This window comes from Pseudomarimonas salicorniae (assembly GCF_023156535.1).
Taxonomy (GTDB): domain Bacteria; phylum Pseudomonadota; class Gammaproteobacteria; order Xanthomonadales; family Xanthomonadaceae; genus Pseudomarimonas; species Pseudomarimonas salicorniae.
The window spans coordinates 1-55481 of sequence record NZ_JALNMH010000008.1 but is presented as its reverse complement, the minus strand read 5'-3'; the positions used below and the strand labels follow the sequence as shown (position 1 = coordinate 55481).

50 protein-coding genes and 1 tRNA gene (1 of these 51 running past the window's edge) are annotated in these 55481 nt (G+C 69.0%); 26 read left to right on the top strand and 25 right to left on the bottom strand.

The genetic code is table 11. The features are described 5' to 3' along the window. Positions 1-299 carry the 5' end (the start) of a hypothetical protein gene (locus M0G41_RS10395; protein ID WP_248209039.1) on the bottom strand. The gene continues 958 nt to the left of window position 1, outside the view, so 299 of the gene's 1257 nt are visible here — the first part of the coding sequence; its start codon is at positions 297-299; its stop codon lies off the left edge, out of view. Continuing rightward, complete coding sequence (locus M0G41_RS10390; protein ID WP_248209036.1) at positions 296-1741, bottom strand: DUF4331 family protein; 1446 nt, start codon at positions 1739-1741, stop codon at positions 296-298. The genes M0G41_RS10395 and M0G41_RS10390 overlap by 4 nt, the downstream gene beginning before the upstream one ends. Positions 1742-1970: 229 nt before the next feature. On the opposite strand from M0G41_RS10390, the gene M0G41_RS10385 reads away from it, so the two are divergent. Then, the gene (locus M0G41_RS10385) at positions 1971-2582 is read left to right on the top strand and encodes a sigma-70 family RNA polymerase sigma factor (protein WP_248209035.1); all 612 of its coding nucleotides are present in this window, start codon (positions 1971-1973) and stop codon (positions 2580-2582) included. A 40-nt stretch (positions 2583-2622) separates the two neighbouring features. Continuing rightward, positions 2623-3120 carry a cupin domain-containing protein gene (locus M0G41_RS10380; RefSeq protein WP_248209033.1) on the top strand — a complete coding sequence of 166 codons (498 nt, stop codon included), beginning with the start codon at positions 2623-2625 and terminating at the stop codon, positions 3118-3120. A gap of 178 nt (positions 3121-3298) precedes the next feature. Here M0G41_RS10380 and M0G41_RS10375 read toward each other — a convergent pair whose 3' ends face one another. Continuing rightward, positions 3299-3835 carry an outer membrane beta-barrel protein gene (locus M0G41_RS10375; protein ID WP_248209032.1) on the bottom strand — a complete coding sequence of 179 codons (537 nt, stop codon included), beginning with the start codon at positions 3833-3835 and terminating at the stop codon, positions 3299-3301. A 582-nt stretch (positions 3836-4417) separates the two neighbouring features. After that, positions 4418-5617 carry a class I SAM-dependent rRNA methyltransferase gene (locus tag M0G41_RS10370; protein WP_248209030.1) on the bottom strand — a complete coding sequence of 400 codons (1200 nt, stop codon included), beginning with the start codon at positions 5615-5617 and terminating at the stop codon, positions 4418-4420. Positions 5618-5693: 76 nt separating this feature from the next. Between M0G41_RS10370 and M0G41_RS10365 the strand changes: the two genes are divergently transcribed. Beyond that, on the top strand, positions 5694-7727 hold the full coding sequence (locus M0G41_RS10365) for a thioredoxin domain-containing protein (protein ID WP_248209029.1): 2034 nt from the start codon (positions 5694-5696) through the stop codon (positions 7725-7727). 26 nt (positions 7728-7753) lie between these two features. On the opposite strand, the gene M0G41_RS10360 is transcribed toward M0G41_RS10365, so the two are convergent. Further along, entirely contained in the window at positions 7754-8638 is an 885-nt protein-coding gene (locus M0G41_RS10360) for a polyprenyl synthetase family protein (RefSeq protein WP_248209027.1), read from the bottom strand. After that, complete coding sequence (locus tag M0G41_RS10355) at positions 8628-8882, bottom strand: exodeoxyribonuclease VII small subunit (protein ID WP_248209025.1); 255 nt, start codon at positions 8880-8882, stop codon at positions 8628-8630. Before M0G41_RS10355 ends, M0G41_RS10360 begins: the two co-directional genes overlap by 11 nt. Before the next feature lie 150 nt (positions 8883-9032). On the opposite strand from M0G41_RS10355, the gene M0G41_RS10350 reads away from it, so the two are divergent. The 3 genes from M0G41_RS10350 (at position 9033) to M0G41_RS10340 (ending at position 13288) form a co-directional block, all read left to right on the top strand. Further along, positions 9033-10379 carry an NTP/NDP exchange transporter gene (locus M0G41_RS10350; protein WP_248209023.1) on the top strand — a complete coding sequence of 449 codons (1347 nt, stop codon included), beginning with the start codon at positions 9033-9035 and terminating at the stop codon, positions 10377-10379. Next, positions 10360-11502: an NAD-dependent epimerase/dehydratase family protein gene (locus M0G41_RS10345; protein WP_248209021.1), complete on the top strand. Its 1143-nt coding sequence runs from the start codon at positions 10360-10362 to the stop codon at positions 11500-11502. Before M0G41_RS10350 ends, M0G41_RS10345 begins: the two co-directional genes overlap by 20 nt. Before the next feature lie 163 nt (positions 11503-11665). After that, positions 11666-13288: a hypothetical protein gene (locus tag M0G41_RS10340; RefSeq protein WP_248209019.1), complete on the top strand. Its 1623-nt coding sequence runs from the start codon at positions 11666-11668 to the stop codon at positions 13286-13288. A 359-nt stretch (positions 13289-13647) separates the two neighbouring features. Here the strand turns inward: M0G41_RS10340 and M0G41_RS10335 are convergent, their stop codons facing one another. After that, positions 13648-14142 carry a hypothetical protein gene (locus M0G41_RS10335; RefSeq protein WP_248209017.1) on the bottom strand — a complete coding sequence of 165 codons (495 nt, stop codon included), beginning with the start codon at positions 14140-14142 and terminating at the stop codon, positions 13648-13650. A 255-nt stretch (positions 14143-14397) separates the two neighbouring features. Here M0G41_RS10335 and M0G41_RS10330 point away from each other — a divergent pair, with 255 nt between their 5' ends. Further along, positions 14398-14811, top strand: a complete 414-nt coding sequence (locus M0G41_RS10330; RefSeq protein WP_248209016.1) for a DUF6491 family protein — start codon at positions 14398-14400, stop codon at positions 14809-14811. Here M0G41_RS10330 and M0G41_RS10325 read toward each other — a convergent pair. The 3 genes from M0G41_RS10325 to M0G41_RS18825 all read right to left on the bottom strand — a co-directional run bounded on the left by M0G41_RS10325 (position 14768) and on the right by M0G41_RS18825 (position 16260). Then, positions 14768-15370, bottom strand: coding sequence for a HutD/Ves family protein (locus M0G41_RS10325; protein WP_248209014.1), 603 nt, complete (start codon positions 15368-15370; stop codon positions 14768-14770). The two genes, M0G41_RS10330 and M0G41_RS10325, sit on opposite strands and share 44 nt — an antisense overlap. Next, positions 15370-15834, bottom strand: a complete 465-nt coding sequence (locus tag M0G41_RS10320; protein WP_248209012.1) for an SET domain-containing protein-lysine N-methyltransferase — start codon at positions 15832-15834, stop codon at positions 15370-15372. Before M0G41_RS10320 ends, M0G41_RS10325 begins: the two co-directional genes overlap by 1 nt. A gap of 129 nt (positions 15835-15963) precedes the next feature. Beyond that, a complete protein-coding gene (locus M0G41_RS18825; RefSeq protein WP_343226480.1) occupies positions 15964-16260 on the bottom strand; it encodes a ComEA family DNA-binding protein in 297 nt (98 codons plus the stop codon). Between the two features lie 211 nt (positions 16261-16471). On the opposite strand from M0G41_RS18825, the gene M0G41_RS10310 reads away from it, so the two are divergent. The 6 genes from M0G41_RS10310 to M0G41_RS10285 all read left to right on the top strand — a co-directional run bounded on the left by M0G41_RS10310 (position 16472) and on the right by M0G41_RS10285 (position 22754). After that, a complete protein-coding gene (locus M0G41_RS10310; RefSeq protein ID WP_248209011.1) occupies positions 16472-17950 on the top strand; it encodes a M20 family metallopeptidase in 1479 nt (492 codons plus the stop codon). A 63-nt stretch (positions 17951-18013) separates the two neighbouring features. Then, positions 18014-18454 (top strand): META domain-containing protein, encoded by a 441-nt coding sequence (locus M0G41_RS10305; RefSeq protein ID WP_248209009.1) that lies wholly within the window; start codon positions 18014-18016, stop codon positions 18452-18454. Beyond that, positions 18451-18936 (top strand): SET domain-containing protein, encoded by a 486-nt coding sequence (locus M0G41_RS10300; protein WP_248209007.1) that lies wholly within the window; start codon positions 18451-18453, stop codon positions 18934-18936. Before M0G41_RS10305 ends, M0G41_RS10300 begins: the two co-directional genes overlap by 4 nt. Before the next feature lie 127 nt (positions 18937-19063). Further along, on the top strand, positions 19064-20716 hold the full coding sequence (locus M0G41_RS10295) for an MFS transporter (protein ID WP_248209006.1): 1653 nt from the start codon (positions 19064-19066) through the stop codon (positions 20714-20716). A 42-nt stretch (positions 20717-20758) separates the two neighbouring features. Further along, positions 20759-21316, top strand: a complete 558-nt coding sequence (locus tag M0G41_RS10290) for a DUF3228 family protein (protein WP_248209003.1) — start codon at positions 20759-20761, stop codon at positions 21314-21316. A gap of 520 nt (positions 21317-21836) precedes the next feature. Continuing rightward, a complete protein-coding gene (locus M0G41_RS10285) occupies positions 21837-22754 on the top strand; it encodes a M14 family metallopeptidase (RefSeq protein WP_248209001.1) in 918 nt (305 codons plus the stop codon). Between the two features lie 12 nt (positions 22755-22766). Here M0G41_RS10285 and M0G41_RS10280 read toward each other — a convergent pair whose 3' ends face one another. Then, a complete protein-coding gene (locus tag M0G41_RS10280) occupies positions 22767-23489 on the bottom strand; it encodes a PaaI family thioesterase (RefSeq protein WP_248208999.1) in 723 nt (240 codons plus the stop codon). Between the two features lie 184 nt (positions 23490-23673). Between M0G41_RS10280 and M0G41_RS10275 the strand changes: the two genes are divergently transcribed. After that, positions 23674-25419: a tetratricopeptide repeat protein gene (locus tag M0G41_RS10275; RefSeq protein ID WP_248208998.1), complete on the top strand. Its 1746-nt coding sequence runs from the start codon at positions 23674-23676 to the stop codon at positions 25417-25419. Between the two features lie 509 nt (positions 25420-25928). On the opposite strand, the gene M0G41_RS10270 is transcribed toward M0G41_RS10275, so the two are convergent. Further along, positions 25929-26843: an alpha/beta hydrolase family protein gene (locus tag M0G41_RS10270; protein ID WP_248208996.1), complete on the bottom strand. Its 915-nt coding sequence runs from the start codon at positions 26841-26843 to the stop codon at positions 25929-25931. Positions 26844-27374: 531 nt separating this feature from the next. Continuing rightward, positions 27375-28694, bottom strand: coding sequence for a GntP family permease (locus M0G41_RS10265; RefSeq protein WP_248208993.1), 1320 nt, complete (start codon positions 28692-28694; stop codon positions 27375-27377). Positions 28695-28826: 132 nt separating this feature from the next. Here M0G41_RS10265 and M0G41_RS10260 point away from each other — a divergent pair, with 132 nt between their 5' ends. The 7 genes from M0G41_RS10260 to M0G41_RS10230 all read left to right on the top strand — a co-directional run bounded on the left by M0G41_RS10260 (position 28827) and on the right by M0G41_RS10230 (position 37005). Further along, positions 28827-31022, top strand: coding sequence for a TonB-dependent receptor (locus tag M0G41_RS10260; RefSeq protein ID WP_248208991.1), 2196 nt, complete (start codon positions 28827-28829; stop codon positions 31020-31022). Between the two features lie 111 nt (positions 31023-31133). Next, positions 31134-32135: an extracellular catalytic domain type 2 short-chain-length polyhydroxyalkanoate depolymerase gene (locus tag M0G41_RS10255; protein WP_248208988.1), complete on the top strand. Its 1002-nt coding sequence runs from the start codon at positions 31134-31136 to the stop codon at positions 32133-32135. Positions 32136-32197: 62 nt separating this feature from the next. After that, positions 32198-32284: transfer RNA gene (locus M0G41_RS10250), tRNA-Leu, on the top strand. Between the two features lie 23 nt (positions 32285-32307). Beyond that, positions 32308-33945 (top strand): FMN-binding glutamate synthase family protein, encoded by a 1638-nt coding sequence (locus tag M0G41_RS10245; RefSeq protein WP_248208987.1) that lies wholly within the window; start codon positions 32308-32310, stop codon positions 33943-33945. A gap of 189 nt (positions 33946-34134) precedes the next feature. After that, on the top strand, positions 34135-35652 hold the full coding sequence (locus M0G41_RS10240; protein WP_248208985.1) for a fumarate hydratase: 1518 nt from the start codon (positions 34135-34137) through the stop codon (positions 35650-35652). 146 nt (positions 35653-35798) lie between these two features. Next, a complete protein-coding gene (locus M0G41_RS10235; RefSeq protein WP_248209274.1) occupies positions 35799-36491 on the top strand; it encodes an EAL domain-containing protein in 693 nt (230 codons plus the stop codon). Positions 36492-36801: 310 nt separating this feature from the next. Further along, positions 36802-37005 carry a VOC family protein gene (locus M0G41_RS10230; RefSeq protein WP_248208983.1) on the top strand — a complete coding sequence of 68 codons (204 nt, stop codon included), beginning with the start codon at positions 36802-36804 and terminating at the stop codon, positions 37003-37005. 146 nt (positions 37006-37151) lie between these two features. Here M0G41_RS10230 and M0G41_RS10225 read toward each other — a convergent pair whose 3' ends face one another. The 6 genes from M0G41_RS10225 to M0G41_RS10200 all read right to left on the bottom strand — a co-directional run bounded on the left by M0G41_RS10225 (position 37152) and on the right by M0G41_RS10200 (position 44691). Continuing rightward, complete coding sequence (locus tag M0G41_RS10225) at positions 37152-38372, bottom strand: sialidase family protein (protein ID WP_248208981.1); 1221 nt, start codon at positions 38370-38372, stop codon at positions 37152-37154. A gap of 446 nt (positions 38373-38818) precedes the next feature. Continuing rightward, positions 38819-40177 (bottom strand): multicopper oxidase family protein, encoded by a 1359-nt coding sequence (locus M0G41_RS10220; protein ID WP_248208978.1) that lies wholly within the window; start codon positions 40175-40177, stop codon positions 38819-38821. Then, on the bottom strand, positions 40174-41973 hold the full coding sequence (locus M0G41_RS10215; protein WP_248208976.1) for a TolC family protein: 1800 nt from the start codon (positions 41971-41973) through the stop codon (positions 40174-40176). Before M0G41_RS10215 ends, M0G41_RS10220 begins: the two co-directional genes overlap by 4 nt. A gap of 208 nt (positions 41974-42181) precedes the next feature. Then, positions 42182-42529: a CopL family metal-binding regulatory protein gene (locus M0G41_RS10210; protein WP_248208970.1), complete on the bottom strand. Its 348-nt coding sequence runs from the start codon at positions 42527-42529 to the stop codon at positions 42182-42184. A gap of 44 nt (positions 42530-42573) precedes the next feature. Beyond that, positions 42574-43746, bottom strand: coding sequence for a vWA domain-containing protein (locus M0G41_RS10205; protein ID WP_248208968.1), 1173 nt, complete (start codon positions 43744-43746; stop codon positions 42574-42576). A 99-nt stretch (positions 43747-43845) separates the two neighbouring features. Then, positions 43846-44691 carry an AAA family ATPase gene (locus M0G41_RS10200; protein WP_248208966.1) on the bottom strand — a complete coding sequence of 282 codons (846 nt, stop codon included), beginning with the start codon at positions 44689-44691 and terminating at the stop codon, positions 43846-43848. A 176-nt stretch (positions 44692-44867) separates the two neighbouring features. Here M0G41_RS10200 and M0G41_RS10195 point away from each other — a divergent pair, with 176 nt between their 5' ends. Continuing rightward, on the top strand, positions 44868-45293 hold the full coding sequence (locus tag M0G41_RS10195) for a CopD family protein (protein WP_248208964.1): 426 nt from the start codon (positions 44868-44870) through the stop codon (positions 45291-45293). A gap of 21 nt (positions 45294-45314) precedes the next feature. On the opposite strand, the gene M0G41_RS10190 is transcribed toward M0G41_RS10195, so the two are convergent. Continuing rightward, entirely contained in the window at positions 45315-46073 is a 759-nt protein-coding gene (locus M0G41_RS10190; protein WP_248208962.1) for a flagellar brake protein, read from the bottom strand. Positions 46074-46231: 158 nt separating this feature from the next. On the opposite strand from M0G41_RS10190, the gene M0G41_RS10185 reads away from it, so the two are divergent. Then, on the top strand, positions 46232-46639 hold the full coding sequence (locus M0G41_RS10185; protein WP_248208956.1) for a YbaN family protein: 408 nt from the start codon (positions 46232-46234) through the stop codon (positions 46637-46639). On the opposite strand, the gene M0G41_RS10180 is transcribed toward M0G41_RS10185, so the two are convergent. Next, positions 46630-47682, bottom strand: coding sequence for a zinc-binding dehydrogenase (locus tag M0G41_RS10180; RefSeq protein WP_248208954.1), 1053 nt, complete (start codon positions 47680-47682; stop codon positions 46630-46632). The two genes, M0G41_RS10185 and M0G41_RS10180, sit on opposite strands and share 10 nt — an antisense overlap. Positions 47683-47815: 133 nt before the next feature. Between M0G41_RS10180 and M0G41_RS10175 the strand changes: the two genes are divergently transcribed. Together M0G41_RS10175 and M0G41_RS10170 are read left to right on the top strand one after the other, a co-directional pair. After that, a complete protein-coding gene (locus tag M0G41_RS10175; RefSeq protein WP_248208947.1) occupies positions 47816-48724 on the top strand; it encodes a CHAD domain-containing protein in 909 nt (302 codons plus the stop codon). Between the two features lie 54 nt (positions 48725-48778). Next, positions 48779-49267 carry an FKBP-type peptidyl-prolyl cis-trans isomerase gene (locus M0G41_RS10170; protein ID WP_248208945.1) on the top strand — a complete coding sequence of 163 codons (489 nt, stop codon included), beginning with the start codon at positions 48779-48781 and terminating at the stop codon, positions 49265-49267. Positions 49268-49293: 26 nt separating this feature from the next. On the opposite strand, the gene M0G41_RS10165 is transcribed toward M0G41_RS10170, so the two are convergent. The 4 genes from M0G41_RS10165 to M0G41_RS10150 all read right to left on the bottom strand — a co-directional run bounded on the left by M0G41_RS10165 (position 49294) and on the right by M0G41_RS10150 (position 54238). Next, the gene (locus M0G41_RS10165; RefSeq protein ID WP_248208942.1) at positions 49294-50313 is read right to left on the bottom strand and encodes a 2-dehydropantoate 2-reductase; all 1020 of its coding nucleotides are present in this window, start codon (positions 50311-50313) and stop codon (positions 49294-49296) included. Next, positions 50313-50762 (bottom strand): Mpo1 family 2-hydroxy fatty acid dioxygenase, encoded by a 450-nt coding sequence (locus tag M0G41_RS10160; protein WP_248208939.1) that lies wholly within the window; start codon positions 50760-50762, stop codon positions 50313-50315. Before M0G41_RS10160 ends, M0G41_RS10165 begins: the two co-directional genes overlap by 1 nt. 91 nt (positions 50763-50853) lie before the next feature. Beyond that, complete coding sequence (locus tag M0G41_RS10155) at positions 50854-52398, bottom strand: DUF1501 domain-containing protein (protein ID WP_248208937.1); 1545 nt, start codon at positions 52396-52398, stop codon at positions 50854-50856. Position 52399: 1 nt separating this feature from the next. Further along, complete coding sequence (locus tag M0G41_RS10150) at positions 52400-54238, bottom strand: DUF1800 domain-containing protein (RefSeq protein WP_248208936.1); 1839 nt, start codon at positions 54236-54238, stop codon at positions 52400-52402. 169 nt (positions 54239-54407) lie between these two features. Here M0G41_RS10150 and M0G41_RS10145 point away from each other — a divergent pair, with 169 nt between their 5' ends. Next, positions 54408-54983 carry a hypothetical protein gene (locus M0G41_RS10145; RefSeq protein ID WP_248208934.1) on the top strand — a complete coding sequence of 192 codons (576 nt, stop codon included), beginning with the start codon at positions 54408-54410 and terminating at the stop codon, positions 54981-54983. Positions 54984-55481 lie beyond the last annotated feature (498 nt).

Genomic DNA, 55481 nt, shown 5'->3' with positions numbered 1-55481 from the left:
GCGTCCTCTACCCGGCCAAGGACCCGATAGCGATGCCAGAGGGCGGCAGTGAGCTTCTCGTGGTCGCCCGGCGCGGCCTCCCCGCGCAGCCGTGTCTGCAATGTCTTGATGCGCGCATCGAGGTTGTGCAGGTAGATGGCCCCGGACGTGGTGCGCAGCTGGGCCTGACCGGCTGGCCACAGCCCCGCGGTGAGGGCTGTGAGCGGGGGAGGCCGTTCGGCGCTGACCGGCGTGGTCTCGCGGGAGCTGGCGCAGGCGGCGAGCAGGGTCGCCGCCAGCGCCACGACCACTGGCCTCACCGCGGCGGTCCGATGAACGGGAAGTTCGGCAGGAAGGTGTCGTCCAGGCCAACGTTGTCGCTGACCCCCGGGCCAACGATGGCGCCCAGCGAGTCGTCGATGACGTCACGCTCAAGGGTGCGTCCGCCGCACTGGCCGGCAATCGACAACTCCACCGCCAGATACTGGTTGCACTGCGCCTGCCGGGTGTCGATCTGCAGGCGGTCGTCCACCAGCACGCTGGCCAGCGTCGCTGCCGGCAGCAGGGCGTTGCCGCTGACGCCGTCGAGCGTGTCGAGGGCGCTGAGGTTGGCCTGCATCTCGGCCTGGAACAGGCCGGGCCAGCTGTCGATGTCCTCGGCCTGGTTGTAGGTGTTCTTCAGGCCGTTGTCAGGGCCGATCACGTTGATCAGCGCGGTGTTCACCGCGGGTCGGCCGTTGCGGTCGATCTGGCCTTCGCGGAAGAAGGTGCAGGGCAGGTCCTCGACGGGCGTCAGGCGGGTGAGCGGGATCTCGACCGGGGCGAAGCCGGTGCGGGTCGGGTTGGCGCGCATTGTGCCGCTGTTGCAGCCGGTGAAGTCGAAGTCCAGCGTGCCGAAGGGCACGTTCTGGATGCTCGCGCTGCTGCCTGGCGGGAAGCGGCCGTTGATGTCGCTGGACACCGGGATACTTACCGAGTCGCCATCGATATTGCCGACGCCATAGACATTCAGCTGGTTGCCCGCGTTGTCGTAGACCGCCCAGTAGGCCACCATCTGCCGTGGCGCATCCGGCGCGGAGACGCCCGTTCCCAGCGCCTGCAGCACCAGGCCGTGACCGGGGTTGGAGGCATCGAACCACATGCCCGAGTGGCCTGCCGAGATGCCGGTGTCGCCGATGCGATTGCTCGAGCCGTAGACCTTGAGAATCGGATTGGCTCCGCCATTGGTCAGCCGGGCGTGCTTGATTCCCATCGCAATGATCAGGGTGTTGAAGTTCCGGAAGCTGTTCACGCCCGGATTGGTGAAGCGCGGTGCCAGATCGGCGCGGGTGCGATTGAAGGCCGGCCCGTCGAAGAAGAACGGATCGTCACGCAGCCCGGTGAATACGCGCAGGTCGCCGTTGCTGAGCGTACGGTCGATGCCCCCCTGCACCGACAGCGCGCCGCCGAGGCCCGAGCAATTCACATCGACTCCGCGAGGAAAGGTGCAGGTGATGGTATTGCGGCCGCCGGTCGCGCCGTTGTCGAAGTGCATGCGGTATTCCACCGCATCGGAGAAACGGGCGTCGCGGGGCGCATCGGGATGGAAGGTGACGATCGCCACCAGTTCGCTGGCGTCGTTCGGATTGATGAACAGGTAGACGTCGTTGAGGTCGGCTGACGGATCGGATGCGGCCAGCGTGCCATCCCGGTGGTCGGCAGCTGAACAAAGCGATGCGCTGAGTGCGAGACCCAGTGAAGCAAGAAGTGCGGTGCGATACATGGAACCCCCAAGGCGCGGACTGGATCGGTGGCGGGCGGGCAATCCTGCGGGCGGCCACCGGGCGGTGAGACCGGATCTCCGCCGGTTCACAGCAATACGTTCCAACGCTGCCGCCGGATGCGGCGGGCGGCCAATAGGCTACTCCCACCCGTGCACGCTTGCACGCCGGCCCAACGCCTGACGTTCAAGCGCGCTTGCGGGCGTCACCTGGCGGACTCAGAATGCCCGGATGTCTGCGGCTGGCCGACTCCCTCCCGATGATGCCGACCTTGCGCCACAGCGCTGGGTGGAGGAGGTCTGTGCCGGCCAGCAGCAAGGCCTGGCGGCGCTGTTCGACCGTTACTCACCACGCGCCTTTGCCATTGCCATGCGCATCCTGCGCTCGGAGGCCGATGCTGAGGAGGCCGTCGCAGACGTGTTCCAGCAGGTATGGAAAGATGCAGGCCGCTACGACGCCCAGCGCGGCAGCGTCGAAGCGTGGATCGTCAGGCTCTCGCACAGCCGGGCCATCGACCGTCTGAGGCGGCGTCGGGCTCGGCCGGACGAGGACTGCGCCCTGCATCCGGAAGACGTGGATTTCACGTATTCCCAGCACCAGGACGCAGGGCCGGCGCTGCTGGAGGCGTTGCAGAGCGAGTCCGCGGTGCGCAAGGCCTTCGAGGTGCTGGGACGCGAGCAGCAGCGCTGCGTGTCCCTGGCTTTCCTCGAGGGGCTGAGCCACCCCGAGATCTCGGAGCGCCTGGGCATGCCGCTTGGAACCGTGAAGTCGCACGTGCGTCGTGGCCTTCTGGCGATGCGCGGGTACCTGCAGGAACGTGGTTATGGCGGATTCGAGACTTGAGCAAGGCGTGTTGCGGCCCCCTCCGGGCCAGGACTAGGCGATGAGCGACGCGCGCCCAGGCCTGCCCACCGACGCTGACTACCCGGAGATCGAGCCGGCGCTGCAGGACGCCCTGCTCGCCGCGATCAGCGGGCCGGCGCCGTCTGCGCGCCGCCTGGCCAAGCTGCGTGCCCGGGTGCTCGATGCCGCCGGCCAGCCGCCGGTGGCGATCTTCAAGCTGGAGGAAGATGCCTTCAAGCCGCTGTTCCCGGGGGTGCGGATCCGTCCGCTACGAATGGACCCGGTGGCCAATTCCCAGACCAGCCTGTGGCGGCTGGAGCCCGGTGCAGTGATTCCCTCGCACGATCACCTGGGCGAGGAGGAGTGCCTGATCATGGAGGGCTCCATTGTCTGGAACGACCGCGAGTACACCCCGGGCGATTTCCTGCTCGCCCGACCCGGCGCCCACCACGAGCCTTTCGTGTCACCGAACGGCTGCCTGCTGATGATCCGCAGCGAGTTGACCCCGTTCATCGAGAAGCTGTTCCTCGAGGAATAGGGCGCAGCGGGAACCCGGGTCCGGTTTCGGCTTTCGGGTCCCGGACGGCAGCCGAGGTTCCGCCGTCCGCGCGCGGTACCTCACCGGGAACGGGGTCGGGGTCGCCTCACCCGGCGCGGGAACGCGGCCGGCGCCCCGTCGCCGACCGGTCCCCGGATGTCCAGGGGACATCCTGCGCTCAGCGGAAGTGCCACTCGGCGCCGAACAGGACGCTGCCGTCGGAGTCGGGGTCGAAGTCGAACCAGCTGTAGCCAAGGCGCAGGGCAAAGGACCGGGTCACGAACCAGCGGCCGCCCACCTCGGCGGCGAGGCCATCGTCGTCATAGCTCACCGGCACCGGACCTGCGATGCCGATGAAGGTGCCGTCCTCGTCGCGATCGAACCAGCCGAGCTTTGCGTAGGGCTGCAGGGGGCCGGTGTCAGGCGCATAGGTAACGCCCAGCGACCAGAGTTTGCCGTCGACCCGGTAGCCGGCATCGGCCACCGCGGTGCTGCGCGCCTGCCCAAGGTCGAGCCAGCTGGCCTCGATGCCGAAACCGCTGTCGAACCGGACGCCGCCGAACAGACTGCGGCCGTTCTTGGTGTCGACGCGGGCGCCGAAGTCGGGGGTGCGCTGGTCATAGTCATCGGTGGCAGCGGCGCCGACATGCCAGTCGACCGCTTCGGCCGACATCGGGATCAGGGCAAGCAGACTCAGGCAGAGCAGGGATCGCATCGACGGTTCTCCATGGGTTCGGGCGGACCATCCCGCCCGCAGCGGCGACGATCTTCGGTGCCCGATCGTCGCAGGCGGATGTGCCGGAAGCCATCGGATGGATCGATCCGTTAAGGCCGCGTTGGGTTTCCGCCGCCGCGCAAGGCGAGGGCGGTCCGGGCGCAAAGCAGACATTCATAGGGTGCGGCTGGCCGCACCGGGCGTACCGTCCGAACGCCCGTATCGGTGCGCCAAGGCACACCCTATAGGGCTCGCTGACGCCCAACGAAGCCCGACCGTAGGAGCGCACATGGGCGCGACGGCGGCGCTCCAGATTCACCACAGACTGCGGCCAGAACGGGTCTCCGCGGTCGCGCCCGAGGGCACTCCCACAATTTGACTGCGGCAAGGCCTACTTGGCGGCGCAGACCGGGCCTGGCAACGCCGTTGCACGTAGGAGCCAGCTCGCTGGCGATAGGCGCCCCGGAAGGGACGATCGCCAGCAAGCTGGCTACTACATTCGGGTGTTGTGGAAGGTCTTCTTTGCGCCCTGAGTTGCTGTTCCGGGCGCGGGGCCGACCCCCGACCCCCGACCTTGCGGCCTCAGGACGGCAGCACCCGGCAGAGGAAGCCCTTGAGGTAGTCGGTTTCCTGGATCGCCGCATGGATCGGGTGATCGACGCCCTGCTGGAGGGGAGCGAGGACCTGGACCTGGCGATCAAGATGGCGGGCGCCGGCCTGGACCGCTTCGAGCAGGGCCGAGCGCGGCATGTGATAGCTGCAGGAAGCGGTGACCAGCAGACCGTCGCGGGACAGCACCTGCATCGCCGCTTCATTGATCCGCCGGTAGGCGAGGGCGCCTTCCTTGAAGTCCTTCTTGCGCTTGACGAAGGCGGGAGGGTCGACCACCACCACGTCCCAGTGCTGGCGTTCTGCGCGCGCGTTGCGCAGGAAGTCGAAGGCGTCGACGCGGGCGGCGCGGACGCGATCGGTGACGCCATTGATGACCGCGTTGCGCTCGACCAGGGCGCAGGCATCGGCCGAAGCATCCACGCAGGTGACGTCACTGGCGCCGGCGAGCGCAGCGCGCACGCCCCAGCCGCCAACGTAGCTGAACAGATCGAGCACGCGCTGGCCGGCAAGCCAGGGCATCAGCCGGTCGCGGTTGTCGCGCTGGTCATAGAACCAGCCGGTCTTCTGGCCGCCCTCGGTGGCCACCTCGAAGCGTGCATCGGCTTCGATCACCTCAAGCGTCCCCGGCAGCGGGCCGTGGCTGGCCAGCACTTCTGAGTCGAGGCCCTCGAGCTTGCGTGCGCTGCTGTCGTTCTTCCACACGATCGAGGTGGGCGATAGCACCTTCAGCAAGGCGGCGTCGACCTCTGCGCGCAGCGCATCCATGCCGGCCGTGGTCGCCTGGCAGACCAACACCTCTCCAAAACGGTCCACGGTCAGACCAGGCAGGCCGTCGCTCTCGCCGAACACCAGGCGGTAGTGGGGTGTGGGGTGGCTGCGCTGGCGCAGTGACAGCGCGACATTGAGCCGATGGGTGATCAGCGAGCGGTCGAGCGCAGCGGCGTGGCGATCCACCAGCCGCGCGCAGATCAGCGAGTGCGGATTGACATAGCCGCTGCCGAGCACGCGACCGCCGTGGTCGGCGATCAGCACGGGCTCGCCTGGGCCGAAGCGGTCGAGCGGGGTACGCGCGACGTCGACCTCGTTGCTGAACACCCAGAGGTGGCCGGCGCGCAGCCGACGATCCTCGCCGCGACGCAGCATCAGCATGGGGTATTCGTTGGCGTGCATGGTCCGGTTCCTTCCGTGGTGCAGGGCGCAGTGTAGCGGGGGGCGAATGCCCCTACACTGGGCCCGGGAGGCGCCCATGCCCAACCGACTTGTCGCAGCCACCAGTCTTTACCTGCGCCAGCACGCCGGGCAGCCGCTCGATTGGTGGCCATGGTGCGAGGAGGCGCTCGCGCTTGCCCGGGAGCAGGACCGCCCGATCCTGCTCTCGGTGGGCTATGCGGCCTGCCACTGGTGCCACGTCATGGCCCGCGAATCCTTTGCCGATCCGGCCATCGGCGCCCTGATCGACGCCCACTACGTGGCGATCAAGGTCGACCGCGACCAGCGGCCGGACATTGACCGCACCTACCAGCTGGCGCACCAGGCCTTGCAGCGGCGCGGCGGCGGCTGGCCACTGACCGCCTTCCTCGACCCGGTCGACCTGCTGCCGTTCTTTATCGGCACCTACTTCCCGCCCGAGCGCAGCCACGGCCTGCCGGCCTTCCGCGAGGTGCTGGCGGGGCTGGCCCGCTGGTACCGCGAGCGGCCCGACGAGCGCGCCGAGCAGGCGCGGACACTGGGACCCTTCCTGCAGCATCACGGCCTCGCCGAGCCGGAGCGCGGCGCGCTGGGCGAGGGGCCGCTGGCCGAGGCCGGTCAGCGCTGGTTGCGGGCCGCCGACCCCGAGCACGGCGGGGCCCGCGGCGCGCCGAAGTTCCCGCGCTGCGGTGAGCTGGCCCTGTGTATCGACTCGGCGGATCCGGCGGCCCGGGCGCACGCCCGGCTCAGCCTGTCGGCGATGGCCGCGGGCGGCCTGCAGGATCAGGTAGGCGGCGGCTTTTTCCGCTACTGCGTCGACGAGGCCTGGCAGCTGCCGCATTTCGAGAAGATGCTGGTCGACAACGCCCAGTTGCTGCCGCTGTACGCGGCGCGGGCGGCCGAAGGCGACGACGAGGCACGCCGCGCGGCGACCGGCATCGCCAGTTGGCTGCTGGCCGAGATGCCGCGCGCTGAGGGCGGCTATGCCTCGGCACTGGACGCCGACAGCGGGGGTCGCGAGGGCGGGTACTACCTCTGGCAACAGGATGCCTTCCGCGCGGCGCTCCCGCCCGGCGAGCACGACTGGTTGTCGCGCCATCTCGGCATGGACGGCCCGCCGGGAGCGGGGCCGGCGGACTGGCATCTACGTGTGGCAGTGCCACTCGACGAAATCGCCGCAGAGACGGGACAGCCGGTTGGCGCCCTGCGTGAACGGCGCAAGGCCTTGCTGCAGGGGCTGAAGCTGGCCCGGGCCCGGCGTGCGCCGCCCGAGCGGGATGACGCTTGTCTTGCGCTTGGCAACGGGCTGCTGCTGTCCGGGCTGTCCCGGGCCGCACGGCGGCTGGCACGGGCCGACTGGGCCGACGCGGCCGTCCGCCTCGCTTCCGACCTGCAGCGCCTGCTCTGGCGTGACGAAGGCCTGCTCAGCGCCGCGCCCGGCGCGGGCCCCGGCCAGCCCGGCTTCCTCGACGACCACGCGGCCCTGCTGGTCGGCCTGCTCGACCTGCTGGAATGCCGTTTCGATTGCGAGTGGGTGGACTGGGCCGAGAAGATTGCCCAACAAATGATGGAGCGCTTCGAGGACCCCGATTTCGGCGGATTCTGGTTCACCGCCCATGATGCCGAGGCCTTGCCGCGGCGGGAGAAGCCCTTCCTCTGCGAAGCCACGCCGTCGGGCAACGGGCTCGCGGCGCAGGGCCTGCTCAGGCTGGGCGCGCTGCTTGCAGAGCCGCGCTACCTGCGCAGCGCCGAGCGGGCGCTGCGGGCCGGATGGCCGTTGCTGCGCCAGCAGGCCGAGGGCGCGCCGGCGATGCTGATCGCCCTGCGCGAGTTGTGTCGGCCGACGCCGCTGCTGATCGCCCGGCTTGGCGAGATCAGCGAGCATGAGCGCTGGAACGAGGTGCTGGGTGTCGCCGAGGGCTGTGGCCTGCACGTGCTGCGCGTGGCGTCCGAGGCATCCCTGCTCCCCGAAGCCCTTGAGGACAAGCGCTGGCTGCGCGGCGGGCGTGTCTACTGGTGCGAGGGCACCCGCTGCCTTCCGCGATTCGACAGCCCCGTGGCGCTGCAGGCAAGGCTCGCTTCGCTGGGCTGAGCGGTTGCCTGGCCCGGCCGGGCGCCTCAGTGACTGCGCTGGGCGGCCATCTCGCCAAGCGTGGCGAGCAGGGAGGTGTCGCAGTCCAGCCGCGACAATGCCCGGTGAAGCGACTGCAGTTCGGCGTCCAGGGCCCGGCGCGCGCCGTCGAGGCCTAGCGCAGCGACATAGGTCGGTTTGTTGGCCGCGGCGTCCTTGCCCGCGGTCTTGCCGAGGGTGGCGCTGTCGGACTCGACGTCGAGCAGGTCGTCCTTGATCTGGAAGGCAAGGCCCAGCGCCGAGGCATAGTGATCGAGATGGCCGAGGCGCTGCGGCCCGGCACCGGCCGCGAGGGCGCCAAGCCGCACCGCGGCCCGGATCAGGGCGCCGGTCTTGCGCGCGTGCATGGCCTTGAGGGCGGCAAGGTCCAGCTCGCGGCCCACGGCCTCGACGTCGATGGCCTGGCCGCCGCACATGCCCGGCGCACCGGCGGACTCGGCCAGACAGGCCAGCATGGACACCCGCACCTCGGCAGGCAGCGGCGCGCCGGCCAGCACCGAATAGGCCAGCGACTGCAGGGCGTCGCCGGCGAGGATGGCGGTGGCCTCGTCGAAGGCCACGTGGACGGTGGGTCGACCACGGCGCAGGTCGTCGTCATCCATGGCCGGCAGGTCGTCGTGGACCAGGGAGTAAGCGTGGATCAGCTCCACCGCGCAGGCGCCGGCATCGAGCCGGTCGAGCTCTGCGCCCAGCGCGCTGCCGGCGGCGTAGACCAGCAATGGCCGAAGCCGTTTGCCGCCGCCGAGCACGGCATGGCGCATCGCCTGGTGGAGGCGTTCAGGCGTATCGTCAGCGGCAGGAAGAACGGCATCGAGGCGCGCCTCGGCACGTTCACTCAGCGCGCGCAGGCGCGCGCCGGACTCAGCGCTCATCGAACGGGACGGCGCTGTCCGGATTCTCGGGATCGCTGAGCATGCGGACGCGCAGTTCGGCCTGCTCCAGCGCGCCATGGCAGCCGCGGTACAGGGCGATGCCGCGCTCGTAGGCCTTCAGTGACTCATCCAGGGACAGGTCTCCGCTCTCGAGCTTCTGAACCAGCTGTTCCAGCTCGTCGAGGGAGCGCTCGAAGTCCGCGACCGGATGGTCGTCCTTGGGCGGGGGAGGGGTCTTCGCCATGCGCCGGCAGTGTGCCGAGCGCCGCGCGGCCGGTCAACGCCGACGTCCGGGCGTGCCGGGTCCTCGCTTCGGCGCGGCCCATGACTGATTGCGCATGGGCCGGCGCAGCGGCGCGCCGAGGCTCTGCCCGTTCCCTCGACCCGCGCAGACATGGCCCACCCCGAGACAACCCGATCCGGTCCTCTGCACGCCCTGGCCAACCTGCGTCCCGGCGAGGGGCGGGTAGCCGCGCTGGCCATGGCCTTCTTCTTCTGCGTGCTGGCCGCCTACTACGTGCTGCGACCGATCCGCGATGCCATGGGGGTCGCTGGCGGCATCGAGCAGCTTCCCTGGATGTTCCTCGGCACCCTCGTCCTGACCCTGCTGCTGAACCCGCTGTTCGCCGCGGCCGTGGCGCGGGTCGACCGCACACGCCTGCTGGCGATCTGCTATCGCGCGCTGATGCTGTGCCTGCTGGTGTTCTTTGGCCTGCTCGCATCGATGGCCGAGGATCGGCAGGTCTGGATCGGACGCGCCTTCTACTGGTGGGTCAGCCTGTTCAACCTGTTTGCGGTCTCCCTGTTCTGGACCCTGCTGATCGACTGCCTGCGCCGCGAGCAGGCGCGGCGGCTGTTCGGGCTGGTCGCCGCCGGCGGCACGCTGGGCGCCCTGGTCGGTGCGGCGGCGACCACCCTGCTGGTCGAGGCGCTGGGTGCCGGCGGCATGCTGTTGGTGTCCGCGCTGCTGCTGGAGTTTGCCCTGCGTGCGGCGCGGGGCCTGCTCGCCTGCCGCCAGGAGGATGATGCCGAACAGCGCGTTCGCAGCGCCGAGGTGATCGGCGGTTCGACCCTGGCCGGCTTTCGCGAAGCCCTCCATTCGCCCTACCTGCTGGCCCTGTGCGGCTTCATGGCGCTCTACACCATCGGTTCCACCTTTCTGTACTTCCTGCAGGCGCAGATCATCTCCGAGCTGTTGCCCGGCCGGGACGAGCGTGCCGGCCTGTTCGCGCAGGTCGACCTGTGGTCGAACGCGCTGACCCTGCTGGCCCAGGTGTTCCTCAGCTCACGCGTGCTCGCGCGGCTGGGCGTGGCATTGACCCTGTGCCTGTTGCCCTTGCTTTCGACGGTCGGCTACGTCGCACTGGGGCTGGCGCCGGGCATCGGCGTACTGATTGCCTTCCAGGCGCTCCGCCGGGCCACCCATTTCGCGCTGTCGGTGCCGGCGCGCGAGATTCTCTACTTCCCGCTGTCGCGCGAGACCCGGTTCAAGGCCAAGAATCTGGTCGACACCTTCGTGTTCCGCGCCGGAGACCAGCTCGGCGCCTGGACCCATACGGGCCTGCTGGCCTTGGGCGCCGGCGTGGCCGGCGTGGCGCTGGGCGCCGCGGCCCCGCTGTCCCTGCTGTGGCTGGCGCTGGCCTGGTGGCTCGGCCGCGCCTACCAGCGCAGAACCCGCGAATCCACCCCCGACACCCCCCTGCCGCACACGGAGATCTCGAATGCCCAGCACACGTCGTGAACTGCTTGCCGCCGCTGCCATTGCCGCCGGCGCCGGCCTTCTGCCGCTGCCCCTGCGCCGGGCGATGGCTGAGGCACCGCCGCGCAAGCTGCGCATCCTGATCCTCGGCGGCACCGGTTTCACCGGGCCCGCCCAGGTCCGCTATGCGCTGGCCCGAGGCCATCACGTCACCCTGTTCAATCGCGGCAAGCGCCCCTCGCCGGAGTGGCCGGGCGAGGTGGTGCAACTGCACGGCGACCGTGAGACCGGCGATCTCAAGGCGCTGGAGGACGGTGAGTGGGATGTCTGCATCGACAACCCGACCAGCGTCCCGCACTGGGTCCGCGATGCCGGACAGGTGCTCAAGGGCAAGGTGGGCCAGTACGTCTACATCTCGTCGATCTCGGTCTACCGGGACACCTCGACGGCCGGCATGCGCGAGGACGCGCCGCTCGCCGTCTACACCGGCGAGGACCCGTTGAAGGAGACCCGGGACAGCCTCATCGCCAACATGGGTGAGCTGTTCGGCCCGCTCAAGGCAGCCTGCGAAGCCGAGGCAGAGCGCTGGTTCCCGGGACGGGTCACGGTGATCCGCCCCGGCTACATCGTGGGCGCCCGCGACGAAACCGATCGTTTCACCTACTGGCCGCGGCGCGTGGCCGAGGGCGGAGAAGTGCTGATGCCGGGCGACGGCTCGGATCCGCTGCAGTTCATCGATGCCCGAGACCTTGCCGAGTGGACCATCCGCATGGTCGAGCGCGGGCGCACCGGCATCTTCCATGCAACCGGTCCCGCTCGTCCGCTGTCGACCCGGGCTTTCCTCGACCAGCTCAATGTCGCGCTGGGCGGCAAGGCCAGCTTCGTCAGCGTGCCGACCGGCTTCCTGCGCGAGCAGAAGGTGCAGTTCGGCGGCGACCTGCCGATCTGGTTTCCCGCCGAGGGCGAGAGCCTGGGCTTTGCGCAGATCGATATCCGGCGCGCGGTCGGCGAAGGGCTCAGCTTCCGTCCGCTCGCCGACACCGTGTCCGATTTGATGGACTGGTATGGCAGCCTGCCGCCGGAACGCCAGGCCAACCCGCGCGCCGGCATGAGTCGCGAACGCGAGGCCGGGCTGATTGCCGCCTGGCGTGCCGCGAACGTGTAGCAGACCGGCAGGCGCCGCCCCGGCCGGCCCCCGCATTCGCGGCGCCCTGGGCGGCGTAGGCCGGAAGACCCGACTCGTAGCGAGGGCTGGGCCGATGCGCGGCGACCTCGCCGTGGCGACGGGCTAGACTGGCAGGGACTCCACCGAACCGCCGGAGATCCCGATGGCGTCCGCCGTGCCCGCGCCCAACGCCGATCCGTTGTCTGTCTGGCGCAAGCGCCTGCTCGGCGTGAGCTTGCCAGCCGTCGCGGATGCGGCGGCCTGGAAGGCGCTGCGCGATGACGCTGCGGACCTCGATGCCGTCCAGCCGGGCATCGAGCTCGACCTGCCGGTGGCGCTCTCGCTGATGGTTGAGGCCTGCCGATCGCCGCGGATCGCCGCCAATCTGAGCGGTTTGCAGCATGTGCTGCGGATGCTTGGCAGCGACGCGCTGAAGCTGCGTATGCAGCGCTGGCAGGCAGGCCACCTGGACCCGGGCAAACCGGACCACCTGCGCGCGCTTCAGGCCATGGCGACGAGTCGGCTGGCCTGCCTGTTCCATGCCCGCTGGATGCGCCACGGGCGGGTGGCCGATGCCGAGCAGCGCATGTGGATCACCGCCCTGCTGGGCGTCGCCCGGTGGAAGCTGCCCCTGGTCGACACAGACCTCGCCCGCGAGATCGAGCGCCGGGTGGTCGCGGGGGAAAGGCGCCAGGCGGTCGAGCGCAGCGTGCTCGGCTTCGATCTCGATGCGCTCAACGTGCTTCATCTCGAAGACCTGGGCTTCGTCGACGCCAGGTCGATGGCGGGGCGTGCCCGGCTGAGTCCAGCTCAGATGGCCGCTGCTGCGCGCCGTGCCCGGGCCGACGACATCCCCGAGCCCTTGCCTCCTCAGCTGGCGAGGGTGCTGCGGGAGCCATTGGTCAGCTGCTCCCTGGCCTATGCCCTGGCGCTCGAAACCCAGGTGGGCTGGCATTCGACACGTTGCCGACGCCTGGTCGGCGCGGCTGCGACCTGCCTCAATCGGGCCGCCGACGGCGTGCTCAACGACCTGCATCGGGCCGCCATCGAGGCCAGTGGCGAGACTCTCTACACCCGCGGCCTGCTGGCGCCTGCGGCGCGCTTGATCCGCATCCCGGCCGGGCGCACCGTGTCGCAGCCGCCCGCATCGCGGGCTGCGTCGCCAGCTGCTACTGCTTCATCTGCTCCAGCGCCGCCTGCCGCAAGGCGGCGCACACAGCAGGTCCGGCCGGCTTCGGGGCAGGCTGTGGAGCGGTCCGGGCCGGCCGCGGCAGCCTTTCCCGAGCGCTGCCGTGCGCAGGGGTTCTCGGCCCTGCCGGAGTTTCTGCGCGCCGCCGCCGCATTTCTGGTTGACGCGGGTCTGCCGCGCTTCGCCCTGTTTCTGCGCATGCGCCAGCCCGATCGCACTGCCGTCTACTTCACCCAGGGGTTCAGCGATGCCTCCGCGGTCAGGTCGACCAGCCTGTCCTCCCTTGACGGGACGCTGCTGGAGCGGCTGATCGCCGACCCGCGCGCGGCTTACCTGATCACGCCGAGCCAGGTGGACAGCGTGCGTGGCAAGCTGCCTGAAGCGCTGTCCGGCTGGCCGCCTGCTGGGGGCTTCATCATCGCCACCATCCAGGCCAGCGAGCGGCCGATGGGATTCTGGTGGGCCGATGCAGGAGAAGGGGCGGCGCAGACCGACGCCCGACAGTTCCTCGCCGTGCGCCAGATGGCCAGCGTGTTCGGCGCCGAGTTCACCCGACTGGTCAGGCTCCAGCGCAGCGCCGCACCCCGTCGTCCCTGATCGGCAGCGCTGCGAAGACCAGTGTCCTGTCCCGGAAGTACGTTGTCGAATCCGCGTCGCGACTTCAACAACGTACTTCCGGGACAGGACACTAGGGAGCCTCTGAATAAGTCCTGTGCCCCGCGTTGCCGCGGTGTGCGTTCGCACCAAGGCGGACGCCGAAGGACGTGGTGGTGCCAGGTTCAAGGTGGCCAACGCAGGTGCGGGCGCACACCGTGGCAACCCTCCGGGCCAGGATTGTGCAGCCATCCAGCTGTGTTGCGCGTCTTGGCCGTGGCACCACCACGCCCTGCGCCGCGCGCCTTGCTGGCCGGCTGCACAACCTCCGGCGCGGGGCGCTGGACTTGTTCAGAGTCTCCCTAGAGATCGATCGTCAGAGCGAAGAAGGTTTCGCCGCGATTGCGTCCGTGCAGGCTTCCATTGGACATGTGCCCGACGCGCAAGGCGTAGCCTTCGGCCAGCGGATAGCTGACCTGGGTCAGGAACTGGCCGACGCTGCTCAGGGCGGTTGTCTGAGGATAGCTGGCCGCGACCGAGAACGAGGCTTCCCAGCGGCCGAAGTTGCGCGCAAGGCCCAGGGCGACCCAGCCGATGTGCTCGCGGTCGACAGATTCCGCCTTGGGGTGCTTGCCGATGACACCGACCGCAGCCTCGATCCGATAGTCGCGCCAGCGCGCGAACGGCTTGTGCAAGCCAAGGAAGGGCGCCAGATTGCCGACGGTGCTGTACGAGCTGCCGATGCTGGCACGCCACGGCATGTGCGCCTCTTCATCAGCGGCGGAGGCGGGCAGGGCGGTCAGGGTGGCCAGGCCAAGCAGGCTGCAGCGGAAGAGCGAAGCAACAGGAAACGTCATGCGGGCTCGTCGTTGTAGTTCCTGGGGCGCACAGGGTCGGCGCGCGGCCCGGTCGAGGGCCGCTGGGGTCCGTGCGGCAGCGGGGCTGCATTATGCGCAGGTCGCGAGGTCGGCTGCCATCGCGGCGGGCGCGCATGATGCGCTGCGGAGGGTGAAATCCTCGCTGAACGCGCGCCTTGCGCGAGGCCCGTGGGTGCAACGATGCGATGCGCTGGTTCGTCACACGGTGCGATACGGCCCCTTTGGAGCATTGCCATGAACGTACGCGTCCTGTTGTTGGTCCTCTCGTGCACACTGCTCTGGGCCTGCAGCAGCACTCCGCCGCTGCAGCGCATGGAGGCTCGGCTGGCCGAGATCGAGTCGGTGGCGGGTGAGCCGGTCGAATCCTTCCACTTCTGGCGGCTTGACCGCTGGGAGCCGCTGGGGCGCAAGCACGTGGCTGTGTGGACCCAGATCGACAAGGCCTGGTTGATCGAGGTCCGCGAGCCCTGCTTCGGCCTGGACTACGCCACCAGCATCGGCCTGTCATCCACCGGGCAGCGGGTCTTCCAGAACTTCGACGTGGTCCACGTCGATACCCAGCGCTGCCGGATCGCCGAGATCCGGCCGGTCGACGTCAGGGCGCTCAGGGCCCTGCGCAAGGAACCGGACGCTTCGCCTGCAGCCTGACCAGCAGCAGTTCCCCGCCGCCGTCGAGCAGAAAGCGCCCGTCGGGCTGCCCGCCCGCATCCAGCAGCAGGCTATCGCCGACCTCGGCCTCGGCACCGGTTTCGCCGTGGCGTCCGGCCGCGCGCCCGCTGAGCACGTAGATCAGCCAGCGGACGTCGCGCTCGGCGAAGAAGACCATCGGCCCGACCAGTGGACGGTGCAGCAGCTGGGCCTCATAGCGGTTGGGGTCGTAGATGATGTTGAGGGCGTGGCACGGGCCGGCCCGAAGCCGCGCACTGACCTCGGCGTCGCCCGGGTAGCTGGCGCGGCCGTGGGGCGGCAGCAGATCGATGGGCGGTGCATCGGTGAAGTCAAGCCGAAGGCCCTCGCCCTGGAGCAGGGCCATCAGCCTGCAGCGACCGGGAAACCGGGAGAACTCTCCATCCTGATCGATCTCGGCCACCGAGCAGCGCAGGCTCCAATTCTCGCCTTCTTCACAGAGGATTTCACGGGTCCAGCCGCGGCCGTTGCGCCAGCGGTCCCGGCGGTACTCGAAGGAGGGGATTCGCAGGCAGCGCATCAGCCTGCGCTGAGCCGCGCCAGTTCGTGGCTGGACCGGCGCAGGCTCTCGGCCCAGGACCAGCCGATGATCGGCTCGCCGCTACGCGCATCGAGGAACTCTTCGCGTTGGCCCTCGCCCAGCAGGTGGCGGTAGTCGACGGTGACCTCCTCGCCCTCGGCAAGATCACGGGCGGCGAAGACGAAGCCGAGGTGCCAAAGCCCGGTGGGTTCGAAGTCATGGTTGATGTAGCACTCGTCCGGCCAGTCCAGGCTGACGGTGAACCGATCCTCGAACCAGCGCACGCTGGCCGGCAGTGCGGCGTCACGGTCGGGCCGGTGCTCGATCTCCTGCAGGGAGAACACCGAAGGAATGTTGTCCGGGGCGACGAGGACCCGGCCGGCAGCGATCGGCTCGGCAAGGAAAACACCCTGGCCGGCGCCGGGAATGGTGGAAGCATCGATACGGTAGCGGGGAAGGATCATGGCAGCCTCGTTGGAGGCCGCTAGTGTAGCGGTCGTGGACGGCGCGCTCCGCGATGCGCGATGACGCCCCGGAGCAGCGTCGGGGCGGCCCGCGTCCTGCGGACCGCCCCGATGCTCCCGCAATGATGCTCAGCTGGCCTGCTTGGCGGCGGGCTTGGACGGGCGCACCTCGATCACCTCGCGGTTCTTCTCGACGGTCTTGAGGCCGACGCCCTTGACCTCGGCGAGCTGGTCGATGCTCTTGAACGGGCCGTTCTCGCTGCGGTAGGCGACGATCGCCTCGGCCTTGGCCAGACCGATGCCGTTCATGGCGGCGGCGATCTCCGCGGCGCTGGCGCGGTTGATGTCGACCTTGCCGGCCGCAAACGCGGCGGTGGCGGACAGGGCGAGGAGGGCGGCGAGAATCAGCTGCTTGATGGTGCTCATGGTGTTTCCCCTTGTGTCGAACGGATGGTTAAGCCCCCGAGGGCGCTGGCCAGCTCGGCCAGTGGGGTCAGTGTCCGCGTCAGCGTTCGCCGTCTGTATCCGTCGCCGGCGCCAGCGTGTGTAGGCCCGGCGCGCGCCATGGGGTCGGAAATTTCCTATGTCGTCCGCGGGCAGGCGGTAAACTGGGACATTCCCTCAAGGAGCCCGCGCCATGGACAGCAGCAAGGTTGATCGTTTCGTCGGCGAGCAGTGGGACAGCGAGATCGTTCCCCAGCTGGTCGACTACATCCGCATCCCCAACAAGTCGCCGATGTTCGACGCCGACTGGGTCAAGCACGGCTATATGGAGGACGCCGTTTCGCTCATGGAGCGCTGGGCGAGGACGCAGCCGATCAAGGGCATGCAGATCGAAGTGGTGCGCCTCGAGGGCCGCACCCCGCTGATCTACATCGAGATCCCGGGCGACAACGAGGATTGCGTGCTGCTCTACGGTCATCTCGACAAGCAGCCGGAGATGACCGGCTGGGCCGATGACCTGGGTCCGTGGAAGCCGGTGATCAAGGGCGACAAGCTCTACGGTCGCGGCGGCGCCGACGACGGCTATGCCCTGTTCGGCTCGCTGGCCGCGATCCGCGCACTGCAGGAGCAGGGCGTCCCGCACGCGCGTTGCGTGGTGCTGATCGAGGCCTGCGAGGAGTCGGGCAGCTACGATCTGCCGTACTACGTCGATCACCTCGCCGAGCGCATCGGCCGGCCATCACTGGTGGTCTGCCTCGATTCCGGCTGCGGCAACTACGATCAGCTCTGGTGCACCACCTCGCTGCGCGGCATGGCTGGCGGCAACCTGAAGATCAGCGTGCTGGAGGAAGGCGTGCACTCCGGCGATGCCTCGGGCATCGTGCCGTCGAGCTTCCGCATCCTGCGCCAGCTGCTCTCGCGCTTCGAGGATGAGGGCAGCGGACGGATCATCGTCGACGATCTGCATGTCGAGATTCCGGTCGAGCGCATCGTCCAGGCCGACCGCGCCGCCAAGGTGCTGGACAAGGACGTCTACGAGAAATTCCCCTTCCTGCCCGGCATGCGGCCGATGAACAGCCAGTTGCGCGAGCTGATCCTCAACCGTACCTGGCGGCCGGCCCTGTCGGTCACCGGCGTCGACGGCATGCCGCCCCTGTCCAGCGCCGGCAACGTGCTGCGCCCGCATACCGCGGTCAAGCTCTCGCTGCGCCTGCCGCCGACCCTGGACGGCGAGCGGGCCGGCCGCATCCTCACCGACATCCTGCTGCGCGACCCGCCCTATGGGGCCAAGGTCGAGTTCAGCCTCGAGAAGTCCTCGACTGGCTGGAACGCGCCGGCGATGTCGCCGTGGTTGGAGCAGGCCATCGACCAGGCCAGCCGCAACCATTTCGGCGCGCCGGCGGTCTACATGGGCGAGGGCGGCACCATTCCGTTCATGGGCATGCTCGGCGAGAAGTTCCCCGGTGCGCAGTTCATGATCACCGGCGTGCTCGGCCCGCACAGCAACGCGCACGGGCCGAACGAGTTCCTGCATATCCCGACCGGCAAGCGGGTGACGGCCAGCGTGGCGCATGTGCTGAAGGAGCACTACGAAGCTTCCGAGAAGGGTTTGACCCGGGGCGTGGGCGTGGCCGAGGGCGAGGTCAGCTTCGGTGACCACGGCTGCTGCTGAGCGCAACCCCGCTTCTCCCGGTGGCGCGTTAACATCGGCGACGATTGCCACCGGGAGCCAACCATGCGATTCGCCGCCGCCATGCTGGGTGCACTGATGACCATTTCCACGCTCGGCGCCTGCGCTGCGCCTGCCGGACGCAGCGAGGGCCTGTCGGAGCTGCCGGCCGGCACCCGCTGGGCACTTGAAGACAGCAGTCTGGGCGCACTGAAGGCGGCCCGTGAGGGCGCCATCCACATTGCTTTCGATAATGATCGACTAAGCGGCGACTCCGGCTGCAATCAGTTCTCGGCCGAGGCCAGGGTCGAAGGGGGCAAGCTCGAGCTGGGTCCGATCGTGGCCAGCAAGCGCGCCTGCATCGGGCCGGGGATGGACGCCGAGCGCGCCTTGTTCGACGCCTTGGCCAAGATCGAGAGCGCCGCGATCGACGGCGACCGGCTGACGCTCGGCACGCGCGACGGCCAGTCGCTCATCTTCGCCCGCGCCGGCAAGGGCGGCGAATGAAGGCGAAGAAGAAGCTCATCGCGCGAAGTTCGCCGATACACGGCAATGGCGTGTTTGCTGCCTGCGACCTGCCTGCCGGCGTCAAACTGGTCGAGTACAAGGGCAAGCGGATCAGCCACGACAAGGCCGACCGGCTCTATGCCGGCGGCTCCGATACCGGCCACACCTTCCTGTTCACGCTCAACGAGGACTGGATCATCGACGCCAATGTCGATGGCAACAAGGCGCGCTGGATCAACCACAGCTGCGATCCCAACTGCCAGGCCGTGCTCTACGAGGACGAGAAGGGCCGGCGCAAGAAGGACCGCGTGATCATCGAGTCGCTGCGCGAGATCAAGGCCGGCGAGGAGTTGTCCTACGACTACGGGATCACCCTGGAAGAGCGCCATACGCCACGCCTGAAGAAGATCTGGGCCTGCCGATGCGGCTCGCCCCGATGCACCGGGACCATGCTCAAGCCGAAGCGGAAAACGCCGGCCTGAGCGCCGGCCCCGCCGGTCGGTCCCGCTCGCTGGGGCAGCCGAAGGATGGGTAGGGAGCCGGGGGTGTCCGCCGGCAGCGCAGCGCCGTTCGCTCCGCGTTCGGCCCGGCCCGCCTAGAATGCCGCCCATGGAGCCCCGATCGGCCGCGCTAGCCCCCTTCCGCCTGCCGGTCTTCCGCAACATCTGGCTGGCCAGCCTGCTGTCCAGTTTCGGCGGCGTGATCCAATCTGTGGGGGCCGCCTGGCTGATGCTGGAGCTGACCCGCCAGGCCGACATGGTGGCCCTGGTGCAGACCTCGGTCGCCCTGCCGATCGTCCTGCTCGCCCTGCTCGGCGGCGCCGTCGCCGACAGCTGGGATCGCCGCCGCGTAATGCTGGCGGCACAGGCCTTCATGCTGCTCGTGTCGGTAGCGCTGGCGGTCTGCGCCGGGCTGGGCTGGATCAGCCCCTGGTTGCTGCTGCTGTTCACCTTCCTGATCGGTTGCGGCAACTCGTTCAACGCCCCGGCATGGCAGGCCCTGGTCCAGGACATGGTGCCGCGCCAGCAGCTGCCCTCGGCCGTATCGCTCAACAGCATGGGCTTCAATCTCGCCCGCAGCCTCGGTCCGGCGCTGGGTGGCGCGATCGTGGCGCTGGTCGGCGCGGCGGCGGCCTTCGCGGTCAATGCACTCAGCTATCTCGGACTGATCGGCGTGCTGGCCCGCTGGCGGCCGGTGGACGAGCCGCGCCTGCTTCCGCGCGAACCGCTGTTGTCGGCGATGGGCGCGGGCGTGCGCTATGTGCGCCTGTCGCCGGCGATCCGGACCGTGCTGTTGCGCAGCCTCACCTTCGGCCTTGGTGCGAGTGCTGCGCTGGCCCTGTTGCCGACGATCGCCTCGCGGCTGGTGGGGGGCGGCGCGCTGGACTACGGGCTGCTGCTTGGCGCCTTCGGCATCGGCGCGGTGCTGGCGGCGCTCGGCAGCGCCAACCTGCGCGACCGGATGTCCACCGAGTCGCTTGTGCGCGTGGCCACCTTGGGGTTTGCCCTGGCCCTGGTCATGGCTGCCGGCAGTGCTGCCCTCTGGCTGTGTGCGCTGGCCATGCTGGTCGCCGGAGCCGGCTGGGTGCTGGCCCTGTCGACCTTCAACGTGGCCGTGCAGCTGGCGGCGCCACGCTGGGTGGTGGCGCGGGCGCTCTCGCTGTATCAGATGGCGGCTTTTGGCGGCCTGGCCGGCGGCAGCTGGTTGTGGGGTGGGGTGGCCGAAGGGCAGGGTCTGCCGGTGGCGCTGGCCGGCGCCGCCGTGACCCTCGTGCTCAGCGCCCTGCTCGGCCTGCTTCTGCCGCTCGAACAGACGGGGCAGCGCAACCTCGACCCGCTGCGTCAGTTTCGCGAGCCTGCGACCGAGGTGCCGGTTCAGCCGCGTACCGGCCCGGTCGTAGTCACCGTTGAGTGGATCATCGAGGAAGCCGATATCGTGCCCTTCCTCCATGCCATGTCCGAGCGCCGGCGCATCCGCCGCCGTGACGGCGCCCACCAGTGGGCCCTGCTGCGCGACCTCAATGATCCCCGGCTGTGGATCGAGCGCTTCAAGACTGCGACCTGGATGGACTACCTGCGCCACAGCAGCCGCATCACCCGCGATGATGCCGACGTCCCCGAGCGACTGCGCGCCCTGCACCGCGGCGAGGGGCCGCCCAGGGTCCGCCGGATGATCGAGCGCCCGACCAGCCGGCTGCCGGAAAGCCACCATGCGGGGCATGAGTCCGATCACCACAGCAGCGATCCGACGCGACACGTCTGAGCCGATCCCCGAGAATGCCGCTTTCGTCTGCGCGAGATGCCCATGTCCATCGTCCTCACCGACTTCGCCATCGGCCGGCTGTTCCCCCGCACGCCGCGGCGAAACACCATCCAGGACTGCACCCCGCAGGCCTTCGAACGGCATCTCAATGAGCACGCCCCGCTCAAGGTGCTCGACGGCTACGCGCCGTTCTGCAAGCTGCACGTGCACCGCAACTGGACCTCGACCCGCTGCCTTGCGGTGTCGATCACCGAGGACAACCGCCACCTTCTGCGCTCGGACTACGAGGCGCGCACCCCCGACGAGCTGCCCGTCCTGGTGCGTTGGTTCGAGGGCATCGAGCCGCCGGTTGCCGACTACCTGATCGTGATCCTCTACGACCGCGAGCAGCTGGCCAAGGAGGGCACCCTGATCAAGGCCGACTGGGGCGTGGTCGGCTGCATGTACACCGCCGAGCCCGAGGAGACTCCGATGGCCCCCATCACCATGCTGCGCAACGCGCTGGGCGTCGAGGAGGGCGGCTCCGGCGTGCCCTTGGACCGGGAGGCCTACCGGCGCAGCGTCGAATTCTGGAAGCAGCACGCCAACTGGCGGGGGTAGGGCACGGTTCGGGCGCAGAGAAGTCATTCACAGGGTGCGGCTTGCCGCACCGGGCGTACCGTCCGAACGCCCGTATCGGCGCGCCAAGGCACACCCTATGGAGCTTCGCTGACGCCCGACGAAGCCCAACTGTGGGAGCGCCCTTGGGCGCGGCCGAGGCGTATCGGATCCAGCACAGACCGTCGCCAGAGCGGACCTCCGCGGTCGCGCCCAAGGGCACTCCCACAGACGAACGGCCCATCTGATGGATCCGGGCGACTGCCAAGTTCGCGCCCCAAAGGTAGGGTTCGGGGAAAACAAGACATGCATAGGGTGCGGCTGGCCGCACCGGACGTACCGTCCGAACGCCGTGATCGGTGCGCCAAGGCACACCCTGTGGAGCTTCGCGGCGCGCGACACCTCCCGATGCGCCGAAGTGCCGCGCGCCTGCGGCGTGGCGAAAGTGCGCACGAATCGGGGTGCCGGCCGAGGCGCTTTGTCGATAGGATGCGTCGCGATCCAACAGCACAGGTTGAACGTCATGATGAGCGGCACGTATCCCATAGGAACGCCCGGCAAGCCGTGGGGCGATGCCGAGCGCGCGCAGTGGCTTTCGCGGCAGTCGATGCAGCGCAGCTATGCCGAGGAGGTGCTGTCCCGCATCGACGCCCTGAAGGCGAAGTTCGAGGTGGAGTGCTACGGCGTGCTGGGATACGGCGCGGACCGCTATCCGCTGATGGCGGTGCGCAGCCGGGTCTGGGACGATGCGCTGCCTTCGGCGCTGGTTACCGGCGGCGTCCATGGCTACGAGACCAGCGGCGTGCACGGCGCGCTGGAGTTCCTCGAGCGGGACGCCGAAGGCTATGCCGGAAAGGTGAACCTGCTGGTCGTGCCCTGCGTCAGTCCCTGGGGTTACGAGCGCATCCATCGCTGGAATGCCGATGCGGTCGATCCGAATCGCTCGTTCCGTGAGGACGGGGCGGCCGAGGAGGCGTCCGCGCTCATCCGCCTCGTGGCACCGATGCGCGGGGACTTCCTGGTCCATGTTGATCTGCACGAGACCACCGACAGCGATGAAAGCGAGTTCCGCCCTGCGCTTGCGGCGCGGGACGGCAAGCCGTACGAGCCGGGCGAGATCCCCGACGGTTTCTACGTCGTCGGCGACAGCGAGAATCCGCAGCTGGCATTCCAGTCGGCCATCGTCGATGCGGTGTCGCGGGTGACCCATATCGCCCCGGCGGATGCCCGCGGGCAGATCATCGGATCGGACGTGGTCGCCCCCGGCGTGATCCTGTATCCGTTCGAGCGTCTCGGCCTGTGCGCCGGCGTCACCGGCGCCCGCTTCGCCAGCACCACCGAGGTCTATCCGGACAGCCCGCGGGCCACCCCGGAGCAGTGCAACAAGGCCCAGGCCGTTGCGGTGACCGCGGCGCTCGACTTCGCACTCGCCGCGGACTGAGGCGCCGCGCCGTCAGCGCGTCGCGCCGGCCGCGCCCGGCTGCATCACGATCCAGGTGGCCCGGGCGAGGGCCAGCACGCGGCCATCCGAGCCATAGACCGCCGATCCGGCGAAGCGCTTGCGGCCTTCGCTGCCGAGCTGCCAGCCGGCGGCGATGCAGGGCTCGCCGACCTTCGGCGGATCGTCGATCCGCGCGGTGAGTTCCCCCAAGAGGGCCGGGGCGCCGTCGGGAAGCGGGGCGAAGGCGAAGAAACCGGTGCAGTCGAGGGCCGACCAGAGGAACTCAGGACGCACTCGGCCCTGCGCATCGCCGAGGTTCTGGGCGGGCGTCCAGGGGGCCGCGACCAGGTCGCGGCCGTCGATCCGGCCCGGAAAGATCCGCAGGCCGTCGCCCTCGTCGCGTTGCGGGCCGCAGACGAAGCAGGTCGGAAACGGGTGCTCACGGAACCCCACGTAGTGCTTCGCGGCCTCCCGGCACGATGCCGCGTCCGGCGCCTCGGGCGCTTCGATTTCCAGCAGGGCGCCGCCGCCCTGGGCGATCACCGTGTCGCCGTCGACCAGGCGCAGTTGCAGCCCCTCGCGCCGCAGCTGCAGGGGCCGATCGAGCGGTGGCGGCTTGAGCAGACGCACGGTGGCCGCACCGTCGATCTCCCGGCCGAGCAGGCCGCAGGAGTAACCGCCGTTGCCCGAACGGGGCGGGCCGCAGAACCGCGAGTCGATGTGCAGGACGTCCATGGGGGGCTCCGCAAAAGCGGGCATTTTCGCCGGGAGGGCCCGGCGGCGTCGAGCGCGCAAGCGCCACGCCTGCCGCCGGTCGCCTGCCCTCCGCCGGTGGACGCCCACAGCGCCAGCGAAGCTTGGCGTTCAGCGGCGGTTGGGCTAGCTTTGGCGGGTTGACGGTCCCGAGGAGCCCAACCACATGGCCCAGCACCCCCTGTTCCTGCGCTTCGGCGAGCTGTATCGCGCCGAGCGCTTCGAGGAGGCCCTCGCCATCCTCGACCGTCTCGAGCAGGCCCTCCCCGGCGCCCCCCAGGTGTCCTGGCATCGCGCCAACTGCCTGGAGAAGCTTGAGCGCTACGACGAGGTCGCCGCAGCGCTGGATCGCGTGCTCGAGGGCGCCCCCGATTATGTTCCGGCGATCATCAAGCGGGTCCGCTACACACCGGACGGCTTTGCCGATGAGGACGATGACGATGAGCTGCCTGAAGGTCAGCTGATGCAGCGTGCCGCCGAGCGCGCGGAGCGGGCCCGGGAATCCTCGCGGTTCGCCGAATCCGAACTGCGCAGGGCGCTGTCCCTGCAGCCTGACAATGTCGACGGGCTGGAGCTGCTGTCCAACGTTCTGCGCTATCGCGAGGATGAAGAGCTCGATGCCAGCCGCGTCGAGGCCGAAGCCCTGCTCGATCGCGCTATCGAGCTCGCTCCCGACCGTGTCGATCTGATCGAGACCCGGGCCAATACCCTGCGCAGCGATGCGCTGTGCGGCTACGCGGAGGGCGACGAGAACCTGCCTGCCAGCGACCCCGATCTGGTCCAGACCTATGCAGGCCTGCGCTACCACCGTCCCACCCTTGAGCGGGCGCTGGCCGATTACGATCGCTGCCTCGCCTTGACCGGTCACCATCGCTATGCGGTGCGCCTGGGCATGGTGCTGCACGATCTCGGCCGCTTCGACGAGGCACTGGCCCGCTACGACCAGGCGCTGGCCCAGATGGAACCCGCGGATCCGACACGCGAACACGTGTGCGAACTGCGCGAGCGGTCGGAGGACCAGGGCGCCGGCGAGCGGGAGCAGGTCGCGCGCCTTCTGGAGCGCGGGTTGACGGGGGAGGGCGACCGCAGTCTGCAGGACGATCTGGCTGCGCAGGCGGTGATCGGCGCCGCCCAGGCGGTACGCCACGGTCGATCCCTGCAGGAAGCGCTGGACAGCCGGCTCAGCGAGGATCCCGAGACCCTGGTTGCGATGAACATCGCCCAGCAGATCCTCAACACGGCGCACGAGCCTCCGCCGCAGCTGGAGGAGGTCGATCCCGCCCGCTTCCCGCTCTACCAGCGCCGCTACGTCGAGCGGATCGGTCGCGACATCGCTCCCCTTGGCCTCGACTACATCGGTGATGCCGAAGCGACCGGCCTGTTCCCGATGCTCGGCCAGCACGTGCTGATCCGCTTCTTTGCCGATGGCGAAGGCGAGATCGGCATCGCCGCCTTCGCCATCCGGCCGAAATGGCCTGGCCTGAGCGGTTTTCTGCGCATGCTGCTGGCGCGACAGTGGAAGAGCCACGGCATGCTCGAATGCGTCAGCCAGTTCGAGGACGGCACCCACCTGTCCACCCAGTTCGAGAATCCCAGTCCGTTCCGCTATGAAGGCGCGGTGCAGATCGAGCGATTGCCTGTCGCCACGCCGGTTCGCGATCTGGTGGCCCGCCACCTCGAGCGCCATGCTGCCTACAAGGCCGGGCATCCCGGCGTCCGGCCACTGATCGCCAATGACGTCGAAGGGATGGATCTGCGCTGGCGCGAAGGCCAGATGAGCAAGCGCGAGTATCGGCGCTCGATCGGGTATATCAGCGATGCCGAGCTGCGTCAGCTGCTGGGCGACAACTACGACCAGTACGCCGTGCGCGTGCGCGAACAGCTGGCGCTGCTTGCCGAGGACTATGCCTGAGCCGGAGGGCCGGGCCGTGCGCTGAAAGGCCGTCCCGTTCCTCGCAGTGGGCCGGCTGACTCAGGCCGAGAGCACCATCCGGGCGATCGCGGCAGGGCACCGCGCCGCGGCGGGTCGCGGCGGGCGTACCCCGCCCAGGTCCAGTGCGCTGCGCCCAGGCGAACAAGCGGCGCGAAGCAGACATTCATAGGGTGCGGCTGGCCGCACCGGGCGTACCGCCCGAACGCCCGTATCGGTGCGCCAAGGCACACCCCATGGGGCTTCGCTGACGCCGTAGAGGGGAGCTTGCTCGCCTGACATCCCCAATCGGATCGCCATACCGCAGCGCTACGGATTCACCACGGACCTAGGTCAGAGCGGACCTCCGCGGTCGCGCCCAAGGGCGCTCCCACAAACCGCCGGTCCGTTTGCTGGGCCGCGGCGAATGCGCACTTCGCGCCCCAAGCACGCACTGAAGGCCGGCCGTCAGCAGTAGGCTGTCCGCTTGGTCGTGCCGGTGGCATGCCATGTCAGGCGCGGCGGGCGCTGCCCCGGGCGCCTTCCAGATGTTTCGGGGCCGTCCCGCGTTCGTTGAGGAAGGCGGCGATGCGGCGGGCGGGCTCGGCCGGGTGGCGTAGCCAGCGGAAGTGGCCGGGGCGGTGGCCGTCGACCCGGTCGACGCGCTCCAAGCGGAACGGTGCCGCGGTCATGGCGGCGAGGCGCTCGGTGCTGGCCTGCGGCGCGTAGGTGTCGCCGGCCATGGACAGGCCGAGTATCGGCAGCTCGAGACGGGCGAGTTCCGGACACGCGTCCCAGCCTTCTTTGCCGAGTCCGTTCAGCCGACCGGTACGACAGAAGCGCGCCCATTCCAGCATCAGCCGTGCGCCCTGCGGGCCGCCGAACCGGAACCAGTCGCCGCGGAAGACGCCGAGCCTGCGGGTGCTGGCGGCGACCAGCCAGGCAAACAGGCCCACCAGCCAGCGCATCGGCGGCGCGAAGGTCCGGACCCAGGGTGCGCCGCTGGCCGCCAGCACCACACTGCCGGCGCGATGCTCCGGGTGCCGGGCCTGATGCAGCAGGCATAGCTGCCCGCCCAGCGAGTGCCCCAACCAGTGTCGTGCCTGTCCCGGCCAGCGCTCGCCGGCCAGGCGAAACAGTATGTTCAGCTCGGCATCGACCAGGTCAAGGTAGCCCCAGTCCACGCCGCGGCGGGCACGCAGCGAGCTGCTGCCGACACCGCGCAGATCGAGGACCATGGCGTTGACGCCCTCTCCGGCCAGAGCAGCGCCGAGCCGGTGATAGTGGCGCGCCGGCACGCCCAGGGCAGGCACCAGCATCAGGCAGGGGGCCTGGCCATCGGCATCGAAGGCCTGCACCGCGGTGCGGCCGGGGCCAAGATCGATTTCGAAGCTCGCGGACGGGAGGTCGACGGGACGCTGGCTCATGGGGCGCAGGGCAGGGCGGGGCTCCCTACCTTGCCCGAGCGCTTTTCCCGCGGCCAGAGCCGGATCCGCCAGCGGCAGAGCGTCGCGGTGTGCAACGGGTCCATCAGCGACTGTTGAGGGCGCGAAGCAGACATCATAGGGTGCGGCTGGCCGCACCGGGCGTACCGTCCGAACGCCCGTGTCGGTGCGTCCAAGACGCACCCTATGGGGCTTCGCTCACGCCCAACGAAGCCCGACTGTAGGAGCGCCCTTGGGCGCGACAGCGGAATTCCACTCTGGCCGCGGTCTGCGGTGAATGCGTAGCGCTGCGGTCGCGCCCAAGGGCACTCCCACAGTTTGACTGCGGCAGGGCCTGCTTTGCGGCGCCAACCGGACCTGGCAACGCCGTTGCGTGTGTAGGAGCCAGCTTGCTGGCGATCGTCCGGTCCGGGGTGCCTATCGCCAGCAAGCTGGCTCCTACATTCGGGTATTGCGGAAGGTCTTCTTCGCGCCCAGACCTGCCTTTCGGCAGTCGGCCTTGCAAGGGCGGGTTTACAACCCCAGCGCGAACAGACCGAGGCAGAGCAGCAGGCCAAGGCCGGGGACGATCACGGTGAGCGCGCCCATCGGTGCATAGGCATCGCGATGCGTCTCGCCGCAGATCGCGCGGATCGTGGTGACCACGTAGCCGTTGTGCGGCAGCGAGTCGAGCACGCCCGAGGAGATCGCCACCGAGCGGTGCAGCTGGTCGGGCGGTACGCCCTGGGCCAGGAAGATCGGGGCGATGATCGGCAGGGCGATGGCCTGGCCACCGGAGGCCGAGCCGGTCATTGCGGCGATCACGCTGACCGCCAACGCCGCACTGGCCACGCCTGATCCTGGCATGTGAGTGATGGCTTCCACGGCGTAGGCGAAGGCCGGGGACAGCTTGGCCACGGCGCCGAAGCCGACCACGGCCGCAGTGTTGCCGATCGCGATCAGCGCCCCGGTGCTGCCCTCGGCGATCGCCTTGGAGGGCGTATGGAAGTGTCGGCCGCAACTCAGCGCCACGCCGAGGCAGCCGGCGAGCAGGGCGAGGATCAGGGCCGAGGTCTGCAGGCTATCGTGCCAGACGAAGCTGACCACCAGCACGGCGATCGGTCCTACCAGCGCGAGCAGCGGATGCGGCAGGCCAGAGCGCGCCGGCGGCTCGTGGTCGGTCTCCCTCGCCTCGAACTGCTCGCCCCTGGCCTTGGCCCGGCGCAGCATCCACACGAGCCAAGCATAGCCGCTGCCTGCCATGAATACGGCGACGATCAGGCTGGCCTCCCAGGCGGCCCAGGGCGATGTGTCGAGGTACTGGATGGGGATCCAGTTCTGGATCTCTGGCGAGCCGGCGGAGGTCATGGTGAAGGTCACCGAGCCGAAGGCGAGGGTGGCCGGAATGAAGCGCCGCGGCAGGTTGGCCTCACGGAACAGGGCCAGCGCGGTCGGGTAGACCGAGAAGGCGACGACGAACAGGCTGACGCCGCCATAGGTCAGGATGGCGCAGGCCACGACCACCGCCAGCGCCGCGCGCTGCGCGCCGATCCGCCCCAGCACCCAGGCGGCGACCGAGTCGGCGGCGCCGCTGTCCTCCATCAGCTTCCCGAACAGCGAGCCGAGCAGGAACATGAAGAACCAGTTGGCGATGAACCCGGTGAATCCGCTCATGTAGGCGTTGACCAGGTTCGACTGGCCCTCTGCGGCCAGCTGCGGAAGCAGGGCGAGGTCCGAGGTCAGCGCGACCAGCAGGGCGCACAGCGGGGTGGCGATGAACAGGTTCATCCCACGAATGGTGAGGACGATCAGCAGGGCAAGGCCGCCGACCAGTCCCAGCAGGCTGAGCAGCATGCGCAGTCCGGGTGTGTGGGCTGGCCGCCATGGTCGGCCGCATGGCCTGCAGCAGGTAGCTGTACGAAGGTACAGGTTACTCGTGCTGAAGCGCGGCGCAGGATGCGCGGCATGCCCCGGAGGGAAATAACCATGACGACTGCCCGCAATTCCAGTACCCGCCGCCACCCGCTGTCCCTGGCCATCGCGCTCGCCGTCCTTGTACCGGCCGCGCCGGTGCTGGCGCAGCAGGACGGCGCCCCGCGCAATGCACCCACCGCACTGAATGAAGTGACGGTCACCGCCCGCAAGCGCGAGGAGACCCTGCAGGACGTGCCGGTGGCGGTCACCGCCTTCACCGCCGAAGCGCTGGACCGCCTGGATGTCGAGGATATCGGCGACCTGGGCGCCTTTACTCCGAACCTGACCATCTACGCCGCGCGCGGGTCGACCAGCACGGTCACCGCCTATATCCGAGGCGTTGGCCAGAGCGACCCGTTGTGGGGCGTCGATCCGGGCGTCGGCATCTATCTCGACGACGTCTATATCGCCCGGCCGCAGGGCGCCCTGCTCGACGTGTTCGATGTCGAGCGCATCGAGGTGCTGCGCGGGCCGCAGGGCTCGCTGTACGGCAAGAACACCATCGGTGGCGCGATCAAGTACATCTCCGCGCCGCTTGAGGAGGACTTCTACGGCCGCGTATCGCTGACTGCGGGCGAGCGCAGCCAGGCCGACGTCAAGGCGAGTCTCAATGCGCCGTTCGGCAACGGCTGGGTCGGCCGCTTCGCGGTGGCCTCGCTGTCGCGCGATGGCTATGGCCAGAACCGGATCACCGGCCAGGAGGTGTCCGACAAGGAGATCCTCGCCGCCCGCGCAACCCTCGGCTACGTCGGCAACGACGATTTCTACGCCCGTATCACCGCCGACTGGATGGATGACCAGAGCGGCGTGCGCGGCGCCCAGATGCTGGCGCCGAACCGCTTCACCCCTGGCTTTGCGCCGCTGGACGACCGCTATGACGTCCGCAACGGCATGCCCAACATCAACGACACCTCGATGAACGGCGCCTCGCTGACCCTGGGCTGGAACCTGGGCGATGCCTGGACGCTGAAGTCGATCACCGCCTTCCGCGAGTCGGACACCGAGACCAATATCGACTTCGACCTGACCCCGCTGCCCATCGCCGACGTCAAGGCCTTCTACAGCGATGAGCAGATCTCGCAGGAGCTGCAGCTCAACTACGACAACGCCGGTGACTTCCGCGGCGTGTTCGGCCTGTACTGGTTCGAGGGCGAGGCCGGCGGCCAGGTGCTGAACAACTTCTTCGGGCTGATCTTCGGCGACACCCAGGGCCAGGTCGACACCGACAGCATCGCCCTGTACGGCGAGGGCACCTACGACTTCAATGACCAGTGGTCGGTGACCTTCGGCGCCCGCTACACCGACGAGAAGAAGTCTGCCGACGTGCTCAACATCGGCTACACCGATGCCACCTTCACCCGGCCCAGTGGCACCGTGGCGGCGGATTTCGAGGACTCGGTGAGTTTCGAGAACTTCTCGCCCAAGCTGTCCGTCGACTACCAGATCGACGAGGACACCCTGGCCTATGCGCTGTACAGCCGCGGCTTCAAGTCCGGCGGTTTCAACATCCGCGCCCAGGCCACCGCGGTGCCGCGTTCGCGTCTGCCGTTCGACGACGAGAAGGTCACCAGCTACGAGGTTGGCCTCAAGAATGCCTTCCTCGACAACACGGTGTTCCTCAACCTGGCCTACTTCTACAACGACTACGAGGACATCCAGCTCAGCGTCTTCACCGTGGTCCCGGGCAGCAACCCGCCGACCTTCTTCGGCGACTTCACCAATGCCGGTGCCGGCACCATCCAGGGTGTCGAGGCCGAGTACGCGGTGCAGTTCAACGAGGCGTTCGCCATCCAGGGCTACCTCGCCTGGCTGGACAGCGAGTACGACGAGTTCATCTCCAGCGGCGTGGACGTCTCCGGCAGCCAGCGGTTCACCAATGCGCCGGAGTTCTCCGGCTCGCTGACCGGCACCTTCACCCACCAGCTGTCCGGGGGCGGCAGCCTGGTCACCCGGCTGACCTACAGCTACCAGGACGAGGTCTACCCGACCACCGACCTGTCCGAGGCCATTCGTCAGCCGGGTTACGGCCTGCTCTCCGCCGGCATCATCTGGCAGACGCCCGGGCCGTGGCGCTTCGCCCTCGAGGGCACCAACCTGGCCGACAAGGAGTACCGGACCACCGGCTACAACATCGGCGCGCTCGGCGTGCTGAGCGGGTTCTATGGTGCGCCGCGCCAGCTCAGCGTCACCGCCACCTACGACTTCTGAACCATGCAGGACAGGGACGTCCAGCCAGGATTCTCCCCGGCAGTGCACCGCGCTTCCCCCGCGGTGTGTCCCCAACCCCGGCGCCGCCAGTCCCCTCCAGACACGCTGGCGGTGCCGGGGCTGCTTCTGTCCCTGCTGCTGGCCGGCTGTGCCGGCGAGCCGCCGCCCGCCCTGCCGCGGCTGAACATCGATGCAAGCCGGGTCAGCGTCTCGGGCATGAGCTCGGGCGCCTATATGGCCCAGCAGTTCCACCTCGCGCATGCCGAGCAGGTGCAGGGCGCGGCCCTGCTGGCCGGTGGGCCCTACGGCTGCGCCCGCGGCGATCTGCAGATCGCGCTGGGCGGCTGCATGGCGCCGCCCGAGGAAGCCCTGCCCGATGTCGCCGCGCTGGCTGACACGGTGCGATCGCGGGCTGCCGCCGGCGCGCTGGCCCCGGTCGAGGCGCTGGCCGGCGACCGGGTTTTCGTCTGGCACGGGCGCGATGACGACACCGTCAGCGCGCCCGTGACCCGCGCGGCGGCGGCCCTGCACCGCAGCCTGCACGAGGGCACCGTGGTAATCGAGGACTTCGACGACCCGGTGGCCCACGTGCTTCCGACCGCTGGCCAGGGCGGGGATTGCAGCCTCGCCGAATCGCCGTTCATCGCCGCCTGCGGGATCGACCTGGCCGGCAAGGTGGTCCGCGCGCTCCACCCCGACGTGCCCGAGGCGCCGGACGAGGCCAGCGGGGAGCTGCGCCTGTTCGATGCGGCCGTTCTCGCCGCCGGCGATCCGCCCGGGGCCGACGTCGGCTATCTCTACGTGCCTGCCGAGTGCGCCGCCGGGGCCGCCTGCGGCCTGCATATCGCCTTTCACGGCTGCCAGCAGGATGCTGCAGGCATCGGCGACACCTTCGCCGCAGGCGCCGGCTTCAACCGCTGGGCAGATGCGGCGAAACTTGTGGTGTTGTATCCGCAGGCCCGGGCGAGCTACGTGCCGCTTAACCCGAAGGCCTGCTGGGACTGGTGGGGCTATAGCGGGGCCGACTACGACACCCGGCAGGGCGCGCAGATCCGCTGGGTGGCGAGGATGGTCACGGCGCTCGGGCTGCCGCTCGGCGAGGACCTGCGCTGAGGCGCGATCCGGCGGCATCCGCGGGGCAGCTGCAGCGATGATCGGCTAACATTCCGCCACCCGCCCGGGTGGTGAAACTGGTAGACACAGCGGACTTAAAATCCGCCGGCCGCGAGGCTGTACGGGTTCGAGTCCCGTCCTGGGCACCACCGGCTGCTCGTACGGAGGCAGGATGCCGCATCCACGCTACTGGACCTGGCTCGGAAGCGGGCTGCTGGCTCTGCTTGCCGCTTGGCTGGCCTGGAAATGGCAATCCGCCGGCTGGGCCGTAGCGGCGGCCTTGGCAAGCTTGATCGCCGCGATCGGTACCCGAGACCACCTGCAGCGCTTCAGCGCAGTGCGCCGCAATTATCCGGTGCTGGCCCATTTCCGCTTCCTGATCGAGTCCATCCGCCCCGAGATCCGCCAGTACCTTCTGGAGGACGAAGAAGAGGCGATGCCGTTCTCGCGCGTGCAGCGATCGCTGGTCTACCAGCGGGCCAAGAACGTGGTCGACAAGCGACCGTTCGGCACCCTGCAGGACCTCTACGCCGACCGCTACGAGTGGATCAACCACTCCATGCAGCCGAGCCACATCGACAGTCATGATTTTCGCATCGACATCGGTGGGCCGGCCTGCCGCAGGCCGTACTCCTGCAGCGTGTTCAATATCTCGGCGATGAGCTTCGGCTCGCTCTCGGCCAACGCCATCCTCGCCCTCAACCATGGCGCGCGCCTTGGCGGCTTCTACCACGATACCGGCGAGGGCTCGATCTCGCGCTACCACCGCGAGCCCGGCGGCGACCTGGTCTGGGAGATCGGCTCGGGCTATTTCGGCTGCCGCAATGCCGAGGGCGGTTTCGACCCCGAGCGGTTCCGCGAGAACGCAGCACTGGAACAGGTGCGGATGATCGAGATCAAGCTGTCGCAGGGGGCCAAGCCCGGCCACGGCGGCGTGCTGCCGGCGACCAAGATCACCGCGGAGATCGCCGCGGCCCGTGGTATCCCGATGGGCGAGGAATGCGTCTCGCCGGCGGCACACCGCGCCTTCTCGACACCGCGCGAGCTGCTCGCCTTCGTCAGCCGCCTGCGCGAGCTGTCCGGCGGCAAGCCGGTCGGCTTCAAGCTGGCTATCGGCCATCCCTGGGAATGGTTCGCCATCGCCAAGGCCATGCAGGAGACCGGCGAACTGCCGGACTTCATCGTCGTCGACGGTGGCGAGGGCGGCACCGGCGCCGCACCGCTGGAATTCACCGACCACATGGGCACGCCCCTGGTCGAGGCCCTGCGCCTGGTCCATAACACGCTGGTTGGACTTGGCCTTCGCGAGCATATCCGGATCGGCGCCGCCGGAAAGGTGGTCAGCGCCTTCGACATCGTCCGCTGCCTGGCGCTCGGCGCGGACTGGTGCAATGCCGCGCGCGGCTTCATGTTCGCCCTGGGCTGCATCCAGTCGCTGAGCTGCCATACGGACAAGTGCCCCACCGGCGTCGCCACCCAGGACCCTGGCCGCATGCGCGCACTGGATGTCGGCAACAAGGCCCAGCGCGTCTTCCACTTCCATCACAACACGATGAAGGCGCTCAAGGAGCTGCTGGCCGGTGCCGGTCTCTCGCACCCCTCCGAGATCGGTCCCGAGCACATCATGCGCCGGGTCTCGCCGACCGAAGTGCGTTCGCTGGCGGACTTCTATCCTTGGCACCGCGGTGGCGAACTGCTCGGCGACGGTGTCCGCCTGCCGCACTTCGAGCGCTTCTGGAACGCTGCCGACGCCGGCAGTTTCCATGCGCCCGCCGACCTGATCGCCCGACGCAGGGCGAAGTCTGTATAGGTCGGCGCCGGGTCTCGCGGCCCAATCCGGCACAGCCAGGCCGGCTGCGCTTCTGCTGCTGATGGCTCCGGATCGTGGAGCCTGCGGCGCAACAGACCGAACCGGGCCTGTGGGCGGGCCGCCCGCGCCCCGCTTCCGCGCCCGCCGCTACAATATCGGGCTTCCCAAACTTCTTTCCGCGAGGCAGCCGTGGCCACCATCAAGCAGGAAGACCTGATCCAGAGCGTCGCCGATGCGCTGCAGTACATCAGCTACTACCACCCGGTCGACTACATCAAGAACCTAGCAGCGGCCTACGAGCGCGAGGAGTCGCCCGCGGCCAAGGACGCGATGGCGCAGATCCTGATCAATTCGAGGATGTGCGCGGAAGGCCACCGGCCGATCTGCCAGGACACCGGCATCGTTACCGTCTTCCTCGAGGTCGGCATGGACGTCCGCTGGGAAGGCTTCAGCGGGTCGCTGGAGGACGCCGTCAACGAGGGCGTGCGCCGCGCCTATCTGCACCCGGACAACAAGCTGCGTGCCTCGGTGCTGAATGACCCCGCCGGCAAGCGCAGCAATACCAGGGACAACACGCCGGCGGTGATCAACGTCAGGATCGTGCCGGGCGACAAGCTGGACGTCATCGTCGCGGCCAAGGGCGGTGGCTCCGAGGCCAAGTCGAAGTTCGTCATGCTGAATCCCTCCGACTCGATCGTCGACTGGGTGCTCAAGACCGTGCCGACCATGGGCGCAGGCTGGTGTCCGCCCGGCATGCTTGGCATCGGCATCGGCGGCACCGCGGAGAAGGCCATGCTGCTGGCCAAGGAGTCGCTGATGGAGCACATCGACATCCAGGACCTGATCGCCCGCGGGCCCAGCAATCGCATCGAGGAACTGCGCCTTGAGCTCTACGAGAAGGTCAATGCGCTCGGCATCGGCGCCCAGGGCCTGGGCGGCCTGACCACCGTGCTCGACATCAAGATCAAGGACTACCCGACCCACGCCGCCAACCTGCCGGTGGCGATGATCCCCAACTGCGCGGCCACCCGCCATGCGCACTTCGTGCTCGATGGCAGCGGCCCGGTTTCCCTCGAGCCGCCCTCACTGGACGACTGGCCCAAGCTCACCTACGACCCGCAGGGCGCGCGCCGGGTGAACCTGGACACCATCACGCCGCAGGAGGTGACCACCTTCAAGCCGGGCGAGGTGCTGTTGCTCAACGGCAGGATGCTGACCGGCCGCGACGCGGCCCACAAGCGCATGGTCGAAATGCTCAACAAGGGCGAGCCGCTTCCCGTCGACCTCAAGGGCCGCTTCATCTACTACGTCGGCCCGGTCGACCCGGTGCGCGACGAGGTCGTCGGCCCGGCCGGCCCCACCACCGCCACGCGCATGGACAAGTTCACTGAACAGGTACTAGCCCAAACCGGCCTGCTCGGCATGATCGGCAAGGCCGAGCGCGGTCCCGCTGCGCTGGAGGCGATCAAGAAGCATCGCTCGGTTTACTTGATGGCGGTCGGCGGCTCGGCCTATCTGGTGTCCAAGGCGATCAAGGCGGCGAAAGTCGTCGGCTTTGCCGACCTGGGCATGGAGGCCATCTACGAGTTCGAGGTCAAGGACATGCCGGTCACCGTCGCCGTCGACAGCCAGGGCACTTCGGTGCACAGGACCGGTCCGCGCGAGTGGCAGTCGCGTATCGGCAAGATCCCCGTGGTGGTTGAATGAGCGAGTCGCGCGCTGCTGGCAACAGGCTACCGACTGCCGATGCAGAGGCCGCGGTCGGCTTCCTCGATCAGTTCTTCGGGAATGATCCCGACGCCGCTGGCTGCATCCGCTGCCGCGATGCCGCCCCTTTCCTGCGCCGACTCAAGATGGCCTTCCAGCCGATTGTCGATGTCGAGGCGCGAAGGGTGTTTGCCTACGAAGCCCTGGTGCGTGGACAGGACGGCGAGTCGGCCGGCCAGGTGATCGCCGACGTCGCGGCGGACCAGATGTACACCTTCGACCAGACCTGCCGGGTGCTGGCGATCTCGACCGCACAGCGGCTCGGCGTCGACTGCCATCTCTCGATCAACTTCCTGCCCAACGCGGTCTATGAGCCGGCCACCTGCATCCGGCTCACCCTGGCCGCGGCGGAAAAGGTCGGGTTTCCCACCGAGCGGCTGATCTTCGAGCTCACCGAGGCGGAGAAGATCCGCAATCCCGAGCATGCCCTGCGCATCGTCCGCGACTACCAGAAGCGCGGCTTCCAGACCGCCATCGACGACTTCGGCGCCGGCTACTCCGGGCTCAATCTGCTGGCCGACTTCCAGCCGCACTATGTGAAGCTGGACATGGCGCTGACCCGTCGCATCGACCGCGAGAGCGTGCGTCAGGCGATCGTGGGCGGGGTGATCGGAACCTGCACCGCGCTCGGTTGCCAGGTGATTGCCGAAGGCATCGAGACCCGCGAGGAACTCGAGACGCTGCGCATGATGGGCGTCAAGCTGTTCCAGGGCTACCTGCTGGCAAGGCCGCAGGTCGAGGCCCTGCCCGAGGTCGATTACCAGGCCATCGAGGCCTGAGCGGGTACGTCGGTGCCCACTGCGGGCGGCGTGGGCGGAGCCCGGTCCCTTTCGGCATCCTCGTCCGCGCTTTGGCGCGAACGCGCGTTCACCGGCCGGGGCTTCGATTCTCGCCGCATGCGTGTAGGATCGAATCGGCTGGCCGACGTGGCGACGGGGAGGGCAACCGATGCGAGTCCACTATCTGGAGATTGTGGCCGACGACCAGGCGTCGACGTGCAAGGCATTGTCCGCCTCGCTCGGGGCGCAGTTCGGGGACCCCGTGGCTGCACTGGGCGGAGCGCGCACGGCGCAACTCGCGGATGGCGGGATGATCGGCGTCCGCGCTCCCATGCATGCCTCGGAGTCGCCGGTGGTCCGCGCCTATTGGCTGGTGCCTGACATCGAGGCGGCCCTCGCTGCGGCCGTCGAGTCGGGCGCCGAGGTCGCGCATCCGCCCATGGAACTGGCGGGGCTCGGACGGTTTGCGATCTACCTCCAGGGCGGGACCCAGCAGGGGCTCTGGCAGGTCTGATCGGACCGCTCCATCGTCCTGTCGCGCGTGCTCGCTGCGGGCGTCGGGTGGCCGGCACGACGATGGCGCATTGGCGGGCAGCGGACCGACCCTGGGGGGCGGGCCTCCGACCCGCTGCGCCCAGACGCGCCTTCCGACATCGTTGACTAGTTGCTGCGGGCTCGCTGGCTGATCAGCGCGCCGCGCAGCCGCGATGTCGGAACTCCGGGTTCGGTCCACACCACAATGGCCTGGCCGTCGCGCGCAGCGATGCGCGGCATGCCGGTGCCACGGCCCGCGGGAAGCCTGGCGATGAGCTGCTTCCAGCGTGGCAATCCGTCGGCACCGATTTCGGCCAGCCTTAGCGTGGTCTGGCCTCCTTCCGTGGCGAGCCACACCGCGAGGGTCGTCGATTCGGTCCACGGGGCCAGGTCGACGCGCCCCATCATGTCCTGACCCCGGTCAAGGTCGGGCAAGGTCTGCCAGCTGCCCTGGTCGCGAAGTGCCAGCCGGAGCACGGGGAGCCCCTCTGCCTGCGTTGGCCAGGCCGCTATCAGGGCGGGGCCCTGGGCGGTGATCGCCGGCCCGTTGACCGGACACCCGGGCATCGTCCAGTCATCGACGGGCAGGGGCGTTGGAGGACTCCACTCCAGACCGACGCGGGAGACCTCGAAAATATCGCGAACCTCTTCGCGGGTGCGGTCGCGATAGACCACCACGGGGCCCTCCTGACCCCGCGCCATGGACGTGCGGCAGCAGTCACAGGTCAGGTCATCCAGCTCGCGCCGTTCAACGACGCCTTCACGGGTCAGGACGGCGGTGTGCAGGGCGGTGTGCACGCCGCCATGGTCATGACCGTCGTGCCCGCCCCCGACCCGGGTGCGACGGCCATCCAGCCAGACGGCGAGGATCCGATCGTCGCCGTCCGGCAGCAGGCTGACGAAGCCGTGCTCGGTGGGCGTGCCGTCGTCGTGCAGCACCTGCGGCGCTGACCAGCTCTCGCCACGGTCGGTGGAGCGGGTGGTGTAGATGTCGTAGGCGTAGGGTTTGGCAGGATCGGACTTGACCAGGGCGTAGCCGAGCCAGTCGCCGTTGTCGGCGACGATCAGGGCAGGGAAGTCCGCCCAGTTGACGAACCACTGCCGACCGGACATCACCTCGCCCCGTCGCCGGACGATGCCCTCGCGATCCATCTCGGCGAAGCGCAGGGTGGAGACTGCGCCGCTGCGTTCGATCCAGCTGAGCAGGAACCCCTCCGCCGTCGCCAGCACCGAGCCCTGTGCCTGGCCGGGCAGGTCGAGTGGCTCGACGGCAGGTGCTCCCGCCTGCACAGCGCCAGCAAGCGGCAGGACACAGGCAAGCAGGAAGGTCGTCAGGCGAGCGAGCATTCGGTGGGTTTCCATCAAGCCGGGGGAAGATGGTAGCCCGAAGGAAGCTTGCAGCGACGGAGGCGGGTTTCGCGCGCGAAGAAGATGTTCCGCAGAACCCGAATGTAGGAGCCAGCTTGTTGGCGATCGTCCCGTCCGGGGCGCCTATCGCCAGCAAGCTGGCTCTACACGTAACGGCGCTGCCAGGTCCGGTTTGCGCCGTTCTGGCGCGTGTAAAGCCCGACCACTTCCACCGCATTCCCGCATTTCAACGAGACTTGACTGTAAGAGCGCCCTTGGGCGCGACCGCGGCGTGGCGTATTCACCACAGACCGCCGCCAGAGCGGATCTCCGCGGTCGCGCCCAAGGGCGCTCCCACAGAAAACCGGGCCAATTGATGGACCGGGGCGAAGGCGCACTCTGCCCCCTCTTTGCTCTTTGGCGCGCTCGAACGGGCGGGGGCGCCCTCAACCGTGTTTGTGGTGGCCGGCCGGGCGGGTCTGGAAGCGCGCCGGTTCGCCCGGCGGCGCGCTGTGGCGCGCGGGCTGGCCGAAGTCCGGATTGCTGCTGACCCTGCTCGCTACGGTGCCGGGCGGGTGTGCGTACCAGCCGGGATCGCGGTAGTCGCCCGGGGCGAGGTCGTCGCGCACCTTGATCACCGTGAACATGCCGCCCATCTCGATATTTCCGAACGGGCCCTTGCCCATCATCATCGGCAGCGTGTTTTCGGGCCCCGGCATGTGGCCGGAATCGGTGTGGTCCTGATGCTCGGCCATGCCGCTCTCGCCCATCGCCATGTAGCCGGGCAGCAGCTTGCGGATTTCCGCTTCCACGCCGCTCTGGTCGACGCCGAGGGTGTTGGGGATCTCATGGCCCATCGCATTCATCGTGTGGTGCGACATGTGGCAGTGGAAGGCCCAGTCGCCGGGCAGGGCGACGAACTCCAGGTCGCGGGTCTGGCCTACGCCGACGATCTCGGTGACCTCGGAACGCCACAGGCCACGCGGCCAGCGCCCGCCGTCGCCCCCGGTGACGAAGAACTTCGGGCCGTGCATGTGGATCGGGTGGTTCCACATCGACAGGTTGCCGATGCGCAGGCGCACCCGCTCGCCACTGCGCGCGACGATGGGTTCGATGGCGGGGAAGACCTTGCTGTTGAAGGTCCACAGGTCGAAGTCCTGCATCACCGACGGGTCGGGCCGGTAGGTGCCCGGGTGCAAGGCCCAGTTATGCAGCAGGATGCAGTAGTCGCGATCGATCGGCTCGGGATTGCCATCCTTCGGGTGGATGATGAAGAAGCCCATCATGCCGACCGCCATCTGGGTCATCTCGTCGGCGTGCGGGTGGTACATGTGGGTGCCGTGCTGCTGCAGGGTGAACTCGTACACATACGTCTCGCCCGGCTGGATATGCGGCTGGGAAAGTCCGCCGACGCCGTCCATGCCGCTGGGTAGCAGGATCCCGTGCCAGTGCACGCTGGTGTGCTCGGGCAGGCGGTTGGTGACGTAGATGCGCACCCGGTCCCCTTCGACCGCCTCGATGGTCGGGCCGGGCGTACTGCCGTTGTAACCCCAGCACTTGGCGCGGCAGCCGGGGCCGAACTCGTGCTCGATCTCCTCGGCGACCAGATGGAACTCCTTGACTCCATCGACCATGCGATGGGGCAGGGTCCAGCCGTTGAGCGTGCGCACCGGAGTGATGCCGGCGCGCGGCGAGGCCGCTGCCGGCGGCACTTCATCGGCCAGAGCGGCCCGGGTACCGACTGCCAACGGGGCCAGCGCCCCGGCGCCGGTCAGGCGGAACCAGTCTCGACGGGACAGGGTCATGGCGAATCTCCGTGTTCAGAATGATCGGCGTGATCGGCGTGATCGGCGTGATCGGCGTGATCGGCGTGATCGGCGTGATCGGTGTGATCGGTGTGATCGGTGTGCGCGTCCGGTCCGCTTGCCCGCTGCGCAGCGCCGTGGTGGTGGGCGTGGGGATCTTTGGCGGTGGGCTGGGAGGTGTCGGCCTTGGTCGGCGCAGGGTGACCGTGCTCGTTGTGGCCCTCGTGCGTACCCTGCCCCTGGTGCCCTTCGTGCCCTTCGTGCCCTTCGTGCCCTTCGTGCCCTTCGTGCCCTTCGTGCCCTTCGTGCCCTTCGTGCCCTTCGTGCCCTTCGTGCCCTTCGTGTCCCTTGGCGTCTTGGCGCTGGTGCCGGCCGTGAGCCCCGTGCCCGCCGTGCCCCTGATGCGGGTCGGCCGCGTCTGCGGGCGGCAGGACCGCCTCGGGTCCGAGGCTGGGCGAGCCGGGTGTCGGGGCCCCGGGCCACTGGCCTCCGGCGATGCGCCGCAGTTCGCTGGCGGCAAGCCAGTAGTCGCGGACCGCCTCGAGGTATTCCTGGTAGGCGTCGAACTCCTCGCGACGTACCGAGATCAGCTCGAACACGCCGTCCAGCATGTAGTTCACCCGCAGCTGGGTCTCCTGCACGATGCGCTCGCGCAGCGGCAGCAGGGTCTCGCGGTAGCGCTCGGCGGTCTCGGCCGAGAGCCGCATGCGCAGCAGGCCGAGGCGTGCCTGCTGCTGGATGCCGACGAGCAGGGCGTCCCGCTCGGCGCGGGCTTTGCGCCAGGCCGCTTCGGCCTCGGCGATCCGCGCCTGGCCCCGGTTGAACAGGGGCAGTTCGATGCCGATTCCGCGGCCACGGGTCAGCTCGCCATCCGGAGCGCGTTCGCGTTCGAACTCCAGCTCGATCTCGCCGACGCCGCGCCAGCCGCGGGCCTGGGCCAGGGCGCGTTCGGCCAGCACCACCCGGCGTTCCGCCGCGGCCAGGTCCAGCCGTTGCGCGCGGGCGGTGTCCAGCAGGGCGCCGCTATCGGCAGGTAGGCCGGCGGGCGCCGGCAGCAGGTCGGGAAGCAGCTCGGCGCCATCCCGATCGATGCCGAGCAGGAGCAACAGCTCACCGCGCGCCTCGGCGGCCTCGGCCTGCGCGCGCAGCGCCTCGATCCGCGCCGCACTGGCGTGGGCCTGTTCCTGGGCCAGCTGCAGGCGCGAGATGTTGCCAGCGTCGAAGAAGCGCGCGGCCAGGGTCGCGGCGTGCTCGGCGGCCTGGGCGGACAGGTCGCGCATCCGCGAGACCTGGGCGGCGGCGACGGCGGAGAACCACTGTTGCTCGACCTCGACCAGCAGATCGAGGATCTCGCCGGCCACGGCCTGCTCGGTGGCGGCAAGGCCGGCCTCCGCCTGGCGCTTTCTCCAGGGCAGCAGCAGGGCATCGGTAATGCCGAGTGACAGTGAAACGACACGTTCGGTGCCGGCCTGGTCACGGTTCCACATCAGGCCGATATGCGGATTGCCGAGCCGTCGGGCCTCTTCCAGCTCGGCGCGGGCAAAGCCGATCTCGGACAGGGCAAGGGCCAGCCGCGGACTGCGCTGCAGGGCAACCAGCTGGGCGTCGGCCACGCCAAGCTGGCGGTCGGGGAGGGCGGGCGCCTCGGCCTCGCGGGGGATGAGGTCGATGTCGAGCCCGCTGCGTGGGCCGAGCAGTTCGGCGCTCTGCCGATAGCCGCGCTCTGCCGGCAGGCTGGCGCAGCCGGCGAGCAGGGCGACCGCAAGCAGGGCAAGGGGTGGGGATGTTCGAATCATGGGGGCCTGAACCTGATCGGTGCGTCGTGTGAGCGACGCGGACGTGGATTGTCGGTGCGAAGCGCCGGGGCCGATGGTGCCGCAGTCTTGGGAGGAATCCCGTTGCGCGCGCGGCAGCCATGCAAACAGCGAAGCAGTGTGCGCTCTGCCTTGGCCGTCGGGATGCTTCGTCAGCGCAGCAAGCAGCGCTGTACGGGGGGCGCGCAGTTCAGGCGATGGGAGGGCGGAACGGGGCGCTGGTGGCGGGCCGCGGCGTGTCGACGCTGCGCTCGTGCGCTGTCCGGGCTCCTGGGCGTGGCGCCGGAAGCATCTGCCGGTCGGCCACCAGCAGGGGCGGCAGTACGCAGCCGCACTCGCAGGCCATGCCTGCGCAGGAGCCGTCGTGAGTGTGCGCGGGCGGTACCTCGACAGGCGGCTCTTCGTGGTCGTGGCAGTCCTCGTTCTGGGCGAGGGCTGGTGCTGCGTCCGCGGTCTGGGCATGACTCCACCACGGCGTGCCGAGGCCGGCCAACAGGACGGCGACCAGTACCCAGCAGCGGAGGATGAGCGAGAGCATGCCACCGCCCGGACCGCGCATCCCGGAGAAAGTTCCCCGGAGGATCACTTGCCCAGCCAGCGCATGGCCTCGGTCAGGCCGTCGGGGGTCAGCGGGTACATCCGGTCCTCGACCAGCTGGCGGATGATCTGGGTCGAACTGGTGTAGCCCCAGCTTTTCACTGGGGCGGGATTGATCCAGACCAGCTTGCGGAAGCGGTCCTTGATTCGGCGGAACCAGGCTTCGCCGGCTTCCTCGTTCCAGCCCTCGATGCTGCCGCCGGGATGGGTGATCTCGTAGGGCGCCATGGCGGCATCGCCGACGAAGACGACCTTGTAGTCGGGGTTGTAGGTCCGCAGCACATCGAGCATGCGGGTGCGCTCGGAGAAGCGCCGGCGGTTGTCGCGCCAGACCGAGTCGTAGACGAAGTTGTGGAAGTAGAAGTGTTCCAGGCGCTTGAACTCGTTCTTGCAGGCATTGAACAGCGCCTCGGCCTCGAACACGTGGTCGTCCATCGAGCCGCCGACGTCGAGGAAGAGCAGCACCTTGACCGCGTTGTGGCGCTCTGGCCGCATGCGGATGTCGAGCAGGCCGCCCTCGCGTGCGGTGGCGTCGATGGTGCCGTCGATGTCGAGCTCTTCCGGTGCGCCGGTGCGGGCGAAGCGGCGCAGCCGGCGCAGGGCGATCTGCAGGTTGCGCGGCGACAGGTCGGCGTTGTCATCGTAGTTGCGGAAGGCGCGCTGCTCCCAGACCTTGACCGCGCGGCGACCTCCGCCCTTGGGCCCGACTCGGATCCCCTGCGGGTTGTAGCCGCCCGCTCCGAACGGCGAGGTACCGCCGGTGCCGATCCAGCGGTTGCCGCCCTGATGGCGCTTCTGCTGCTCCTCGAGCCGCTTGCGGAACTCTTCCATCAGTTCCTCGAGGCCCAGGGCCTTGGCGCGCGCCTTGTCTTCCTCGCTGAGCAGCCGCTCCAAGGATTGCCGTAGCCAGTCCTCGGGAATCAATTTGAGGTCGTCGAGTGCGATCTGCTGCACGCCGTCGAAATAGGCGCCGAACACGCGGTCGAACTTGTCGTAGTGGCGCTCGTCCTTGATCAGGACGGTGCGTGAGAGGGCGTAGAAATCCTCGACGTCGGCGAATGCGAGGTCGGCATCCAGCGCCGCGCACAGGTCCAGCCACTCGCGCAGGGTGATGGGCAGCCTGGCAGCGCGCAGGGATTCGAAGAGGCCTAGGAGCATGGCTTTGCGTGAGTCTGTGTCGGGGCCTTGATCGCCAGCAAGCTGGCTCCTACCTGGAACAGGCGGCTGTAGGAGCCAGCTTGCTGGCGATCCAAGAGATCATCGCGTGGCGCGGCGATGCATGAAGGCCAGACGCTCAAGCAGCTGGACGTCCTGCTCGTTCTTCACCAGGGCGCCGTACAGCGGCGGGATGGCCTTGGCCGGATCGCGCTCCAGCAGTGCGCTGGAGGGGATCTTGTCCGACAGCAGCAGCTTCAGCCAGTCGATCAGCTCCGACGTGCTGGGCTTCTTCTTCAGTCCGGGCACCTCGCGCAGGTCGAAGAACACTTCCAGCGCGCGGTCGACCAGATGCTTCTCGATGTCCGGGAAGTGCACGGCGACGATCTGTTCCAGCGTGTCGCGGTCGGGGAAGGCGATGTAGTGGAAGAAGCATCGACGCAGGAAGGCGTCAGGCAGCTCCTTCTCGTTGTTCGAGGTGATCAGGATGATCGGGCGGTGTACCGCGCGGATGGTCTCGTCGGTCTCGTAGACGTAGAACTCCATGCGGTCGAGTTCCTGCAGCAGGTCGTTCGGGAACTCGATGTCCGCCTTGTCGATCTCGTCGATCAGCAGCACCGCGCGGCGCTCGGAGACGAAAGCCTCCCACAGCTTGCCGCGGCGGATGTAGTGGCGGATGTCCTCCACCCGTGGGTCGCCCAGCTGTGAATCGCGCAGGCGGCTCACCGCGTCGTACTCGTACAGGCCCTGATGCGCCTTGGTGGTCGACTTGACATGCCAGGTGATCAGCGGCGCATCGAGCGCACCGGCCAGCTCCTCGGCCAGCATGGTCTTGCCGGTGCCGGGCTCGCCCTTGATCAGGAGCGGGCGCTGCAGCGTGATGGCCGCATTGACGGCGAGTTTCAGGGCGTCGGTGGCTACGTAGCGGTCGGTGCCTTGGAATTTCATGCGTTCGGGATTCGAGATTCGGGAGTCGGGATTCGCAAGAGCAGCGGGTCGCCGTGGTGACTGCTGCGCTTCGCAGTTTTGGTATGTTGCACGAAAGGCGTGTTCACTGCGCAGAGAAGGGGGCTGCGAGGTATCGCTGCCCATGACCCACGACTCCCCAATCATGGCGCCCGCCCATGTACATCTACCTGTTCACCAAATCCGTCCACATCGTCTTCGTCATCAGCTGGATGGCTGCGGTGTTCTACCTGCCGAGGATCCTCGTCAACCTGGCCGAAGCCGCCGGAGAGCCCCCGGCCGTTCGCGACCGCCTGCTGCTTATGGGCCATCGCCTGTACCGCTTCGGTCACGTCATTTTCGGCATTGCCACCCTGTTCGGACTTGTCCTGTGGTTGCTCTACGGGATCAGTGGCGGATGGCTGCATGCCAAGCTGACCCTCGTGGCCCTTCTGCTGGCGCACTTCATCGTGGCAGGCCGCTGGGTGAAGCGTGCGCAGGCCGGCGGGACGCTGCCGTCGCCGCGGGCGCTGCGCTGGTTCAACGAGATTCCCGTCCTGCTGCTGTTCGCGGTGGTCTGGCTGGTGCTGGCCAAACCCTTCTGACCGGCCGGCGTGGAACGCTGCCTACTCGCCCTTGACCCGGGCAATGCGCTCGCGGTCGAGACGCATCAGGTAGCGCTGGACGGTGGTCTGCGCATTCGGCAGAAGGTCCACGTACTCGCAGCCGGCGCAGGTCGTGCTCGGGCCGATGCGGCGGCTGATCCGGAAGTTGCGCCGCACGCGAAGACTGACCAGGGCCGGCGGCGATTCGGGCAGCAACAGCTTGCAGGCGGCAAAGCGCATGCCCTGGGCGAGCACGCTCTCCGAGCCGGGCGGAATCAGCAGCGACACGCCGCCACCGCTGATGTCATGGATGCGGGTGCGGAAATCACGGGGCGGATTGTCCGCATCGGCCGGCGTCACCACCTGGCAGTAGGCGGCGTGGGTCGTCGGCACCTCGAGGCGGAAGTATTCGCGGCGCTGGATGTATTTCAGCTCGTCGGGCACCGGCGCGCGGTAGGCGGCCATGCCCTCGAACTGGATCTTCTCGAACGGCCCCGTGGTGAAGCGAACGTTGACCTTGTCCACCCGGGTGGCGAATGTCAGGGTTTCGGCCTCCAGGACCCGGCGCTCGACGTGGGCATGCGGCGAGGCATCGAAGATCAGCTGGTCGCGCTTTTCCTCGAAGTGCAGCAGGACGCTGAGCAGGCCGGCCCCCCCCTCGCCGAGTGGCGCCTCGAGCATGCTGCGCTGCTCGATCATCCTGCGCAGCAGGACGGCGATGGCGTCGGGATCGTCCACCCCGAAGCGACCGTCGACCCTGATCTCGTCGCTGCTGGCCATGTTCGGGACTGGGCTCCTCATTGCCGGGACGAAAGTGCGCGGGCACTGCATGTCGCCGGCCCCTCGGGAGATCGATCAGATCGCCCACTCGATGCCGATGGTAGCGGATGGCCGGGTCCGTCGGCAGGTCGGGTGTGCCGTGATGGAGGGCGCAGGCCGTGAGCTGGCGTCGGCCGATCTGGATTGCGCTGGCTGGATTGTTCCTTGCTCTGGGTCTGATCGGCGTCCTCCTCCCGGGCCTGCCGACCACGCCTTTCGTCCTGCTCGCGGCCTGGGCCGCGGCGCGCGGATCACCTCGGTTGCACGGCTGGTTGCTGCGCCACCCACTGTTCGGCCCGATGATCAGCGACTGGCAGCGCGGGGGCGCCGTGCACAGGCGGGCCAAGTGGGCGGCCAGCGCCACCATGGCGCTGTGCGCGGGGCTGATGTTCTGGCTGGCGCCGCGGTGGTGGATGGCGGGGATCGGCACGGCGCTGATGGCCGCGGTGGCGGGCTGGCTGTGGCTGCGGCCAGAGCCGGCGCGGCGCCGCCTCATCGCGCCGGCGGCGGACACGTCTCAAACCTGAGTGCTGGCCGCATGGCGGGTGGTCAGAACCAGTTTTCCCTGGGTGCGGCCCGATTCGATGTCGCGCTGCGCACGGGCGGCCTCGGCCAGTGGATAGGTGGATAGAGGTGGCGGACGCAGTGCGCCTTCCTCGAAGCGCGACAGCAGCCAGTCGAGACCCGAGCGCAGGGTCGGCGCGTGTGACTGCAGGAAGCTCAGGTTCGCGGCCACCACGCTGCGGTTGCTCTGGGTCATGTCCAGCGGATTGAAGCGCGGCGTGCGCAGCCAGTCCCAGGCCAGCCGCAGCCAGTTCAGCCTGCCGTCGCGCGGCAGCATGCTGTGAAAGCCGTAGATCACCAGCGAGCCGGTGGGGGCAAGCAGCGCGTAGCTGTGGCGAAGGGTGGCGACGCCGCTCGCGTCGAACACGGCCTCGAAGCCCTCGGGCGCCAACTCGCGGGCCCGGTGCCACCACTTGCCTTGGTCGCGGACAAGTACGGCTTCGGCGCCCAACTCGCGGGCAAGGGCGACCTTGTCCGAATGTCCGACCACGCCGATGCAGCGGCAGCCGGCAAGTCGGCCAAGCTGGAGCAGGGCGCCGCCGACCCCGCCCGCGGCCGAGTGCACCAGCCAGCGATCGCCGGGTCGCGGATGCAGCTTGCGATGGGCCAGAAACCAGGCGGTCAGGAACACGGTGGGCAGGCTTGCCGCCTGGGCCATGTCGAGACCGGCCGGAACGCGGAACAGGTGGCCGGCGTCAAGCACGATGGCATCGCAGTAGCCACCGAACAGGGTCGGCGCCAGCACCCGCTCGCCGACCTTCCAGCCCTCGACTCCCGGGCCGAGAGCGTCGATGACCCCGGCGATCTCGAAGCCCGGGATGATCGGATAGCCATGCAGGGCCTTGGCCGAGGCGTACAGCCCCATGCGGATGATTCCGTCGGCATAGTTGACGCCGCAGGCGTGCACGACGACCCTGACCTGCCCGTGGCCGGGAGCCGGCTCGGGCAGTTCGACCTGGCGCAGGGCGTCAAAGCCGCCGGGGCGGTCTATGCGGATGGCGTGCATCGCGGCGCTCCGGAGATTCGCGGTATCGGCAGCATTCCAGGGACGGAGACTTGACGGAAGTCAGGGACGCAAGTCACCAAACTGTCATGTTTCGTCCATGGAATCGAGAGCAACCCATCGGCAATCTGGCGGGATGTCCGAACTCAGTACGCCAGGCCAGTGGCTGGCCAAGCTGGCTTCAGATGAGCTCGCCCAGCTTGTCCGTGAGCTGGTCAAGGCCCGCAAGGGCAAGGACAGCGGCGTGCACAAGGCGCGCAAGGCGCTGCAGCGCCTGCGCGGCCTGCTGCGGCTGGCGAGGACGACGGCGCCCGAGTGGCATGCGCGCGTGGACGGCCAGCTTCGCCACGTTCGCCGGCGGCTGGGTCGGCTGCGTGATGCGGCGGTGCGGGCCGAGCTGGTCGGCTCGATGCGGGACAACGGCTTGCCCGCCGAGCAGCAAGCCCCCGTGGACACCGCGGTGGCGGCGCTTGTCGAAGCGCATCGTGCCTGCTGGACGGGCCTGGATCCGGCATTCTGGGACCGCATCGATCGCTCGGTGGCGCGGCACCTGGCGGCCTTTGACCGCTGGCCGCTGCCCGAGGTCAGCGAGTCGGCCATCCACGAGGCGCTGGAGAAGGAGCGGCGCAAGGCGGGCCTGGCGGCGGCCAAGGCCCTGGGCCATGTTCAGCGCAACCGGCGACACGAGATGCGCCGCCTGCTGCGCCGCTATGCGGCAATGCGCAAGGCCGCGGCCTATGTCCTGCGGCAGCGCGATCCGGGCTGCAAGGCCCTGGTCGAAGCGGCCCGTGAGCTGGGCGTCGAGGGCGACCTGTGGCTGACCGCCACCGCCTTGCGCGTCAGCGCCGGGAAGGAGCAGACCCGCGCGCTGCGCTCGGCGCTCGAGAAACATCGCCGGGCGCTCTGCAAGAAGCACGACGGGGAGCTGGCCAGCCTGCGGCGAGGGCTGCTGTCGCGCAGGCAGGCCGGCCACGCGGCCCGCGCCAAGTCCGCGCGAAAGGCCGAGAAGGCGGCGCGTGCGGCGGCGGGCGGCGCCGACAAGTAGCCAAGCCGCCCCGGAGACCGTAGGATCCCCGCCCCCCACCCGCGGAGCCGGCCCATGAAGGCGGACATCAACCACGTCATTCGCTTCCACTACCGCGTCTTCGCGCTGCCGGCCGGCGGCGAGGCGCTGGAGTCTTCCTTCGAGCGCGAGCCCCTGACCGTCCTGCTCGGCCACAGCGGCATCATCGCCGGCCTCGAGCGTGAGCTGATCGGCAAGTCGAGTGGCGACCGCTTCGAGGTCGAGATCGCGGCCGCCGACGCCTACGGCGAGGTGCGCCCGGATTTCGTGCAGCGCGTGCCCAAGAAGTTCTTCCGCGAGCCGGCGAAACTCAAGCCCGGCATGCAGACCGCTGTTGGAACCCAGCAGGGCCCTCGGCTGGTGACCGTGAAGAAGGTTGGAATGAGCGTGGTCGACGTCGACCTCAACCACCCGATGGCCGGCAAGGACCTGAAGTTCGAGGTCGAGGTGGTCGAGGTGCGTGAAGCCACGCCCGAAGAGCTGGCCCACGGCCACGCCCACGGTCCCGGCGGTCACCAGCACTGATCCGCGGCGGGCGGCCCTTGGCCGCCTCAGGGACTTCCGTCGAGCCCCAGTCGGGCCTGGAGTGCTTTGGGCGCCAGCCGTTCGCCGGGTTCGAGCTCGGGAATGAGTTCGAGCATCCGCTCGTTCAAGGGAGCGCGGTCGCCGGTCGACGCGGCGAGGCGGACCACGGCGCCGCAGAGCTCATCGATCTCGGTCGGGCGGCCGGCATCGCGATCGTCCTGCATCGACGAGCGCGCCTCCGGCGAGATGGTCAGCATGCGCTGGGCCAGGGCCTGGAAGAGCGGCGTCGGCAGCCGCAGCAGGGCCGGCAACAGGGCGGGCGGCATCGGGGTGACCCGCGCAGGTCGGATGCCAGCGCGGCGCAGCAGGCCCAGGGCCTCGGCCTGCAGGGCCGCCACCACCTGGCGATAGCCGCGCTGCAGCAGCTGCTCGCGCAGCGGAATGCCGGCGGCGGCATTGACGGGATTGTTGAGGTTCAGCAGCAGCTTTCCCCACTGCACCGCGCGCATGTCCGCATGCAGGGCCAGCGGCAGCCCGGCGCGGGCGAAGGCCGAGGCCCACGTCTCGATGGCCGGATCGCTGGCGCAGGCGAGCTGGCCGTCGGTGCTCTGCCTCACCACACCTGGTTCCACCATCACCACGTTGAAGGGAACCATGCCGGCCAGCACGTGCAGGCCGGGTGCCGCGTCGCGGAGCCGGGCCGGGTTGTCGACCCCGTTCTGGAAGGAGACCACCAGCGTACCGGCGGGCAGGGCGCGCTGCAGTTCGGCCCCGGCGGCGGTCGTGGCCGGGCCCTTGACCGTCAGCAGGACCAGCGAGGGCGGCGGGGCCTGTTCAAGGCTTTCGCTGGCGCCCAGCACGCCGGGGGCAAGGTGCACGGTGCGTCCGTCGATGCGACCGAACTGCAGTCCGCGCTCGCGCAGCGCCTTCACGACGTGCGGGCGCGCCACGCAGTGCACGGCCACGCCCGCCGAGGCGAGGGCGCCGGCGAGGAACTGGCCGATGGCGCCGGCCCCGTAGACCAGCACCGCCCCGGGTTCGCCCATCAGTAGGACAGGCCGAGCTTTCTGAACAGCTTGGCGAGCAGGAAGATGGGGCCGACCAGAAGGTACTGCAGGTCCTCGAGAAAGGAGGGCTTCTTGCCTTCGATCCGGTGGCCGATGAACTGGAACACCCAGGTGATGACGAACAGGGCCAGCGCGGTCCAGCCGAGGTAGGGCACGACCGTGTAGCTGGCAAGGCACAGCACCGAGAACACAGCCATGACCGCGGTGAAGGCCCAGGACAGGCGGGCGTAGTAGACCAGCGACAGGACGACCCCGGCGGCAGCCACGTAGGGATGCAGCAGCCAGAGCAGGGCCAGCGTGCACCAGACGATGATCGGCACGCAGATCCAGTGGATCGTGATATTGGTGGGATGACGGTGCGACTCGGCGTAGTGGCCGATCAGCCGGTCGACCTGGCGGATGTCGCGGCCCAGGGCAGTGGAATGCATGGTGGTCCCTCCGGTGGTGCGTAGGCCTACTTTATCCCCGAGGCATCGCGCCGGCTTGAACCGGATGACTGCGCAGGCTTTCGCCGCGATCTCAGACTGCGCGCAGGAAGCCGAGGTCGGGTCCGGAGATCGCCAGCTTGCTGCCGGTCATATGCGCCAGGTTGGGAAAGACCGTGTTGCGCAGCGTGTCGTCGAGCCCGAACCAGCGGGCGAAGGTGGCGGCGTACTGGTCGACGGCGAGCGTCGGCAGCAGGCGACCCTGGCCGACGTTCAGCGGATTGCCGTCGAGGCCGAGCGGCGGCAGCTGGCCGAACACACGGCCTCCTTCCACCGAGCCGCCAACCACGAAATGGTGGCCGCCCCAGCCGTGGTCGGTGCCGTCGCCGTTGTTCGACAGGGTGCGGCCGAACTCGGAGCTGGTGAAGGTGGTGACATGCTGGTCGAGCCCGAAGGCAGGCGAGCGCATCACCTGGTCGAAGGCGAGCAGGGATTGCGACAGTTCGTGGAGCAGTTCGGGCAGCTCTGCGTTCTGGCTGTCGTGGGTATCGAAGTCGCCGAGCTGGGTGAAGAACAGCTGGCGGGACATCTGCAGCGTGGCCCGCTGGCGCATCACCCGGGCCACCATCAGTAGCTGGGCGGCAAGGCCCGGCAGCTCGGCGCGACCCGCGTCCAGGCGCTGCCATGCAAGACCGAAGGCCTGCCAGAACGGGGCGTAGGCATCGTCGGCATAGCCGGTCTCGACGCCTTCGCCGTCGACGGTGCGATCCTGGCGCAGGGCCGCGGCCAGTTCGTCGCCTGCTGCCCGCGCGGTGCGCACGCGGCTGGCGTAGGCGCGCTCGAAGGGATGCCCGTAGCTGGCCTCCATGATCGCGGTGAAGCTGTCGCGGCGTCGCTGGTTCCAATGTCGCCCGTTGCCGGTGTCGATATGGTCGATGGTCTCGGCGCCCTGCTCGTTGAGGAAGAAGGGCAGCACCGTCTGACCGGCCTGGAACACGTTCTCGCCGCTGATCGACATGTTCATCGACAGCAGCGGGTTGGCATTGCTCTCGTGGAACAGGTCGGCGAGGCGACCGCCCCAACCGATGCGCTGACCGGTGTCGGCGCGCGGCGTCTGCCAGAGCACGCTCTGGTCGGAGTGCGAGAACAGCTGGGCGGGCAGGGGCTGCAGCTCGTCGCGCACATCCTGCAGGTTCACCGGACGGACCAGCGGCCCGACGTTGGCGACGATGGCCGCGCGTCCGCTGTTGATCAGGTCGCGCAGTCCGGACATCTGCGGATGCAGGCCGAAGTCGCTGTCGTCCTGGCCGATGCCGGCGAGGCCGAGCAGCTGATTGCTGGCGATGCGAAGGTCGCTGGGATTGGTCTGCCCGTTGTGGCTGCCGGTGCCGCTGCCGCGCCGGGAGGCCTCGTAGGCGGTGCGGTGGCTGCCGTTGACCGGCACCAGGCTGGAGAAGCTGTCATTGCCGCCGACCAGGTTGACGCAGACCAGGGCCCGGTAGTCGCTGCCGGCGCCCTTGAGCCGGGCCATCGGCGCGGCAGCCAGGGCCAGCTTCGGCCACAGCGAGGCGAAGGCGCCCGAGCCGGCGGCGGCACACAGCGAGGCGCGCAGAAAGTCGCGACGGTGCAGGTGGCTCATCCTATTTCTCCACCACGTAGCTCGGCGAAACCGTCACCAGCCACAGCGCGTCCTGCACCCGCAGGCGGCGGGTCTGGGCATCGCTGCGCCAGTTGAAGAAAGCTTCGGCGGTGACGTGGTCGATGATGATCTGGCGGATCGGCGCCGGCAGCTGGCCGCCGGTGAACAGCAGGTCGTAACGGTCGACGAGGGCGGCCGGGTCGTGGGCGATCGCCATGTCTCGGTCGAGCGAAACCACCACGGGTCGCCAGTAGCCGCTGGTGGGCAGTCCGGGATTGCCGGCCCAGGTCCAGCCCACCTTGCCGGCGATCTCGTTGATCATGCGGATCACATAGGTGTCCGTGGTGATCTGGAACTCGGGCGATACCAGGCCGCGCCCCACGATCTCGGGGCCGGGCAGGGCGTAGTCGGGACTGAAGAAGTTGAACACCGTCGGCGAGCGCATTGCCGCCTGGGCGGTGTAGAAGTCGAGATAGCCCTCGCGCCAGAAGCCCTGCGGATGACTGGGCTGCGCCTGCAGCGCGCGGAACAGCTGGACCACGCGCATCAGCGGCTCGCGTAGCTTGCCGACGCAGCCGGTCCCGGCGCTGGAACAGGCGGTGGTGGCCGGCTGGCGGGCCTCGCGGTCGAGCAGGATCGCGCGGATGACGGCACCGAGATTGCCGCGCACGCCGCCGGGCGCATCACCATTGTCGTCGGCGAAGGCCGCGGCCACCCGTGCGACGTAGGCCGGCGTCGGGTTGCTGGTGACCAGGCGCTGGATCAGCCGGCGCGCCAGGAACGGGCCGACGTTCGGATGGTGGAAGATGTTGTCGAGTGCGGCGTCGAGGTTGTCCTCGGCGCTGCCGCCTTCGGCCAGCACGCCATTGGCATCGACCCGGCCGCGCGCCACGCCGGGGTAGCGCAGCAGCTGCTTGCTGCCGAGCGCCTGGTGGTAGCTGTTCCACGCGCGCATCGGGGTGCGGTAGCCCTCAGCCAGCTTCCAGTGGACGTCGCCGCCGGGGTGGTTGCGGCAATACTCCCACTCCCACCAGTTCTGGTACTCGACGATGCTGCCGGGCGTGTCGCTGTTGGTGTTCCAGTCGCCGCGGGTCGGCGCGCAGGTCGACAGGTTCCAGCCGGTGAACACGGCAGCGAAGCCGCGGATGGTTTCCTGATCGTAGGTCGGGATCGGCTGTCCGCCCTGGGTGCGCACGCTGCCGTCGGGATTGAGCTGGACCAGGCCAATCGAGAACAGCTGCATGATCTCGCGGGCGAAATTCTCGTCCGGGCGCAGGGTGCCGCTCTGGTTGCCCTTGCGGTTGCGGAACATCGACAGGTACTGGCCCATCGACGGATGCAGGGTGACCTCCTCGAGCAGGTCGCGGTAGTTGCCGAAGGCGTGGCGGACCAGCACGTCGTAGTAGCTGGCGACCGCGGTGGGGTTGCCCTCCAGCGCTCCGCTCCGCTCGGAGACCACCAGAATCTGCGAGAGCGCGAAGGCCACGCGCTGGCGCAGCTGGTCCTGCCCGGTGACGGCGATGCGTATCCATTCCTCGTGGCGCTCGCCACCCCAGACCTCGTCCACGCCCTCCAGCGCGATGCGCTGCTCGACCCGCGGCAGATGCAGGCTGGCCGGAAGTGCCATCTGCTCGTCGATCCAGCGCGGCAGGCTCATGCCCTGAAGGCGGGCGATCTCGTCGAGGGTCGGGCCGAAGCTGGCCTGGGTCAGGAAGCGCGCAGCCTCGCTGGCGCTCGGCGGCGCAGTGAACGGTCGCTCGAAGCCGTCGCCGAAGAACGCGGAGGCCGGCAGGGCGATGAGCCCGCCGATCAGCAGTCCAACGATGTGCCCTTTTCGCATGCCTTCCCGTCGCCGAGGCGATTGCCGATCGTCGCGGAGCGAGTCTAGCGTGGGTGAACCCTTCCGGCCGGAGAACGTCGTCACGCCTTGGCCGCGAACCGCCATGTGGCGGGCCATGGCCGATCAGCGGTGGCTTGAGCGGCCGGGGGCGCGGCCGCAGGATAGCGGGATGATGATCGTGCGCCTCTCTGTGCTGATGCTGCTGGCTGGCTTCGCGACCGGTTCGGCCGCGTTCTCCAGCGGTTCGACGGTCTGCGAGGTCGACGCGTTGCCCTTCGTGCCCATGTCCGGGGTGCTTCGTCAGCCGCCACCGTCGGGATGGCGCCTCGTCTCCGATGGCGATGCCTGGTACCCGGGGGCGATTCGCCGTTTGCGGCTGCTGAACGACGATCCCGCGAGGCGCGCGCGGGGCGTGCTGGTCTGGGTGAAGGGCAGCCGATTCGGCTCGCCGGTCGGCGCCGGTCGCTTTCTCGACCTTGGGGTCAGCGACCGCTTCCGCTTCTCCGGCAGCAGCAGCGGCCAGTGCGGCGAGTGGTCGCTCACCCACATCGACGCCGTTCCCAAGCCGCAGTCGGAGCTGGTGTTCGCCTGGCAAGCGCCCATCGCCGACCCGCCCTTCGGTCTGGTTCTGCGCGCCTTCGTCATCGAGGACTGCGATGCGCTGCCTGGTGTCTGCCGGGACGCCCAGGCCCTGACCGCATTCCTCCCCCTGCGCGAGGCCCTGTTCGCCGAAGGCTTCGAATAGCCGGCCCGGCGGCGGGAATGGAAACGCGGTCATAGGGTGCGGCCGGCTGCACCGGGCGTTTCGATCGACGGCCGCAAGGTTTTCGGCAATGCGAACAGTGGGCGCAAAGAAGACATCCATAGGGTGCGGCTGGCCGCACCGGGCGTACCGTCCGAACGCCCGTATCGGTGCGTCCAAGACGCACCCTATGGGGCTTCGCCGACGCCCAAGGAGGCCCGACTGTGGGAGCGCCCTTGGGCGCGACCGCGGAGATCCGCTCTGGCCGCGGTCTGTGGTGAATCCGTAGCGCTGCGGTCGCGCCCGAGGGCACCCCCACAATTTGACTGCGGCAAGGCCTGCTTTGCGGCGCAAACCGGACCTTGCAGCGCCGTTGCGTGTAGGAGCCAGCTTGCTGGCGATCGTCCCATCCGGGGCGCCTATCGCCAGCAAGCTGGCTCCTACAGCGGGACCGGGGCGAATGCGAACTTCGCGCCCAAAGCAGACCTTGCCGCAGTCAAA

Coding starts and splice junctions, on each gene's coding strand:
- M0G41_RS10350 (WP_248209023.1), top strand. CDS start 9,033: ATGGCCCACCCCGAGACAACCCGATCCGGTCCTCTGCACGCCCTGGCC.
- M0G41_RS10360 (WP_248209027.1), bottom strand. CDS start 8,638: ATGAGCGCTGAGTCCGGCGCGCGCCTGCGCGCGCTGAGTGAACGTGCC.
- M0G41_RS10370 (WP_248209030.1), bottom strand. CDS start 5,617: ATGCACGCCAACGAATACCCCATGCTGATGCTGCGTCGCGGCGAGGAT.
- M0G41_RS10375 (WP_248209032.1), bottom strand. CDS start 3,835: ATGCGATCCCTGCTCTGCCTGAGTCTGCTTGCCCTGATCCCGATGTCG.
- M0G41_RS10330 (WP_248209016.1), top strand. CDS start 14,398: ATGAACGTACGCGTCCTGTTGTTGGTCCTCTCGTGCACACTGCTCTGG.
- M0G41_RS10225 (WP_248208981.1), bottom strand. CDS start 38,372: ATGCTCGCTCGCCTGACGACCTTCCTGCTTGCCTGTGTCCTGCCGCTT.
- M0G41_RS10390 (WP_248209036.1), bottom strand. CDS start 1,741: ATGTATCGCACCGCACTTCTTGCTTCACTGGGTCTCGCACTCAGCGCA.
- M0G41_RS10265 (WP_248208993.1), bottom strand. CDS start 28,694: ATGCTGCTCAGCCTGCTGGGACTGGTCGGCGGCCTTGCCCTGCTGATC.
- M0G41_RS10160 (WP_248208939.1), bottom strand. CDS start 50,762: ATGCATTCCACTGCCCTGGGCCGCGACATCCGCCAGGTCGACCGGCTG.
- M0G41_RS10310 (WP_248209011.1), top strand. CDS start 16,472: ATGGACAGCAGCAAGGTTGATCGTTTCGTCGGCGAGCAGTGGGACAGC.
- M0G41_RS10305 (WP_248209009.1), top strand. CDS start 18,014: ATGCGATTCGCCGCCGCCATGCTGGGTGCACTGATGACCATTTCCACG.
- M0G41_RS10345 (WP_248209021.1), top strand. CDS start 10,360: ATGCCCAGCACACGTCGTGAACTGCTTGCCGCCGCTGCCATTGCCGCC.
- M0G41_RS10335 (WP_248209017.1), bottom strand. CDS start 14,142: ATGACGTTTCCTGTTGCTTCGCTCTTCCGCTGCAGCCTGCTTGGCCTG.
- M0G41_RS10270 (WP_248208996.1), bottom strand. CDS start 26,843: ATGAGCCAGCGTCCCGTCGACCTCCCGTCCGCGAGCTTCGAAATCGAT.
- M0G41_RS18825 (WP_343226480.1), bottom strand. CDS start 16,260: ATGAGCACCATCAAGCAGCTGATTCTCGCCGCCCTCCTCGCCCTGTCC.
- M0G41_RS10220 (WP_248208978.1), bottom strand. CDS start 40,177: ATGACCCTGTCCCGTCGAGACTGGTTCCGCCTGACCGGCGCCGGGGCG.
- M0G41_RS10230 (WP_248208983.1), top strand. CDS start 36,802: ATGATCGGCGTCCGCGCTCCCATGCATGCCTCGGAGTCGCCGGTGGTC.
- M0G41_RS10320 (WP_248209012.1), bottom strand. CDS start 15,834: ATGATCCTTCCCCGCTACCGTATCGATGCTTCCACCATTCCCGGCGCC.
- M0G41_RS10355 (WP_248209025.1), bottom strand. CDS start 8,882: ATGGCGAAGACCCCTCCCCCGCCCAAGGACGACCATCCGGTCGCGGAC.
- M0G41_RS10275 (WP_248208998.1), top strand. CDS start 23,674: ATGGCCCAGCACCCCCTGTTCCTGCGCTTCGGCGAGCTGTATCGCGCC.
- M0G41_RS10170 (WP_248208945.1), top strand. CDS start 48,779: ATGAAGGCGGACATCAACCACGTCATTCGCTTCCACTACCGCGTCTTC.
- M0G41_RS10235 (WP_248209274.1), top strand. CDS start 35,799: ATGGCCTTCCAGCCGATTGTCGATGTCGAGGCGCGAAGGGTGTTTGCC.
- M0G41_RS10200 (WP_248208966.1), bottom strand. CDS start 44,691: ATGAAATTCCAAGGCACCGACCGCTACGTAGCCACCGACGCCCTGAAA.
- M0G41_RS10280 (WP_248208999.1), bottom strand. CDS start 23,489: ATGGACGTCCTGCACATCGACTCGCGGTTCTGCGGCCCGCCCCGTTCG.
- M0G41_RS10285 (WP_248209001.1), top strand. CDS start 21,837: ATGATGAGCGGCACGTATCCCATAGGAACGCCCGGCAAGCCGTGGGGC.
- M0G41_RS10155 (WP_248208937.1), bottom strand. CDS start 52,398: ATGAGCCACCTGCACCGTCGCGACTTTCTGCGCGCCTCGCTGTGTGCC.
- M0G41_RS10260 (WP_248208991.1), top strand. CDS start 28,827: ATGACGACTGCCCGCAATTCCAGTACCCGCCGCCACCCGCTGTCCCTG.
- M0G41_RS10300 (WP_248209007.1), top strand. CDS start 18,451: ATGAAGGCGAAGAAGAAGCTCATCGCGCGAAGTTCGCCGATACACGGC.
- M0G41_RS10245 (WP_248208987.1), top strand. CDS start 32,308: ATGCCGCATCCACGCTACTGGACCTGGCTCGGAAGCGGGCTGCTGGCT.
- M0G41_RS10365 (WP_248209029.1), top strand. CDS start 5,694: ATGCCCAACCGACTTGTCGCAGCCACCAGTCTTTACCTGCGCCAGCAC.
- M0G41_RS10210 (WP_248208970.1), bottom strand. CDS start 42,529: ATGCTCTCGCTCATCCTCCGCTGCTGGGTACTGGTCGCCGTCCTGTTG.
- M0G41_RS10150 (WP_248208936.1), bottom strand. CDS start 54,238: ATGCGAAAAGGGCACATCGTTGGACTGCTGATCGGCGGGCTCATCGCC.
- M0G41_RS10165 (WP_248208942.1), bottom strand. CDS start 50,313: ATGGGCGAACCCGGGGCGGTGCTGGTCTACGGGGCCGGCGCCATCGGC.
- M0G41_RS10195 (WP_248208964.1), top strand. CDS start 44,868: ATGTACATCTACCTGTTCACCAAATCCGTCCACATCGTCTTCGTCATC.
- M0G41_RS10290 (WP_248209003.1), top strand. CDS start 20,759: ATGTCCATCGTCCTCACCGACTTCGCCATCGGCCGGCTGTTCCCCCGC.
- M0G41_RS10145 (WP_248208934.1), top strand. CDS start 54,408: ATGATGATCGTGCGCCTCTCTGTGCTGATGCTGCTGGCTGGCTTCGCG.
- M0G41_RS10340 (WP_248209019.1), top strand. CDS start 11,666: ATGGCGTCCGCCGTGCCCGCGCCCAACGCCGATCCGTTGTCTGTCTGG.
- M0G41_RS10380 (WP_248209033.1), top strand. CDS start 2,623: ATGAGCGACGCGCGCCCAGGCCTGCCCACCGACGCTGACTACCCGGAG.
- M0G41_RS10175 (WP_248208947.1), top strand. CDS start 47,816: ATGTCCGAACTCAGTACGCCAGGCCAGTGGCTGGCCAAGCTGGCTTCA.
- M0G41_RS10295 (WP_248209006.1), top strand. CDS start 19,064: ATGGAGCCCCGATCGGCCGCGCTAGCCCCCTTCCGCCTGCCGGTCTTC.
- M0G41_RS10325 (WP_248209014.1), bottom strand. CDS start 15,370: ATGCGCTGCCTGCGAATCCCCTCCTTCGAGTACCGCCGGGACCGCTGG.
- M0G41_RS10190 (WP_248208962.1), bottom strand. CDS start 46,073: ATGGCCAGCAGCGACGAGATCAGGGTCGACGGTCGCTTCGGGGTGGAC.
- M0G41_RS10205 (WP_248208968.1), bottom strand. CDS start 43,746: ATGCTCCTAGGCCTCTTCGAATCCCTGCGCGCTGCCAGGCTGCCCATC.
- M0G41_RS10180 (WP_248208954.1), bottom strand. CDS start 47,682: ATGCACGCCATCCGCATAGACCGCCCCGGCGGCTTTGACGCCCTGCGC.
- M0G41_RS10385 (WP_248209035.1), top strand. CDS start 1,971: ATGTCTGCGGCTGGCCGACTCCCTCCCGATGATGCCGACCTTGCGCCA.
- M0G41_RS10215 (WP_248208976.1), bottom strand. CDS start 41,973: ATGATTCGAACATCCCCACCCCTTGCCCTGCTTGCGGTCGCCCTGCTC.